The sequence below is a fragment of the Ruoffia tabacinasalis genome (assembly GCF_042652985.1).
In the GTDB taxonomy this organism is placed as follows: domain Bacteria; phylum Bacillota; class Bacilli; order Lactobacillales; family Aerococcaceae; genus Ruoffia; species Ruoffia tabacinasalis.
The window spans coordinates 1-47002 of record NZ_JBHSHQ010000056.1; the positions used below are offsets into that span (position 1 = coordinate 1).

Below are 47002 nucleotides of genomic sequence, written 5' to 3' on the forward strand. Positions count from 1 at the left end.
TCAAGCAACAACTTATGCTGCTTGATCTTGATTAAAATGAGTCATCAACCCTATTTGACAAAGAGCCAAATGTTTATGATGGTTTAAAAATTATTGAGCTGCTTCTTCCCACTCAGTAACTTCACCTAAGAAGATTGAACGAATTGTTTCTAATGATAAATCTTCTACTGTACTTTCTGGGTGAACTACAACAGCAATTCCATCAAGAGCGATGTTTGCTTGGTTTAATGCTGCAGCTTCATCTTCTGTTAATTCACGAGAAGACATACCTAAGTCAGCAGCTCCACCAGTTGCAGCTTCGATACCAGCAGAAGAACCGTTTGAAGTAATGTTAATAGTTACGTCTGGGTTTAATGCCATGTATTCTTCAGCTAAAACTTCCATAACTGGAGTTACTGATGTTGATCCAACAACTTCAACAGTTCCTTCTAAGCCAGCAGCTTCGTATGAAGGTAATGAAGCAACAACTGATCCTGATTCTTCTTCAGTTGACTCTTCTTCTGTTGCTGATTCTTCTTCTATTGTTTCTTCTGATGAAGCTTCTTCTTCTGTAGTTTCTTCTTCTGTAGTTTCTTCTTCTGATGCAGCTTCTTCAGCTCCAGCAGATTCTTCGCCTTCAGCTGGCTCTTCAGTTGTTTCTTCTGTTGCTGATTCTTCAGTTGTTTCTTCTGATGAAGCTTCTTCAGATGATTCTTCACCTTCAGCAGATGCAGAAGCGTCTACAGCGATGTATCCTTCTTCTTCAACAATTGTTTGTCCTTCTTGAGAGTGGATGAATGTTAAGAAGTCAGCTGATACGTCTGATTGATCTTCTCCCCATGCCACTACGAATGGACGAGCGATTGGGTAATCTCCAGCGTTAATTGCTTCTGGAGTAGCTTCTGCTCCATCAACAGTAACAGATTTAACTGTATCATCTAATGAACCTAATGAGATATATCCAATTGCATTTGGATCTCCAGCAACAGTTTGCATAACTCCGTTAGTACTGTTTTGGATTGCAGCTGATGTAGTAGTCATGTCATCTTCGTTTTCGTCAACAACACCAACGATTTCTACGAATGCTCCACGTGTTCCTGATCCATCTTCACGAGAAACAACGTTAATTGTTCCCTCTTGTGCGAATGCTGGTACAACTGATGATAATACTAATCCTGCAGTTGCTAATAATGGTAAAGCTTTTAATGTTTTTTTCATTAATGTACATCTCCTTTTGATTTTTAATGTTTCAACGACATCTAATCACTCGTCTGATAGTCAAACCATCAGTACACCTCTATTATAACAAGCGATTGTAAATTTAATGTAAATCTATTGTAAATTTTATGTTAAGACTCTCTGTTTTCCTTAACGATTTCTTTAATAAAATAAAATCCCCTCTTCATTAAGCCTTAACTTAATGAAGAGGGGATGGGTATGCCATTAGTTTAATTCTACGATGTCTCCTGAGTGTAAGTACACAATTCTTTCGCAAATATTAGTCACATAATCTCCGATACGTTCTAAGTTATTTGCAACACCAATATAGTTAATACCTCCGATAATTACTTCAGTATCAAATTCCATTGTTTGTGCAGCAATTCCATAAATTTGTTGTTGTAGTGCATCTAACTCATTATCACGGTCAGCAATTTTACGTGCTGCTCTAACGTCACCATTAACAAATGCTTGAATGACATCAGTAATCATCCCTTGAGCAATCTCACCCATTTGTTTAACGATATCATCTAGGCGCTCAATTTTTTCTTCATTAGGATTACGACGAATGACAGTCTTAGCTACAGATGTTGCATGGTCAGCGATACGTTCTACATCTGAGTTTGCAGAAAATACTGTAAAGATTTTTCTTAAATCTCCGGTCACTGGTTGTTGTAATGCTATTAGACGGTATGCGTCTCTTTCGATTTCAACACTTAAAGCATTAATTCTTAAGTCATCAGAAATTACTTCGTGCGCTAATTCATTATCATTCTCGTCAAACGCTTTAATCGCTTTATGTAATGACTCATTAGCGAAGTTACTTAACATAATTAATTTATCCAAAAATTTATCTAGTTCTTCTTGAAATGCTTCTCTCACTGTTTTTCCTCCTAGAAAATATACGTATTAGTTTAAATAAAATTAACCGAAGCGACCTGAAATATAATCGTCAGTACGTTGATCTGACGGGTTACTGAAGATTTTCTCAGTATCGTCGAATTCAATGACTTCCCCAGTTAAGAAGAATGCTGTTTTATCAGAAATACGTGCGGCTTGTTGCATATTATGAGTAACAATAACAACCGTATATTTCTCTTTTAATTCAGAAATAAGTTCTTCAATTTTCCCAGTAGAAATTGGGTCAAGTGCAGAAGTTGGCTCATCCATAAGTAATACTTCTGGATCGTTAGCAATCGCACGTGCAATACAAATTCTTTGTTGTTGTCCACCAGAAATTGCTGTTGCATTTTTATCTAATTTATCTTTTACTTCATCCCAAATTGCTGCTGCTCGTAAACTTTCTTCAACAATTTGGTCAAGTTGAGTTTTATCTTTAATCCCGTGAGTTCTAGGTCCATAAGCAATGTTGTCATAAATACTTTTTGGGAATGGGTTTGGATGTTGGAATACCATACCAACTTTTTTACGTAATAAGTTAGCGTCATAGCCTTTTTCATAGATATTTTGACCATCTAAAGAAATTAATCCGTCCACGCGAGCATATGATACTAAATCTTGCATACGATTTAATGTTTTGATAAATGTTGATTTACCACAACCTGAAGGTCCGATAAATGCTGTAACTACTTTCTCTTCAATATCCATATTGATATTTTTTAACGCTTGAAAATCACCGTAATAAAAGTCTAAGTCTTTAATTTTAAATTTTGTGTTAGCCATATTTTTTATTTCCCTCCAGAGCCTAGTCGATTACCAATTAAATTTGATAAGCCATTAATGAATAGAACAATTAATATTAGAATCGATGCAACAGCATATGACTCATCAACGTGAAGTCCTTCTTGAGATAACATATACATGTGGACCGCAAGAGTACGACCTGAATCTCCTAATGATGATATCATACTTGATGATGATCCTAAAGTATAGATAAATGCTGCTGACTCACCTACAATACGTCCAATTGCTAAGATAACTCCGGAAAGAATCCCTGGCATCGCAACTGGTAGAACTACAGTAAAGATTGTTCTTAATCTTCCTGCTCCTAAACCATAACTACCCATACGTAAAGAATCATTAACCGAACGCAATGCTTCTTCAGTAGAGGAGATAATGATTGGTAAAATCATAATTGTTACTGTTAAAATACCCGCAAAGTGAGAATATCCCCACTCAAACTGATATACGAATAAAAGCATACCGAACAGTCCGTAAACAATTGATGGAACTGCCGCTAATGTATCGGTTGCTAAACGAATAATTGGTAAAAATTTACTTTTTTGATCGGCATATTCAACTAAGTAGAACCCAGTAAAGATTCCTATTGGACCTGCAATGAGTAATGATGCACCAATAATAATTAATGTTGAAATAATTGACGGCATCATTGATACATTATCAGTCGTATAATCCCACTCAAACATTGATGCTGATAAATGAGGTAATCCATTATAGAAGATATAACCTACAATGAAAAGTAACATACCTAATGTAAATAAACCTGCTGCCCATACTAATATTTTAATAAAGCTGATTTTTTTAGTCATTAGTCGTTACCTCCTTTGTTTTTTACAATCATGAAAGTAGTATTAAGAATAATGATAAAGATAAATAATACAACGGCTGTAGCAATTAACGCTTCTCTATGTCGACCACTTGCATAACCCATCTCCAGAACAATATTCGTCGTTAATGTACGAACACCTTGGTTTAAATCGTTAGGGATTGCTGGTTGGTTACCAGTAACAAGAATAACAGCCATTGTCTCACCAATTGCACGACCAATACCTAAGATAATCGCAGATAAGATTCCTGATTTTGCAGCAGGTAAAATAACGCGCATAATTGAACGGTCATGATCAGCACCTAAACCAACACTCGCTGAATAGTATTCTTTAGGAACAGCACGTAAAGATGCTTCAGTCAAACCAATAATAGTTGGTAAAATCATAATACCTAACAATGTAGAAGCCGTTACAATATTCATCCCTGTTCCTCCCATTAAATCACGGAAGAATGGCACAAATAATCTTAATGCAAAATAACCATATACAATAGATGGAATTGATGCCATTAAGTTAATTGCAGGCTTTGCAAATTTATATAACCAGTCAGGACAGTAGAATGCCATAAAGATAGACGAAAGAACACCGATTGGAACCCCAATAATAATTGCTCCTGCTGTAACAACAAGTGACCCAACAATCATTGGTAAGATACCAAATGAAGGGTTGGAAGCAGTTGGACGCCATACCTCGTTAAAAATAAAGTTTCCTATTCCTTCTTCAAGTATAAAAGGTACTCCACCTTCAAAAATAAAGTAGAATATTAAAATAATCGAAAGAATCGATAATGACGCACACACTATGAAAACATATTTCATAAATGTTTCAGTAAAATTAGACTGCATACAGAATCTCCTTTTAAAAAATAAGTTGCATTACAATTAAGTACCGTAATAGAATACTTGCGTCTTCATTTTACAACTCAATTGTAAATTTTATGTAAATTTTATGTAAATATTTATAAAGCGGTTTATTATAGTCTTTGTAAAGATGTCAACTCGGGAAAAATTGCAACAATAAAAAAACACTTTAGATCATCAAGTATTGTTACAACCGAATTACACAAAAAAATCTATATATATTTTTTCGCATATAATTTCTATGATTAAAAATATATATAGGTTCCATAAGCGTGACTCATACTTTTTCGCTTTATTAAATGCTTTTCAGCTTGACTCAACGGGAAATAAAATTATTCCAAAGGAAGTTTAATATGGAATGTTGTACCGATTCCCACCTCACTTTCAACATGAATGGTTCCGTTCATGTTCATAATTAAGTTACGTACTATTGATAAACCAAGGCCGGTTCCACCGGAATTTCGACTTCGCCCTTTATCTACTCGATAGAAGCGTTCAAAAATTCGTTCTTGGTCTGCTTTTGGAATTCCAATTCCTTTATCTGAAACAGAAAAATGTACAGAATTATTAACTTGTTCAATATTAATTTTTACTTCACTATCGACATCTGAATAATTAATGGCATTATCAATCAGATTTGTAAAAATTTGTTCAATACGATGTTGATCTGCCTTCATCATCACAGGTCTCTCAGCATCAACTGAAATACTAATATGTTTCCTATCAGCCTGTTTGTAGAAGAATTGAATTAAATTATTCACGGTCTCTACAACTTCAAACGGCTTAACAACCATAGGTTCACTTTTCTTCTCAACACGAGACAATTCTAAAATATCACTAATAATCGTCTCTAACCGATTACTTTCATTTGCAATGATTGTAATAAATTTCTCCGCTAACTCTGGTTGCTTTAAAGCACCATCTAAAAGTGTCTCAGCAAAACCTTTGATTGCTGTCACTGGTGTTCTTAACTCATGTGAAGCATTCGCAACAAACTCTGTTCGAACTGTTTCTAAGCGTCTTACTTGTGTAATGTCATACAATAAGACAAGAATCGATTCAATCTCATCAGGTGATTTCCCGTAAGGAATAATATTCACATCTATAAATTTAGACGTCGGAATATATAGTTCGATGTGATTGCTTAATGGCTGATGCGTCTTAAGTGCTTCATTAATCATATCTACCAGTACATAACTCTTAATTACTGCCTGGAAAGATCTTTGCGTTGTGTGTATATCTATATTTAATAATTGCATCGCTTCAGAATTAATTAATTCGATTTTTCCAGAATTACTTATTAAAACTACACCTAAGTTTAAATGTCCCATTAATAAGGATAGTCGTTGCTCACTAGCATTTAAATCACCACGTTTGGTTTTTAACTCTTGTTTTAATGTCGAAATATTTGTACCTAAATTATCGATAACGGGTAAATTACCTCGTATATATTCAAATTGGTACTGATCATCTTCTACATGTTCAACCGCTAAATTGATGGCTTCGATTGGTTTTGTAACAAAGTTAAGCATATGTCTATACACCAAGTATATTAGCAGTAAGATGATGATGATAATGACTGCCATCCACAAATAAAAGTCATCTAATTGATCTTGAAACAATGACTTGTTATAGTACTTTACTAACTGATACGTCCCATCATTTGCTTCGATTGGCGTGTAAACAACATAACCATTTAGATATACCTTGCTCGACACTTTATCTTTTGGAGAGTCTTTTAGCTGTTGTCGAACCGTTTGTAGTCGGGTTCTTTCAGCAAAATCATTCCAAATAACTTCGCCATCTTTCAGTACAATTGATTCTGCGCTATCTGTACGCTTGAATGGTTCAATTTTTAACTCGACTTCTGAAAAGCTCTCAGCATTCACTCCTAAATCTTCTAGAAATTCTGCTTGAATCTCAGCTCGTGTCTCCAAGGGCTGTAATATTGAACGATGAATGAGCTGTCTCACAAAATACCCAGAGATACTGATTCCAATTACTACGCACACAATTAAAATAATTCGGGAATTGCGTTTATGTAATCTCTGGTTAAAAATCATTCTTTTGGCACCACGAATTTATACCCGAATCCTCGCACGGTTTTGATATATTCAGGATTTTTCGTATCTTTTTCGATTTTTTCTCGTAAATGACTAATATGAACATCGACAATTCGTGTCTCACCTGCATAATCAAAGCGCCAAATACTATTTAATAATTGTTCACGACTTAAAATACGACCTTTACGAACAGCCATATAAACTAATAACTCAAATTCTTTAGGTGTCACTTCAATTTTATCGCCGTGAACGACAACTTCATATCGATCAGCGTAAATTTCAATATCACCTAATTTAATCACTGAATCCGATTCATCTTGTAATAAGTAACGATCTTCTTCGTAGTCATTATAATTATCTTCTAATTCACGTAACTCAGCATCAACTGCTTCTTGATGAGCTTGTTCACTGTCTTTTTCTGACATATGTTTTGCTTCAGTTCTTCTCAAGATTGCTTTTATTCTTGCCGTTACTTCTCTAGGACTAAATGGCTTAGTCATATAATCATCTGCACCAAGCTCTAAGCCGATTACCTTATCGTACTCGTCATCTTTAGCAGTTAACATCAGAATCGGTGTATCTATATCCTCTTGTCTTACCCGACGGCAAATATCCATACCATCCATTCCTGGTAACATCACATCTAATATAATAAAGTCGTATTCATTCGTCTTTATCATCTTATATCCACTTTCACCATTATTGGCGGTGTCAACGGTATATCCGGCTTCTTTTAAGTTGTATTCTAATAATGTTAAGATTGCAATCTCATCATCAACAACTAGAATATGTTTCATAATTATCCTCCAGTTCATACCTATATACTATAATAATGCTCGTGTCTCCTATCTTATCAAAGTATGAAACCATTTTGTACAGGAAACTCTACATCATTTTTTATTATAACATTCTTTTAATATTCATTCTGTGTATATATTGTACCTTATCCATTAAAAAAAACTCAAAGGTTACGTAAGCTCTTGCTTTAATAATCTTTGAGTTTTCATATGACTATTTAAAATTTTAAAAATCGTTTAATCGACCGCCTTGCTCCGATAACACCTAATAAAATTCCTATAATTACTAAACCACCCGCAACATAATAAATAAATGGTGTGGTTGGTGTAAAGGCAATGACTTGTACACCGGTAATCTCAATGGTGGCACTTTGCATCCCTTCATAAGCTCCGTAAAGTAAGACACTGGCAAAGATCGAACTAATTAAACCTATAAAGGCTCCTTCATAAGCAAATGGTGCGCGGATATAGCTATTTTGTGCCCCAACTAAGCGCATAATTTCAATTTCAGTTTGCCGTGCGTAGATGGTTAACTTGATTGTATTCGATATTAACGCTACTGCAATTACAACGAGAACGGCTGCAATTAATGCAAACACAACTCTGACAATTTCAAGGGTGCTCAATAAGTTTTGCGTATCAATTTCACCATAAGTGACATCCACAGCGTAAGGTAATTCACTAATTTGCTCTGTGACAGTGTCTAAATATTCTGTATCTTCAACAGATACAACAAACACATTAAATAATGGGTTCGCATCATCACTAAATAGAGCAAACTCTTCCCCGACCCGGTCGATTAAGTCCTCTAGTTCTTCTTCTCTTGTTCGATACGTTATATCAGACACATACTCTATCTCTTCGATGGCTTGGCGTAAGTCCGCTTCATCTTGTTCATCAGCAGCTAAGTCGATGTGAGCTCTAATTTGAACGCCTTCTTCGATATCTTGAGTTATATTATCAACGTTACTCAAGAGCATAATTAATCCACCCACCATTAAGAGTGTGACTGTCATTGTTAAGATAGAGGCAGCGGTCATCCAACCATTACGAAATAAATTACGGAAACCATTACGGAGTTGTCTGAAGAAATTTCTAATGCTTTTCATTATATTCCCCCTCATACTCATCACGAACGAGATTGCCTTTTTCTAAACGAATTAAGCGGTGCTTAAATTCATTAACCAAATGGTCATTATGTGTTCCCATGAGAACAGTGGTTCCATTCTGGTTAATGCGTTCGAGTAATCTAAATATCTCAATTGCATTCTCAGGGTCCAAGTTTCCGGTTGGCTCATCGGCAACGAGAATACGTGGGTGATTAACAATCGCACGTGCAATCGATACTCGCTGTTGCTCCCCACCTGATAATTCATTTGGATATTGGTTTACTTTCGTTCTTAACCCAACGAGTTCCATAACTTCTTTTACTCGTTTTTTTATTTCTTTACGACTTTTCCCTGTTACTTCCATCGCATAGGCGACATTTTCGTACGCCGTTAGGGATGGAAGGAGTTTAAAGTCTTGGAAGATGACCCCGACTTGTCTTCTTAACATAGGGACATCTTTAGGTTTTAATCTATTTAAGTGATATTTTCCTACGACGACTTTTCCTTGCGTTTGTATTTCTTCTCGGTAAAGAATTTTCATTAACGTCGATTTACCGGACCCACTCGGTCCAACGAGGTAGGCAAATTCGCCTTGTTCGATTCGCAGATTAATGTCGTTCAATGCAACAACACCATTCTCATATCGTTTCGATACGTTTGTTAATTGAATCATGTCCTTATCCTCACTTTCAAAATATTCTGTCCAATTGTATATGAAATATGTATCACAGTGATAACAAACTGCTAACTATTAGATTATTCAATGGACCATTTTAGATAGGCATCAATAAAATCATCTAAATCCCCGTCCATGACTTTATCGGTATTTCCGACTTCATAATTTGTACGGTGGTCTTTAACCATTGAGTAGGGATGGAAGACATATGATCTAATTTGTGAGCCCCAGGCAATCTCTTTTTGATCCCCTTTAATTTCAGCTAGTTCTTTTGCTTTTTGTTCAACTTCAAGTTGATGCAGTTTTGACTTCAATAATTTCATCGCTTGTTCACGGTTTTGAAGTTGTGATCTTTGAGCCTGACTTTGAGTCACCACTCCAGTTGGAATATGTGTGATACGCACTGCCGAGTCAGTCTTATTAACGTGCTGCCCACCTGCACCACTTGCACGATATGTATCGATTCGAATATCGTCTGGATTGATGTCAATTTCAACTGATTGGTCAATCAATGGGGTTACCTCTATAGAAGCAAAAGAAGTATGACGACGTGCATTTGAATCGAACGGCGAGATACGAACTAAACGGTGGACTCCTTTTTCTGATTTAAGTAAGCCATAAGCATTATGTCCTTTAATCTCTAAGACGACACTTTTTATACCCGCTTCGTCTCCAGCTTGATAATCCAAGACTTCAACGCTGAAACCTTTATGATCCGCATATCTTTGGTACATACGAAGGAGCATACTTCCCCAATCTTGGGACTCAGTTCCTCCAGCTCCGGGATGGATTTCAAGAATCGCATCATTTTTATCATATTCACCAGAAAGTAGTAACATTGTTTCGTAGCTATCTATGGCTTTAGACAGAGCCTCAGTTAATTCCTCAGCTTCTTGATACATCTCTTCATCTTTCGTCTCGTTATATAATTCGATTGCCATTGTTAAATCTTCAACTTGATCTTCAAGTGAGCTAATGGTTTGGTATGTTTCTTTACTACTGTTTAACTCTTGGATGACTACTTGAGCTGCCTCATTATCATCCCAAAAATCTGGTTGACTCATTTGATATTCATAATCTGCAATATCCGCTTCTAGTGCGTCTAAGTCAAAGAGACCCCCTAAAACTATCCATCTTTTCTTGAGCGGTTTCGACAAATTGTGTCATTTCATAAAGTTCCATCGTTCTATTCACTCCATCTAATTAAATTCCTTTGTAGTATAGCACCATAATAATCGTTCGTAAAAGAAAAACCGGCAGTGATAATTCCCCTGCCGGCTAACTTATTCAAAAATTAGTTTGTTCCACCTGGTTTATTCACTTGCTCACGTTCAACATTTTGTCTTACTTGAGCTTTCATAATAAAGCGAGTGACATCATATTCAATCGCAGCAACCATTTCTTCAAAGCGGTCAAATCCTTCTGTTTGGTATTCAGTTAATGGATTTGTTTGAGCGTAAGCTCTTAGTCCAACACCTTGACGTAAATGATCCATCATATCAATATGATCTGTCCATTTAGAGTCAACAACGCGTAAGATAATTACTTTCTCAAACTCAGCAATTTGTTCTGGTCCATTAAGTTGAGAAGTTTTCTCACTATACACTTCTTCAGCTTTTTCATATAAGAAGTTTACTAATTCTTTCTTATTTTTTCCTTGTAAATCTGATAACTCTAAAGTATCTGGGTTTACAATCGCTGAATGTGCGAAGTCTAGTAATGGTTCTAATTGCCAATCTTTCTTCTCACCTTCGGTTGCATAAGCAACTTGGCGTTCGATGGTACGTTTGATCATTGCTTTGATGTAATCTGTTAATGGTTCGCCTGCATCAATTACTTCGTGACGTTGTCCGTAGATAACTTCACGTTGTTCACGCATAACTTCGTCATATTCAAGAACGTTTTTACGTGTATCGTAGTTATTACCTTCTACACGTTTTTGAGCTGATTCAACTTGACGAGTTAACATACGACTTTGAATTGCTACATCGTTCTCATCTTCGTCTTCGTTTAATTTCTCCCAAAGTCCTTTAATACGGTCTGAACCGAAACGACGCATTAAATCATCTTCTAATGATAAGTAGAATTGTGATGCACCTGGGTCACCTTGACGACCCGAACGTCCACGTAATTGATCATCGATACGACGTGACTCATGACGTTCTGTACCAATCACACATAAACCACCTAGCTCTTTCACTCCGCTACCTAGTTTAATATCGGTACCACGACCAGCCATGTTCGTTGCAATCGTAACAGCGCCACGTTGCCCTGCTTGCATAATAATTTCTGCTTCTTTAAAGTGGTTTTTCGCATTCAATACTTCATGCGGTACACCTTTTCTAGTTAAAAGTTGTGATAAGTATTCAGATGTTTCTACCGCAACCGTACCAACTAGAATTGGTTGGCCTTTTTCGTGACGGCGAATAATTTCATCTGCTACAGCGTTAAATTTTGAACGTAAATTCGGGAATAATAAATCCGCTGCGTCATCACGAATCACGGGACGGTTCGTTGGGATTTGGATAACATTCATCGCATAAATTTCACGGAACTCATCTTCTTCCGTCTTAGCTGTACCAGTCATACCCGCTAATTTGTTATACATACGGAAGTAGTTTTGGAACGTTACCGTCGCCATAGTTTTAGACTCGTCTTCAATGTCTACGCCTTCTTTAGCTTCAATCGCTTGGTGTAGTCCATCTGAGTAACGACGCCCTTCCATGATACGTCCAGTAAAGCCGTCAACGATTTTTACTTTTCCTTCGTCAACTACATAGTCAATATCAACTAACATAATGTAGTTTGCACGTAGGGCTTGGTCAATATGGTGAACCAGTGCAGTATTATCAACGTTATATAAGTTTTCTAAACGGAATACTTTCTCTGCTTTATCCACTCCGCCATCTGTTAAGTTGATTGATTTTGATGTTAGATCAATTGTATAATCTTCATCTTCTTTTAACCCTTTAACAAAGTAATCAGCACGCGTATATAAAGCTGTAGATTTACCAGCTTGTCCAGAGATAATTAACGGTGTTCTTGCCTCATCAATTAAGATTGAGTCAACCTCATCGACAATCGCGTAATAAAGTGGTCTTTGCACCATTTGGTGTTTGTAAACAACCATGTTATCACGTAAGTAGTCGAAGCCTAATTCGTTATTCGTACTATAAGTAACGTCTGAGTTATAAGCTTCACGTTTTTCACTTGGGTTCATTGAGTTTAAGTTTAAGCCTACTGTTAGACCTAAGAATCGATACACTTCTCCCATTTCTTTCGAGTCACGAGTCGCTAAGTAATCGTTCACTGTTACAACGTGAACACCTTTACCTGCTAACGCGTTTAAGTAAACTGGCATCGTTTCAGTTAAGGTCTTACCTTCACCCGTCTTCATCTCAGCAATATTACCTTCATGGAGAATAATTCCCCCTTGGATTTGAACTTTGTATGGGAATAATCCAAGTACACGGCGAGCTGCTTCTCTTACAACAGCGAATGCTTCAGGTAAAATATCCTCTAATGTCTCTTTATTAGCGAGACGGTTTTTAAATTCAGTTGTCATGTTACGGAGTTGTTCATCAGTCATTTCACGGTAAGTTGGCTCCATAGCCATAACTTCGTCAGCGATTTTACTTGTTCTGCGTAATTCGCCTTTATCATTTTCAATTAAATTTTTAAGAAAATTAGCCATCAATACTGCTCCTTTTATTCATTATCTATGTCATGTAAGACCTTGATTCAGTCTGAACCGGCCAATAGTTAAACACACTTCCCTATTCTAACATGAATATTGAAAAATGAAAATATCAAATAGCATTCATAAGCACTCTTATCAAGAATTTCAGGGGTTTTTCTCATTGTCTTTAAAGTAAATTTTAATTCTTTGTAATTTCTTAAAAAATATCATCAAAAAAGGCAAAGGACACATTGTCCCTTGCCTTTTAATGTCTTTATAATGCTGTCATTAGAGTGATGAGGTTTCTATTAAGCCATAACGACCATCTTTACGACGGTAAACAATTGAAATTTCCATTGTTTCAGCATCTGTATAGATAAAGAAGTCATGTCCTAACATGTTCATTTGTAGAACGGCTTCTTCGCTATCCATCGGTTTTAAATCTACCCGTTTAGAACGAACGATTTCTAATTCTGGATCTTCAGAAACTGGCTCCTCTGGCGCAGACGTATCTGGGTTTAGCCCTTCGAAACCACGCTCTCTTGACTTACGGTTAATTTTTGTTTTGTATTTTCTTACTTGTCGTTCTAATTTATCAACGACAAAGTCAATACTTTTATATAAATCTTCACTTGTTTCTTCTGCACGAAGAACTAAGAATGATAATGGAATTGTTACTTCAGCTTTCGCAGTTTTATCAGAGTATACTTTTAAATTTACATAAGCAGTTGCGTCAGGAACGTCTGTAAAGAAACGTTCTAATTTTTGAACTTTTTTCTCTGCATAATCACGAATTGCTTGTGTAACCTCGATATTTTCTCCACGTACATTATAGTCAAACATACTAATCCCTCTTTTCCAATATTTTCTAATACTATGAATTAATTAAACTCAAAGTTAATATGGAATAAATGCAAGTCTCTATTATTCACTCAACTTTACCTCTCACTTAACATTTGATTCTAAAGAATAAATAGTGATTAGGAAAAAAGTAGTTATCTACCACTTTTATTTATTATATCACAGATTAAGCATATTGAAAACGCAAACACTCTCTAGAATTCGTATTAATCACGAAACTGTTGTCTTAAAGTATCGCCGGTTGAAATTCCAAGAAATTCATCGTCTTCTTGAATAATGTAATCCCCTGTAAACTCCACGTGAAACTGTTCAGTATTCTCTTTTCGAATTGCGATAATATTCGTACCGTATTTTTCACGGAAACTCATTTGATTAATGGTCTTACCAACCCATTTGTCTTTTACTGGGAAGATACTGATATTGTTACGGTGATCGAGTCCGATTAATTCATGAACCGTTGGGTTACTTAATTCACGCGCAATTCGCACGCCCATCTCTACTTCTGGTAATATGACGCGGTCTGCGCCAACTTTCAGTAAAACATCACGGTAATCCGCATTTTTTGATTTAACGATAATTTTTTCAATGCCTAATTTTTGCAAGTGAAGAATGGCTAGGATTGTGTCTTCTAATCTTTGAGACGTGGCGACAACCGCGATATCACAGTCACCAACTCCTGCATCTTTCAATTGATCAATCTTCGTAAAATCACCTTGAAGACATTGAGCTACTTCATCAATAATTTCTTCGACATGATCCATATTTTTGTCCATCCCGATTACATCAACATTTTCTTTAGTTAAAGTTCGAGCTAGGGATGTTCCAAATAAACCTAAGCCTAAAACGGCAATTGTTTTTCTTCTCATAATTTCTCCTTTTATCCTACCATGATATTCATTTCTGGATAATGCACTTTAGATTCTTTCTTAGGTCCACCTAATGACCAAAAGAACGTCATTAATCCGACACGTCCCACAAACATTAATAACATCAAGACAAATTTTCCTATAACTGTTAAATCTGGTGTCAAACCAAGTGACAAACCAACCGTTCCAAAACACGATAAGACTTCCATTAAGATATACTCCATTCCAAAACCATGCGGAATTTCTTCGGTTATAAAGAGAATCATTGAACTCGATATTACCATAATGATCCCCACGAAGATAATGAAGAACGCGCGTTTAACATTGTCATATGAAATATGTCGTGAGAAGACATTAATTTCTTCCCCTTTAAACATTCGGTACATAAACATAACTACCAGCCCGATTGTTGACACTTTCACTCCCCCAGCAGTCGAGCCAGAAGATCCACCGATAAACATTAATATGAAGGTCATAAATAAACCTGCATGAGAAACGTCCATATAATCGACATTCGCATACCCTGCTGTTCTTGGAGTGACCGCCATGAAGATAATATTGGCTAATTGATCGCCAAGAGAAAGGTGATTGAATGTCCCATAGCGCCATTCTGATAAACCAATAAATAATATACTGATTGTCAGAATAATCCCCGTCAAAATTAGGGTGAATTTTGAATAACGAGTCAGTTTTTTAGTTTTCGGAAAAGAGATAATGTCCATCCAAACAATAAAACCTAAACCACCCGAAAATATTAAACTCGCGATTATTAAGAGTATATAAGAGTTATCTTGAAAGCCGATTAAACTATCTCCAAATAAATCAAAACCAGCGTTATTAAAGGCTGAAATACTATGAAAGATTGAATAAAAGAATCCCGTACTTAAACCGAGTCTTGGAATTAAAACAAAACTTAAGGCTAAAGCACCCAGTGCTTGAATAGATAAAGACACTTTCACGATGTTTTTTACGATATCTTGCATCCCATAACTTGAAGATAAATTCAGTGTTTCTAGAACTAGATTCCGTTGTTTAAGATTAACTTTTGCACCGCGTATGGTGAAAAACATCATCCAAATGGTTAAGAAACCAAGCCCACCAATTTGAATTAAAGTAATAATAATTGTTTGGCCAAAGGCACTCCAATGTTCTGCTGTATTCAAAGTGACTTGACCGGTCACACAAATGGCAGATGTCGCTGTAAATATCGCATCTACAAAATTCGTCCAAGTGCCTGCTTGTGAAGACACTGGTAACATGAGTAAAAATCCGCCAATTAGAATGAGTGACAAATATATACTGACAACAATTTGTGGAATGGTTAATTTATCTATGATTCGATTTTTCATTTTTTCTTACAACTTACTCCTTTTTGCTTTGACTCATACTTTTGATCATCCAAAGAATGTAGTCAATGATGTAGGCTACAAATACTGAAACTGGGTGAATCCATTCTTGCATTTGAATCGCAAGGTAAATTGTTCCAATGACAATCGCAAAAGACAGGACTGTATAAAGTATATGTAGCCCCATATTGAATGATTTTTTGTCCGATACATAATTTAAATACTTATACATGAATGTTCTTCGTATGAAAATAAAGAACCAACCATATAACCAACCTAGACCATACGACCATTCGAACATGCATAATATTGCCGTGATTATTATAACAAAAATAACAAGCGTCCGCCTATTCAATCTGTATTCACCATTTTCCTTTTTATAATGAACTTATGCTAGCACACCCCTATTTAAAACACAATCAAAAGCCTTGTTATTACTTGCTTAGTTGGTCTCTAGCAACACTCACGCTTACTAACCGGATTATTCTATCACGTTCTTTATAAAATTGATACAAGATTTTTTTAGCATGAATAAGCGTTGCTCCCGTCGTATAAATATCATCAAAAATTAACCAGTTTTCCTTTGACAAGTCTAGTGTCTCTTCTTTAATTTTAAAGGTGTTATTTAGCTTTAATCTTTCTTTTTTTGATTTTTTTGCTTGCTTTACGCCGTCACCGATATAGTCAAAAGGGACTTGATAGGGTATGTCTGCTGCATCAAGTAAATAAGCAGTAGGGTGGAATCGTCGGGTCTTTAAACTTGTCAGAGAACTTGGTAATACTAACCATTGGTAATCTTTGTATTTTACATAAACCTCTTTTAAATATGGGGCCAGAATGGCAGCCATTCGAACATCACCATGGTATTTGTAATTTACAATCCATTCTTGCAGCGCTTCATTATAGTCAAACAAGGCTTGATGACTGATCAATTCACTGGGTGTGTTTTTATGCCAATTCGCACAATCAAAACAATATGCCTGCTGAGTGATGACTATTGGCTTTAGAAAAACATCCTTAGATTTAGGATCTAATGGCCTTCCGCAACCTTTGCAATCATCAGCTTGTGTGACTAATAATTTAAATTTACTTTGGCATGTTTGGCAAAGTATTGGGAAAGTTAACGGTTTAAATGTAAATAATTGTTTAATAGATAAATAATGTTTGAGGTGTTCACTACAGATTACACAAACATCACTTTGAGCTATAGCCATCGATTAACCCCCTCTCGCTGGCCAATTGATTCATGTCTTTAATTTGCTTTCGTGCTTCAATCATCGCCAGGTTCTTACCCCCATGAGCATAAATTAATTCACCGGTGGGGAAATCCGGTTTACGACCGACCCGTCCGCTCATCTGAACTAAGGCTGACGTTGAATATAATTGACTCTCTGCCCCCACGATACATACGTGACAATTGGTAAAAGTCACCCCTCTTTCTAGAATCGTCGTAGATATAAGCGCATCATAAATACCGTCACGCAATGCTTGCACTTTTTCCTTTCTCTGGGAATCTTTCGCGTGAACTACCGCAATCTTCAATTCTGGCCAAGCTTTACTCAACCAAGCAAACAAATTTTCCGCTAAGCGAATATTTGGCATAAAGACTAATTTCACTCCCTCTAAATTTAGAAACCACTTGAGTAATGAATACAGTCGTCGTTTACGTCGTTTTTCAATTTGTTCGCGCCAATCACCTATCCAATAATATTGCGGCTCCGGGAGTGGATTCCGGTGATACCTTGCGGGGAGAATAGTTGACGTCATATTGTTATTGGCTACTGCTTGAGTTAAATGTTGATCAGGTGTTGCAGTCAAATAAACTAATTTCCCCGTTGGCTTCTTCACTGCTCTTTGTGTCGCAAAATGTAAACTCGCATCATTGACATACGGAAAGGCATCGACTTCATCCACGATTAATAAATCAAAGGCTTCTTGAAATCGTAATAACTGGTGAGTCGTAGAAACGACTATTGGGGAATAGCGATACCCTTCCTCACTTCCACCATATAGGAGAGTGACATCAACACTTTCAAAAGCTGCCTGAAGTCTCGGTTTCAATTCGATGCACACATCGATTCGGGGGGAGGCAACGCAGACGCGACCATTACGTCGAATAATGTGATCGATCACTGGGAAAATCATTTCTGTCTTACCTGCCCCTGTCACCGCATGCACCATATGAGTCCGGTCACTGTCCTCTAAACTCTCGATTAAATCTTTTGAAGCGCGGGATTGTTCAGGTGATAAAGTTCCTTGCCAAGTCAGTTTACTCGGTGTTGGATTGGTTAAGTAACTTTGTTGATCTTGTAAGTAATAAAGCGAATCGCCTTGAAGAACCCGCCCCATCTGTAGACAATTCAAACAGTACACGCGCTCATCTGTTAAATTGAAGGCGGCTTGAGTGGGTAAGGCGGTGAATAATTTAGATTGTTGATTATGACACCGCAGACAACAATAACCATCTTGTGTCATTTCAATTGCTGGTTGTTGCTCCATTTGGTCTAATACTTCATTGAGTTGTGGCGCTTCATCTAAGTCACTTAATTGTAGTTCTACTTCTGTACTGGTCAAAAGTCGTCCCCACAGATTTTTTATGTAAGCTTTTTGTTGGATTGGAATCATTTTTTGCTTCCAGCCTTTCGTATTTTTTGAACGATTACCGTCCTATATATAAATACGTATTTTAAAGGTGTTTCCATTATTAAGTTTTTATAAAAATTTGCTTTTGAAGATACTCAAGACGAACCGCGATTCCATTCGGCTTGAGTTGGGGTAACTGAGGACGAACCGCATGCCCATTCGGCTTGAGTTGGGGTAACTGAGGACGAACCGCATGCCCATTTGGCTTGAGTTGGAGCAACTAAGGACGAACCGCGATTCCATTCGGCTTGAGTTGGAGCAACTAAAGACGAACCGCCGATCCATTTGGCCTCAGACACCCTTCCGTAAATCTAGACAACAAAAAAACCGTTCCTCAGTTTTCACTGAAAAACGGTCATCGCTTATGATTGTCGAATATTATTAAGTTTTTCTTGAACCAGTTGTGTGCGAAGGGCTCCTTTGATGACTGATTCACCATTCACCACTAAGGCAGGAATATAATCGATGTCAAAAGACTCTGCGCGGTCAAAATCGCGGTTCATCTCCTCATCTAATGATGCATCTTGGAATGCTTCTCTCCATGCCTCAAGGTCGATATCGAAAGATTGAATGATAGACTCTAGTACATTGATATCTGAAATATCTAATAGATTTTCAAAGTAAGCTTTTTGAATTGCGTCTGATAATGCCCATAAGGTACGCTCATCACTGACTTTGCTAGCAGCTTTCAACGCTTTTTCAGCCATATAAGAAGTTGGCTTTACAAATTCTGCGCCACTTTCTAAAGCCTCTACGTTAAAGCGTTTCTCTTCGTCCACTCGGTTCGCTCGTTTCCACATAGCCACAACATCTTCGCGCTCTTGTGCGTTCACACTACTTTTTGGATCTTCGCTATGAAGGTTCAAAGGAAATGAACGGTGCTTCACTGTCGCTTCTGGAAAATCTTTTAAAATTTCTTGCAAGCGTCTGGATTGAATATAACAATGGGAGCAGACAGAATTGTGAAAGAATTCGATTTCCATAGTAGCCTCCTTTAAAAACCAAACATGTCGTCTTGTTTATTCCAAACGTCTTTGTAAGTTTCTGAGATTGAAATCGTATCATCCAGTAATGTTTGTAATCTCAATTCGATTTCATCATTGACTGTGCCATCCGTATTAAAGTCCGTGTCAATAGCATAGATATATTTTGGAATAATAACTCCATGCATATAATGGATAATTGGTTTAATTTGAGTTTCTGGAACTAAGTAATGGCGTAGTGATCCTCCAGTAATAATTAGTCCGATCACTTTTCGGTCAAAGGCACGAACGGGTAATAAATCAAACAGATTTTTTAAAGCAGCTGGAATCGATGCTTGGAAGATTGGTGCGCCAAACATAATGACATCACTTTCCATAATTGCTGACGCTACTTCTAATGTATCTCCCGAATAATCTAAATAATTGCGTCCATCACTGAATTGAATTTTCTTATCTTGAATATTTAAATAGCGAATATCATGTTCAGTTTCGTAGGACTCTTTCATCAAATTATAAAAAGTCGTCGTTATTTTCTTAGTTTTAGTTCCACCGGTTGAAGCGGATAATATTAAAATTTTCAATCGATTACTCCTAGCTATTTCTTAGTATGTTTTTTAACTTCTGGAATGACTTTTGTTGCTAATAAATCAATCGTGCGTTTAATGTCATCGGTTGAGACACCACCTAAATCGATTTGTCCAACATAGCGGTCCATTCCAAAGACTTCGTGTTGATATAGTAACTTCTCAATAACTAAACTTGGATCTCCAACATTAATGATGCTTCTTGGATCTAGTCCTTGAGCAAACTGTTGTTTAGGGAATGACTGTCCATTTGAGTGAACCATTCCTGAGTTTACATGTGGGTAATACTCTTGGAATGCTTTTTGAGCATCTTCACGAACATATAAATAACTCGCTGTTGCGACTGGTAAAGTGTTTACGTCATAACCTTCGTGAACCGCAGTTTCACGGTAAGCATCCGTTAAATGTCTAAAGGCTTCAGCAGGACCACCTAAGTAAGCTAAGTAAAGCGGAATACCTGCAATCGCAGCGTTTTTAGCAGAATTTAAAGAACCACCCACCGCACGCCAAATTGGCAATCTACCTGATTCATTATCAGGTCTTGGAAGAACTAGCGCATCATTTAGAGGTGCACGGAATTCCCCTTCCCAAGTGACACGTTTATTGCGATTAATTTTAAGTAGTAAATCTAGTTTTTCTTCAAATAAAGCTTCATAATCATCTAATTTGTAACCTAATAAATCAAAGATTCCGACACGAGAAGCACGGCCTGCAACGACTTCAAATCTTCCATCTGAAATTAAGTCAATAGTTGCCGCATCTTCATAAACGCGAACTGGATCTGATGTACTAATAATAGTTGCACCAGAAGTTAGTTTAATGTTTTTAGTTGCTTGAGCAATGGCTGCTAAAATAACCATATGTGCTTGTGAAACAAAATGTTCTTGATGTGATTCACCGACTTGGAACACATCCATTCCTGCTTGCTCAGCAAGTAAAGCCATCTCGATGATTTGATCAATACGTTCTTTCTCAGACATTCTAACACCTGTATGTGGATTAGTTACAATATCTCCTAATGTGTAAAGACCAAATTCAATTCCGTTTGATGTATCGATGTGTGGTAATGTATTTTTTTGAGATTGCATAGTAATTTCCTTTCTATGACTTCGTATATTTTTTTACAGTGGCCATAACTTTATCAGCTAATAAGTAGAGTGTCTTCTTCACTTCGTCAAATTCCATCCCAGCAAAGTCAATTTGAGCACTAAATCGCTGTTGTTTAAACGCTTCGTGTTGGTACAAAATCTTCTCAATGATGAGTGATGGTTCTCCAATAGTTACAACGCTTTTAATACTTTGTCCTTGAGCTAATGCACGTTTGGGAAAAGATTCCCCATTCGTTAATTTAAAACCTTCGTTGATATACGGATAAACTTGACGGTAAGCTTCTTTCGTACTTTCACGAATAAAAACCCAACCACCCGTACCAACAGGAATATTATCAATATCGTGCCTTGCATCTTTGGCAGCGCTTCTAAAATTATTAATGCGGTTTGCGTAGGTCATAACAGCTCCAGCTAATGTCGCTTGAAACACAGGCACGCCTAATTCACCTGCACGAATTGCTGAAGTCATTGTATTCCCTAAGCCTCGCCAAATAGGTAGATGATTCTTTAAAGGACGCGGTAATATTAGTGCATCGTTTAAAGGTGCTCTAAACTCACCTTCCCAAGTGACCCTTTCGCCTTCATTTAGTTTCAATAATAACTCAAATTTCTCTTCAAATAATTCTTTATAATCATTACTATTATAACCTAATAACTCAAAGGAACCAAACCTTGATGCACGTCCCGCAATTAATTCCATTCGGCCATTCGATATTAGATCTAAGGTCGCCGCATCTTCATAAACGCGAACTGGGTCAAGTACACCAATTGTTGTTACTGCCGATGACAATCGGATATTTTCCGTCGCCTTCGCAATCGCTGTCAGAATAAGTAAGTGTGATTGTGACACGAAATATTCCTGATGAGACTCGCCTAATTGAAAAATGTCGAAACCAGCATCTTCAGCGAGCTTTGCTATTTCAATAATTTCTTGAATACGTTCTTTCGCTGAAATTCTCTTTTTAGTATGTGGATTTGGTAAATGATCTCCTAATGAGTAAAGGCCAAATTCTATTCCATTCGATGTATCAATCTTAGGATTAGGACTGTGAATCAAACTCGATTTAGACATGTCTTCCTCACTTTCGTCATATTTGTATATTCATTTTACTACGTTTCTCTTATAGTATAAACCATCTTTGACCATTCTTGATAAAATTCGCTCAAAAAAAACAAGCCAAGAACGGCTTGTTAAAATTTAATATATTATAATTGCAATTAATTTATTAGAGGAAGAATTAACATCCCTTTTGCTCTTTGACCTGTGTGGGTTGAAATAACCGTTCCTAAGCCATTTATACGAATATTGATATCTGGGAATTTCTGTTGCATATCATGTGCTATTTGTTCAATTTCCTCTTGATCTAAAGCATGTGCAAATCTTACTTCAATCCCATCTGGGTACTCTTCAGTTGCCTTTTTCACAAGTTCATGCCATCTTTGATACACTCTACGGTTTGTACGTAATTTCTCAAATAGTACGATTTTACCTTCTTCGTTAAAGTATAATAGTGGACGTATTTTTAATAAATTTCCCAAGACGGCACTTGTCGTACTTAAACGACCGCCTTTAGCTAAATTGTCTAAGTTCTCGACCATTAAATATATATCCAAATGCGTTGCTTGCCAAGTGGCACGTCGATAAATCTCTTCAGCTTCAACACCTTCTTGACACCATCTAATGACATTTTCGATAATGGCTTCCATTGCAACAGATGCAGCTAATGAATCGATACAGTAACTGTTGATAAGATGTTTATATTCATCTAAGACCATCTTTCCGCTTTGGAATGTCCCACTAATCCCACTAGATAGATGAATAGCAAAGATAGTATCGTAACCATCTTCAATAATTTGATCCACTGTGTCATAGTAATGTCCAACAGACGGTTGTGACGTTGTTGGTAGTGAGGATTGAGTTTCTAACTGTTTGAAGAATGCTTCTTGTTCTTTTGGATCATTGGTGTCATGGGCAATCGAACCATCTTCAAAAATAACACTTAAGTTTACTTGGTAAACATTTGGAAGTTGTCTCAATTCTTCTGATAAATATGCTGTACTATCAATAATAATTGCTGGTTTCATTCAGGTCTCCTTTCTATTAGATTCTAAGATGTTTTTATTCATCTCGATTAGACTATATTATGGAATTCGTAGGTTTATGTCAACTAGGGATACTGACGTTGATTAATTAAAGCAGTTCGTGGCTCTATTTTCCTTATATTAAAGCTTCAATGTTCTTTTTACTTATTTGAGCTAGTGCTTTAAGCATGATAATATAGTCATAAGACAACTACACAGACAAGGAGCATCACTTTGGTTAATTATTATAGTATCAAAGAACCGATTATTCATGAGATTGACATTAAGAAATCTCGCTTTATTACGTATCTAATTCCCATTCAAACAGAAGAAGAATTCAATGAACAACTTGCTGCAATCCGCAAAGAACATTATAAAGCGACGCATCATTGCCAAGCCTTTATCTTGAACGAAGATTCATCGATTCAACGTATGAGTGATGATGGTGAACCGAGTGGAACCGCGGGTGTTCCGATGTTAGAAGTTTTAAAGCGAAACAATCTAACCTATATTATGGCCGTGACCGTAAGATACTTTGGCGGGACAAAACTGGGTGCGGGCGGTTTAATTCGCGCTTATAGTACGTCGGTTAGCGAAACGCTAAACCACGCCAAATTGATTGCGAATGCAACGCAAATGGTGATTGAATTAACACTAGAATATAATCAAGTGGATAACTTTAACTACTACTTGGAACAAACGAGTACGCCCATTACAGTTCTTGACACTCAGTATACAGATAAAGTGTCTCAAACCTTAGCTTTGTATCTAGGTGACATTGAGCCGGTCCATCAAGAATTAATCGACCAATTCAGTGGACAAATTGAATGGACTGAAATTGGTGAACAAACCGTTGATGTTCCAGTAACAACGACACAGCCTGAGTAAATTAGCAGAGACTACCATTCGTTTGTGAATGGTAGTCTTATTTTTATTTCGGTAAGTTTGGTAAAATTCCGATTCCTAAAGAGTTTTTACCCCCATGCGTTCCAAGAACTGGTGTTAAGTAACCTACTCTAAAAGACATCTCGGGATATTTTTTCAATATTAATTCTTTCACTTCTAAAGCACTGTCCTCACAGTCTCCATGTGCTAAGGCTAAATCAAAACCATCAGGGTACTGATCCACAGCCTCATCTACAAGAGACAAGTATCTTTGATAAACTTTCTTTGTTGTTCTAACTTTATCGAATACTTCGACTTTTCCTTCATCATCAAAATGAAGTATCGGACGGATTTTTAAAGTGCTTCCCAAAAAGGCACCGAACGAACTTAATCGACCACCTTTAACAATCGCATTCAAGTCTTCAATGACAACATAAATCTTCGCTTGTTCAGAGAACCAGTTTAATTTTTCTTCAATCGTATCCAAATCAAAACCATCGTCATTTAATTCAATCGCATATTCTAACAGCCGCTCTTCAACATATGACGTTCCCTTGGAATCAATCATTCGAATATCTAAAGACTTTTGATAATGCTCACTAATCATACGGAAAGTATTATATGTCCCACTAATTGCTGATGCGAGTGTAATGATAATTACTGAATCGTATCCTTTTTGAACAATATCTTCAAAGGATTCAATTAATTTCCCTTGTCTAGGTTGCGAAGTCTTCGGTAACTCTTCTGTTGATTCTAAGCGTTGATAAAATTCTTTCATCAAACTTAAGTCCGTTGTATCCGTATATGCAGTGTCTCCCCAAGTGACTTCAAGATTTTGCACATAAACATCAGAACGGTTTCCTAGAGTTTCATTAATACTCGATGAACTATCTATTATATACGCAGTTTTCATATCTATCTCCTTCAAATGACTTGGTTGTATTTTAATCATTACGAATTGTAACAAAGAAACATTAACTATGTATGTATTAAATGGCCGAAAAATGAAAAAAACATCGCAAAAGCGATGCTTTCAGTTACTATTTATTATCAAGGCGCGACATAAAGACCGTCAGTAGTACGATGAGCCCTCCAGATAGAAAAATAAAGACCCAACGGAATTGATGATAAAGTTGCGAAAATATCGCAAATACTGAAAAAACAAGCGTAATCCCAATCATCAATATCACAATTTGCGGCACGGTAAAGCCTTGACGAAGTAAACGGTGATGCAAATGATCCTCATCTCGCTCAACCATCGATTGTCCATTTAAAAACCGTCGAACAATCGCATAAGAAGTATCAAATAATGGCACCGCATAAAATAAAATCGGCACAATTAGTGAAAATATACTGATATTTTTTAAATTATATACTGTTAAAGTCGCGAACATGAACCCAATAAATAATGCTCCTGTGTCACCTAAATATATTTTGGCAGGAAACCAGTTAAATGGTAAAAAACCTAGAATCGATGCTGCTAATAAAACGAGCATCATAATGAGAGTGAGTCGAATTGATAGACTTGAAATGTAAATCATGACTGTCAGTGTCACTAAACTTGTTGTCGCAACGCTACTGACTAAACCATCTAACCCATCTAATAAATTCATCGCATTGGTTACAAAATAGATCCAAGCAATTGTTAATACGTAAGCTAATGAGTCAAATAACCAAGCCGGCACTTCCGCGATTAATACAGATGAAAAAGCCACATCCGTATAAAAATAAATGACATTCGCCGCGATTAAAATGCCCAAAGTCTTCTGCCAAGGTTTTAAATCACATGTATCATCGATAATTCCAGTGATTACTACAATGGCAGAGGCTAAGAAGATATTCCATTGCGGACTGTTAAAAAGCAAGACTGGAAACATCGTAAAAAAGCCCAGCCAAAAGCTAGCAAACACCGCAACGCCACCATAATTAGGCGGTTTCCCGTCTTTTTCAGGAAGTAGCTTTTGCAATATAAAAGTAAAACAAAAAGAAGCGATGAATGTCAGCAATATATTCCATCCGCCTACAGTTATGACTGCCAACATTCTCCCTCCTTTAACTCACAAATCTTTTAATTTATTTCCAAAAATCATCATAAACCGTAATAGGTAAATGGCGTTTATGACGTGTTCTGATAAACCAATCTTCAATAACTTTGGCATCTTTTTCAGCCACATCTTCCCCCCGTAAGTAAGCATCAATCGCTTTATAACTCACACCAAGTGCATCTTCATCAGCTAGTTGTGGACGATTTTCTTCTAAATCGGCTGTCGGAACTTTTTCATAAAGTTCTTTGACAGCACCAAGTTCTTTCAACATTTCTGCTCCTTGACTCTTGTTTAAGCGCCAGAGCGGCAGAATATCTGCTGCGCCGTCTCCGAATTTTGTGAAGAAGCCTGTCACACTTTCAGCCGCATGGTCTGTACCAATCACGGCTCCTGCTAGTTGACCTGCAATGGTGAATTGAGCAATCATACGCTGACGTGCTTTGACATTCCCCTTATGATAATCATTCACTTCAATATTATTGACTTCAACAGCTTCAATCATTGCATTTGTGGCTGCTTCAATGTTAACCGTCATTGTTTGGTCGGCTTGAATAAATTCAAGGGCTAGTTGAGCGTCGCTTTCATCTGCTTGAACTCCATAAGGTAAACGAACCGCGATAAATTGATAACGTTCCTCACCGGTTTCCTCACGCAATTCAGAAATAGCCATTTGAGCAAGTCTTCCTGCTAAAGTCGAGTCTTGTCCGCCACTAATTCCAAGAACATAAGTAGAGAGTCCTTGATTCTTTAATAAATAGTTTTTTAAAAAATCAACCGAGCGACGAATTTCTTTTTGGACATCAATCTCTGGTAAGACCTTTAATTCTTCGATGATTTCTTTTTGTAATGGGCGCATAGCTTACTCACCTTCCTTTAAAAGCTCTTCTTCTATCTCAAGGACATGATTGTCAACTTTATCACGAATATCTTTAATGCTACGCATTTTTTCATCGTATAAGTTTTGAGACAGATCGACTGGATATTGTTCTGGATTCAAGATACGTTTGTACTCATCCCATAAAGCAGAGATATTATGAGCCGCATAGTCACGTATTTCGTCGACTGATGGTAAATCATACACACATTTACCGTCTTTCCAAACTTCGGTGAGTAGTGGACGTGCGGTAAAATCAACGACAGTCTTATTAATATAAGTATGAACCGGGTGGAACATAAAGAGTGACTCTTCTAAGTCTGGACGCTCTTCAATAAGTGCCACGTAATCACCTTCTGATTTACCATCATGGTTACGTGTTATACGCCACACTTGTTTTATTCCTGGTGTAGAAATTTTGGCTGCATTACTTGAAATTTTCATTGTTGGCACTAATTCGCCTTTAGAGTTTTCGATACTTACTAATTTGTATACGGCACCTAAAGCTGGTTGGTCATAAGCTGTAATCAGTTTTGTACCAACACCCCAGTCATTAATTTTAGCCCCTTGCATACGCAAGTTAAGAATAGTCTTCTCGTCTAAATCGTTAGATGCTATGATGCGCGCATCAGGGAACCCTGCTTCATCTAATTGTTCACGAATACGTTTTGATTGATAGGCCATATCGCCTGAATCAATTCGAACACCGATAAAGTTAATCTTATCTCCTTGTTCCTTCGCTACTTTAATTGCGGTAGGTACACCTGAACGTAAAGTATCGTATGTATCTACTAAAAACACCACGTTCTTATGCGTTTTAGCATAAGCAGTAAAAGCTTCATATTCATCACGGTACGCTTGAACTAATGAATGAGCATGTGTTCCAGAAACGGGAATACCAAATAATTTCCCTGCACGCACATTACTTGTCGAATCAAACCCGCCGATATAAGCCGCTCTTGATCCCCAAATCGCCGCTGCTGTTTCTTGAGCACGACGTGATCCGAATTCTGCTAAAGAATCGTCTTCGTCAACGACTGACTTTAAGCGCGCTGCTTTCGTCGCAATTAAAGTTTGGTAATTCAGCATATTTAGAATGGCCGTCTCAACTAGTTGACATTGACCTAACGGACCTTCAACTTGAATCAATGGCTCATCTGCGAAACATAATTCACCTTCTCGCATTGAACGAATGGTTAATTTGAATTCCATATTCTCTAAATAAGTCAAAAATTCTTCTGGATATGTTTCTAAGCTTCTTAAGTAGTCCAAATCGCTCTGAGTAAATTTCAAATTATTGATATAATTTAAAATCCGCTCTAACCCTGCAAAAATAGCAAAACCATTCTCGAAAGGTATTGATCTAAAATAAGATTCAAAGACTGCTTTGCGTTGATCCATTCCATTCTGCCAGTATGTTTGTAACATATTAATCTGATACAAATCTGTATGTAACATTAAACTATCATCTTCAAATTTATACATAAGCATCCTCCAGTAAACTGTTTACTTCATTCCTTGTATATTATATCACATAACTAATAGTGTATTTTAAACGCGCTACTAATTATTCGAGCATCACTTAAATTATTTTAAATATAGCATAAATGGACCCGATTTCATATATATTACACTTTAATGGGCTTTTATGAAGCAATAAAAAAACAAGAAACTTCCGAAAAAGTCTCTTGCCACATATAATTATTACGTTAATTTATTTTCACGTGCTGATAATTTAGCAACAATCGAAGGTGTAATTACACTTGTAATAACAACTGCCATTAATGTTTCAGATGCAGCGGCTGTAACATACTCTCCAAGAACCTCTGGATAAATACTTCCTAAAATTCCTGCTGTTGAAACTGATAAACCAGCTACAGTCATAAATGTCGCACCAACTGATCCATCATTGCCTAAGACATTGCGGTCAATCACAACAAAGATGACACTTACAATATAGAAGACAATCGTTACAATAATTCCAGCTACTCCTGCTTGGAATGCTTCAATTAAGTTCATCCCGTAACCTAAGTTCCAACCCATTAACATCGTTAAACCTGGTAAAGCTGGCATGAATAAACTTCTAAAGTTCGGATCAATATTACCAAAGGCAATCCCTGCTGCCATTGGGATAAGCGTACTTAACACAGGCATCCAGTCCATGCCGCCCCCACTTGATATACCAAATACAATCATTGGAACTGCAGCGATACTGAATAGACCTGTGATACCGTAAACTGCTGTATCTTGTTCCGTTCCGTATTGTTGCATTAATGATAGATACACAGCTGGGTTAATTGAACAAATAACAATTGTAAATGCTAAGGCATTGATTCCAAAAACTCCTGGTAAGCCAAAGATTGAAATATACAATAAACTTAATCCAACTCCAACAGCAAATTTAACTAATAATAGAACACCTTGACGTTTTAAAGCATAACCGATTTTCTTTAAGTCAATCCCAGTTCCTGAACAAAAAACAATCGCACCAACGATTCCGTTCGTTCCTGAACCTCCAAAAATATGTTCAGTTAAACCACCTACTTGGAACAAGTTTGGCCAAAAAGTATATAAAATTGCACTAATCAACATTGGGACTAGAAATGTTCCTGCAGGAACTTTTTTAATCGCATTTAACACTAAATTTCAACGCCTCTTATTTATTGGAAATCCTATCATAGCATAGTTTTCCAGCTGTAACTATCTAATATTTTGTGTAAACGTATTAATCATATTTTTTGAAATCCATTAAATTTTGTTTTATAGTAATAAACAGAGGAGATGTTATATATGAAAAAATACATTAGTAAAAGTGCAATGGTGCTCTCAGCAGTGTTATTATTCGGAGCATCCTCCGCAACAAGTTTAAATGGCGTATTTGCACAAGATTCAGTGGACGAAATTTCTGAATCAGTTGGTGATACAGTTGATGACGCAGCAAGCGATATTAGCGATGCTGTGACAGGTGAAGAAAGTGAATCAACAACTGAAGAACCTGGTGAAATGACGCACGATGACGAAGGTCGCTTACCCGGCAACATTAAAATTGAACGTGAACCTACATATAAAGTAGGCGACGATGTTCAAATTAATGCGACACATATGCCTGGTATGGAAGGCGCTCAAGGGACAGTCGTTGCTGCCTTTGATACAACAGCATACGAAATCTCTTACACACCAACAGATGACAGTGAACCCGTAGAAAATCACCGTTGGATAGTGCAAGAAGAAATTGCTGAAGCAGCTGATCAAGAAGACGTAGACGCACCGTTTGAAGTCGGAGCTGAAGTGACAGTTGAAGCTTATCACATGCCTGGTATGGAAGGTGCAACTGCTACAATCGATGCAGTGAATGAAACAACTGTTTACTTAGTTGATTACATCGATACTGAAAGTGGCGAAGAAGTCATTAACCATAAATGGGTAACAGAAGATGAGTTAGCTACTTTAGATAGCTCAGAAGAAACTGCCCCAGCTACATCAGAGTCGGCTCCAGAATCATCAGAAGATGAAAGTGGAAGCGAAGAATCATCGTCAGATGAAGAATCTGGATCAGAGTCTGAGTCTACTCCTGAAGAAAGTTCAGATGAGGAATCATCATCCGAAGAAGAATCAAGTGAAGAAAGTACACCTGAAGAATCTGGTTCGGAAGAATCTAGCAGTGAAGGAACTGAATAATTACTAATAATCCTATCCTCCCATTTCGGGAGGATATTTTTTTACTTACTTTAACCCCAACAATTCACTGCAACAAAAAATACCGCAAAGGCGAACCTTTGCGGTATTAAATCAATCATAAATTATTCTGCAGCTTCTGAGCTTTCTTCAGTCGTTTCTTCTACTGACGATTCTTCAGCTGGCACTCCAGTTGTTTCTTCTGATGTTTCTTCAGTTGTACTTTCTTCTAATGATTCAGTACCTTCTGTTGCTGACTCTTCAGTTGAGCTAGCTTCATCAAAAGTTGGTGCACCTTCTGGAACTACGATATCAAAGACTTCACCATGGTTAGCAAAGTTGAATTCCATAGAGAATGCTACGTTAAAGTCTTCTGGGATTCCTTCAGTTGTTTCACCCATATCAGCAGCGATTTCTTCCATGTTTGCTCTATCTAAACTATAGTCCATTAACATATGCGTTAAGTAGTAAGTTTCTTTAGAGTAACGGAATTCCATCGTATCAACTAATTGGAACATTACACTCTTAGTTGCTTCCATTGAAAGATCCATTTGTTCTTCTAACGTTTGACGATCTTCTTCAGTAACTTCTTGTCCACTTGCTTCTGCTTGTTGAATAGTTTGGTCAATAGTTTCTTGTTTGATTTGTTCCATGTCTACGAGACTTTCAACATCTGCCCAGAATTCATCTGGATTAATATCTTGTTTTAAAGTCATAACGTATTCAGAATCCGTCTCACTTAAATCAAAGTATTTTTGAGTCAATTCAGGGTTACTCATTGTATCTGCTTGTTCTTGTATTTGGGCCATTATACTATCAAATTCGGCAGCAATTTGCTCTTCTTGAGCTGATACATCTTCAACAGTCCAGCTTGAACCATCGAATAAGTAAGCAATACCATCAATTATTGATGCTTGTCCTGCGAAATCCAAAGGCATTGAAGATGGGTTACCTTCTGCATCTGTTGTAACTAACTCACCCGTAACGTCTCCAGCTAATTCAAGTGCAAAAGACTCTTCTACGTTATAACGGAAATCAAAGTTTAATGCAGCATCGATAAATTGATCGGCAGAAACATTAATTGTTCCGTCACCTTCCATAGATACTACCTCTTGGTTTACCTCATTAAGTTGAGTTAGGACTTCGTCCCAGTTAGTGTCTTGAGCTGAAACAGTGGGTGTTACGACACCGAATGCCATTGTTACAGTTGTCAATAAACTAAAAAATATTTTAATAGATTTTTTCATTTTTTCACTATCCTTTCGTTACAGTTAATTATACTATATTTATCGATAGTAAGCCAAATGATATCCATTCCCAGTAAATAAAAACAAAAAAATCCACTGAGAATTTATCGACAACCTGATCTTTATTTAAACAATTTATTACTACTTTATCTTTAAAATTTCATCTATAATTCTTTATTCCATAGCATTTGCCTAAAGATAAAAACAAGCATGGACTCATTCGAGCACCATACTTGTTCATATAAGATTCATACTTTTTATTTCACGATAATAATTGTCTTCGCAAAATCTGACCATTCATCTTGTGTTGAAACTTCTTCCTCATCATCAACACCACGCGAACTCACTTTATCAAATAAGATTTTCACCGTTTGGAATAATAGTTTAAAATCAAACGCGATTGAATAGTTCTTAATATATAACAGATCAAAGTTCAGTTTGCTATTAAAGTCGGTACTATACTTCCCATAAACTTGCGCATAACCAGTAATCCCTGCTCTTACATGATGTCTTAAAGTATAATACGGGTTCTGCTCTTTAAACTGTTCAACGAAGAACGGACGCTCAGGTCGAGGCCCAACAAGTGACATATCCCCTTTAAGCACATTTAACAACTGCGGTAATTCATCAATTCGCGTACTTCGAATAAATTTCCCGACCTTTGTCACACGTGTATCATTTTTCGCTGCCAATACAGGGCCAGAATCTGATTCTGCTGTCACTGACATCGAGCGGAATTTTAAGATATTAAAGTGTTTTTCACCTCTAGTAATACGCTCCTGCTTATAAAAGATAGGTCCTGGCGAATCAATCTTAATCGCAATAGCTGTTCCTAACATAATCGGTAAGGTTAAAATAGTTAAAACTAAAGAAACTAAAATATCAATGCTACGTTTTAACATATTATCTTCAGATGGAATTTCAAAACTAGAAACTTCAATAATACTTTCATCTTCAAAGTTCATAATATTTGGATTAACCATCATTAAGTTCTCAAATTGAGTACTTATAAATAACTTTTTATTTTGGTGCATCAAATATTCATAAATATCTAAACGTTGCTCTTCAGGTATATACCCTGTTAAATAAACAATATCCACATGATCAGCTAATTCCTCAATATGTTTTAAGTAATCTGATAAGACGACATGTGTCACTTTATGACGTTTGTTTTTCATTAATGAAAAGTTCCGAACTGCTTCAAGTGCCCGGTCCGATTCTCCAACAACTAAGATTTTCTTTTGACCCCGAAGTTGTTGGTACAGTAAGTAAACCAATACATTAAAAATAAATAACACAAAGGTTCCAACAAATAAGTTCACTAGTAACACTGATCGTGGAAATGTTAGCCAGCTTCCCGCAAAAGTCAGAGCCATAATGTAAACATTCAGTACTAACTGACTTAACATCGTAAAGTAAAAAATATCTAACACACTCTTGTTATAGAAAACATAAGTACCAAATAGAAAGTTAATAATAATGTAACCGATAAATATCCATATATAACTATCTTCAAAAGCACTAAAGTTTCTAGCTGGTATATCGCCTAAAAATTTGATGTAAAATGATAAATAAATACACCCAATCGCCACTATGGAGCTCAGTATAACAGCACCAAAGCGTAACAAGTTATTCCATTCATAGCGATGCTTATTCACGCAATAACTTCCTTTCTTTCATTATTCTATTATAAAATAATTCTTATATATAATGTTCTTTTTCTACCCTGTTTAATTCTATACAATTTAAATAGGAATATCAAAGAATTATTGCATATATAGCCCAAACTATCAATAGTAAACTGATTAGAATATGGTTTAAGAATAAAAAAGCACCAACAAGATCTCTCCTGTCGGCACTTTCAATCACATCATGATTAGTCAATTAATTTGAATTGCTCTTCAAATAATGGACTCACTGAACGGTTTTCGTGGATACGTTTAATTGCTTCTCCAACAAGTTGTGAAACCGTCACTGTTTCAATTTTATCTAATTTTTTATCTTCTGGTAAAGAGATTGAGTCTGTAATAATCACTTTTTTGATTGGTGATGCTTCTAAGCGACTGATTGCTGGTCCAGATAATACTGGGTGTGTACAACAAACATAAATATCTTTCGCACCTTTTTCCATTAAAGCATCTGCTGCTAATGTAATAGTCCCAGCTGTATCAATCATATCATCAATGATGACACAAGTTTTTCCTTTTACTTCCCCAACAATATTCATAATTTCAGCAACGTTTGCTTTTGGACGACGTTTGTCGATAATCGCAATCGGTGATTTTAAGAATTCAGCTAATTTACGTGCACGAGTCACCCCGCCGTGGTCTGGTGATACAACAACAACATCATCACCTTCAAGATGGTTATCGATGAAGTAATTTGCTAATAATGGTGCACCTAATAAGTGGTCCATTGGAATATCGAAGAAGCCTTGAATTTGAGCCGCATGTAAGTCTAAGGTTACTAAACGGTCAACTCCTGCTTGTACTAACATGTTTGCAACTAATTTCGCTGTAATTGGTTCACGAGGTTGTGCTTTACGATCTTGACGTGCATATCCGTAATAAGGGATAACTACGTTAATTGTTTTAGCACTTGCACGACGCAATGCGTCAATAGCAATTAATAACTCCATTAAGTGGTCATTCACCGGATACGATGTTGATTGTACCAAATAAACATGGTCTCCACGAATACTTTCATCAATATTAACTTTAATCTCACCATCAGCAAACTGAGATATATTAATATCTCCTAATTCTACACCTACTTCATCCGCAATCTTTTCTGCTAACGGGCGGTTAGAACTTAGTGCGAAAATTTTAAGTTTTGAATCAGAATATGGTTTCTCTATCATTATTAATCCTCCAGATTTTGTTTGTCTTTGAAGCGTTTCCAGTATTTGTCTTTGTTCTCTTGACGTGACCTAGCAATTGCAAGTGCTTCTTCTGGAACATCACTATTAACCGTAGAACCTGCTGCAATGATTGCTCGGTCTCCTACTGTTACAGGTGCAACAATATTTGAGCCCGAACCGATGAATACGTCATTGCCAATTGTTGAACGGAATTTATTCTTTCCGTCATAATTTACAAATACAGTTCCACAACCTACGTTGACATCTGTACCAATATCCGCGTCCCCGATATAAGTCAAGTGTCCTGCTTTAGAGTTCTTTCCAACAACACTGTTTTTGACTTCTACAAAGTTTCCGATATGTGCCCCTTCTTTTAAGACACTCTTAGCTCTTAAGTGTGCAAATGGTCCCACAGTTACATTTTCTTCGACATTTGCAAATTCTAGCACAGATTGACGAATTTCAACATGGTCAGCAATATTTGATGATATAACTTCTGAATTTGAACCAATCGTTGAATGTGAACCAATCTTTGTATTTCCTTTAAGGGATACGCCAGATTCAATTAATGTATCTTGTCCAATTTCAACATCTGCTTCGATATAAGTTGCTGTTGGGTTAACAAACGTAACACCGTTACGCATATGTTTTTCATTGATGCGTTTAGTCATTAAGCGTGTTGCTTCTGCTAACGCGATACGGTCGTTAACTCCAATAGCTTCATCAAAGTTATCCATCGTAAAGGCTTTAACAGTATCGCCAGCTTCTTTCATAATACTAATCACATCTGGTAAGTAATACTCACCTTGTGCATTTTCGTTGCCGACTTTATCCAAAGCTTCAAATAACGCTTTGTTATTGAAGACATATGTCCCCGTATTAATTTCTGTAATGGCTTGCTCTTCTTCGTTTGCATCTTTTTGCTCAACAATTCGTGAAACCTCTTTATCACTTTGTCTAACTACACGACCGTACCCCGCTGGGTCTTCGGCGATTGCTGTTAAAATTGTTCCTTTAGCATTAGATTCTTCATGGAATTCGAACAATTGATTTAATGTTTCTGCTGAAAACAAAGGTGTGTCCCCACATATTACAAGAGTACTTCCTTCTTCATCTTTTAATAGATCTTTAGCTTGTAGTACAGCATGACCTGTTCCTAATTGCTCTTCTTGTAATGCAAACTCAGATTGATCAGCTAATACATCTCGCACTGTTTCTGCACCGTGTCCTACAATTGTTACAATTCGCTCAACATTACTTTGTTGAACTGCTCGTAATACATGTTCTACCATTGAGATGCCGTTTATCGTATGTAGCACTTTATATAACTCTGATTTCATACGTGTTCCTTTACCCGCTGCCAGTACAACGGCTAATCGCTTCTCCATATAAACACTCCTTATTTTAAACATTTTACTCTTAATAATTATAGCGATTATAGGCGAAGATATCTACCGTTTAATTTGACAATCCTAAATGAAACGACAAAAAAACGTTTACTCTGTTAATTGATTAAATAAACTTCCGGGTTGAACATCCAATTCATAACGTCTCTCTTCATCGTTATAAACTAATTGAACACTAATGAGTGAATTGATTGGTAAAGTTAATTGGTCCGTTTCGTGTGAACGATTCTCACCAAGGACACAAACTCCGACCGCTGTCGAGTCAAATTCTTCAAGTAATGAAATCATCCCTTGAGCCGTTCCACCATTACGAAGGAAGTCATCTACGATTAAGACACGTTGATTCATTTTTAAACTATTCTTTTCTAATTCCATTTTCTTAACTGTTTGGTGTGACCCAGATACATAATTAACAGAGATCGTTGGGCCGATTCCATCTGTTGAATCACGTCTAGCGATTACATAAGGAACATTTAAATAGCGTGCAACAATCGTTGCTAGACCGATTCCTTTTGACTCTACGGTCATGACTGCATCAATATTATTATGGATATAATGAGAAGCAATCAATCTGCCAACTTTACTTAACATATATGAATCTTGCAAAATATCACTCATATGGATGTAATTACCTTGTAAAATTCGCTTTCCATGCGTAAATTTATCAATCAAAGTATTCAATAACTCTTTTTGTTCAATTAAAGGCACTTTTGGATAGAAGATAATTCCACCTGCTGCACCCGCAAATGTCTTAACTTCTCCGAGTTCATTAATTTCAAAGACTTCTCGAACAAAATCAATATCTTCACTAATCGAAGATTTAGCGGCATTCAAAAACTCAACAAAATAAGACAAGTTAATTAACTGTCCTGGTCTATCGACTAAGTAATGGGAAATATACAACATACGTTGATTACGTTTTGGTTTATAATTTTTATCAGTCATAATGAAAGTCACCTCTTAAGTATATATTACCAAAACACAAACAATAAATATATATACTTTGATTTTGTTCGTGTTTTTAGTTTTTATTGTTCGTGTATTAGTATGGATGATAGTATCGCATCATTACCATCGGGATAACTCCCGAAAAAAATCTTGTTTTAAGCATAAAAAAAGAGCTAGCGTTACCTAACTCTCAATCTTTATGTTATTTAACTGTAACTAATGAAAATTCTTCCTCCAATAATTCCCCTAAATACGTTGCAAGGTGTTCATGGGCAAATACATTTACTGCTTCTTCTGCTGAAGAATTATAGTTTGTGTTTGTATTCACATCGTAGACAAAAATGTCTCCTTCAATATTTTGTACCCATTCAATGGCAGCAACATTAATATTACTTTTCCTTAAAAAGAATTCATATGCTTTTTGACGTTCCTCCGGTAATGGATCAATGATTTTAAATTTTGACGATGTTTCTAATACTTCGCTTTGTTCTCCAATAACACACTCGTCAGCTGGACATAGTTTGAAACCATCAGAAGAATCAATTGAAACGGTATATAAAAATTTCTGGTTAATAAATTCTGATCGATGGATACGTCCGTCTGTTGATTGAATATATTGTTGTAACAAAGTAATTCCATCTACCGAAGGCTCAAATAATGGTCCATCAACATATGCTTTTAATTCTTCTTTATTGTTAAACAATTGAACCCCTAAGCCTTTTCCTGCTCGATTATGTTTCGTGATTAAAGGATATATGTTTAACTGATCTGCTGCATCAACAAGGTTTTCTCTTCCAAGCACCGCGACTGTTTTTGGTGTTTTAATGCCTGCTTTTTCTAAAGAAAGGTATTGTTTCACTTTACTAATTTCTAACTCAATAGCATCAGACCCATTCACAACTGTACGTCCGTGAAATTCTAACCATTTAATCACTTGATCTGTATATTCTGGTGAGTAACGGTGTCCCCGTGTATGTGAAGAAGCTGACATCCGATTGTAGAAAATCCCTTTAGGGGGTTCTTCAGACAAGTTTAAGACGCCTGAAGTTAAGTTCCAGTCTTCATAAGGAATTTGTTTCTCATTTAACCATTTTACTAAATGTTCTGTCCATTCCCAATTCTCATGGATAATATAGACTTTTGATTCACTCATTGTAATCCTCCTATAAGTTCTTTCGTAACAGCCAACTCTTTCAATCCATTAATAAATAATTGCCCTTTTGTATGAATGGATGGTAAATATAAATACTCAGTTTCTTGATGGGCATCTCCTCCAGATGGTCCTAGACCGTCAATAGTTGGTACACCCATACTTCCCGTAAAGTTTCCATCTGACCCGCCTCCACTATAAAGTAGCGGTAAAGTAAGCCCCATTTTTTTACCCGATTGGATAAATGTTTGTTCTAAGCGCCCGTTATTCTGTGGTGCAACCCAAGCTGGACGGGTAATCTTACCTCGCAGATTTAAGGTGATGCCTTCAAGAACAGGATGAAGACAAATTTTCCTGATTTCTTGCTCTGCAAAAACTCCCAATTCATTAGCCTCAAACCTTAAGTCAATAGCGGCTACTGACGTAGGTGCGATTGTATTGATTGATGTGCCTCCGCTAATTAATCCAACATTAACGTTTATTCCAGGATTATCTGACAATTTATGCAAATGTAGTATCTTATGTGCCGCCTCTTCAATTGCACTGCAGCCTTTCTCTGGTTCTGCACCTGCATGTGCTGATTTTCCGTGAATATCGAGGAAAAACTTACCTCCGCCTTTACGACTATTAATGATTCCAGGAACAGAGGATGGCTCAATAACTAACACCGATGTTGCTTGTGATGCAAATGTTTCTATTAAACTTCGTGAATCAATGGAGCCGATTTCCTCGTCTGTATTCAATATAATTACAATCCGTTCGACAACAGGATGTCCTTCTTGAATCAAGGCTCGCATTGCGTATAACAACATTACTAAACTGCCCTTCATGTCAAATACACCAGGCCCATAGGCGTATTCACCTTTAATTTTAAATGGCCGCATTTTAACTGTACCCTCTGGGAAAACAGTGTCCATATGTCCAGATAATAAAATATCTGGTTTCTTTGCATTAGGGTGTTGGATTTGTAAAATATCACCACGATCTTCTAATGGATGCACAGTGACACTCATTCCAATATTTTCGAATTCTTGTTTTAAGACATTTCCTACCGCATCCACCCCTTGTTTATAATAAGAACCACTATCTATATTAACAAGTTCTTCCAGCAATTCTTCAATTTCGCCTTGTTTCTCTTTATAAATATTTGTCATTTAAACGCCCTTTCATCTAGCTTATCTTCTGTTTTTCCTGACACCAAATGATTCTCCGACAAGCGATACAAGTCATGAACTCTTCCGTTTTGATTATACATATTATTTTTGCTTTGTTGGTACTCAGCAAATACCGACGCTCGTTTATCTAATTCGTCATTAGATAAACTTCCTGGAACAGCCGCTAGTAACTGCTTAGTATATATGTGAGTTGAGTTGTTGTATACAGCTTCTCGACTACCCATCTCCACAAATCGTCCTTTGTGCATAATCGCTAGCTGATCACACATATGTTGCACAACACTCAAGTCATGAGATATAAAGAGATAGCTAACTTTATACTCAACCTGAATTAATTTCATATAATTTAAAACTTCCGCTTGAACTGATAAATCTAACGCCGATACAGGTTCGTCAGCGATAATCAACTTTGGGTTCGTCGCTACGGCGCGCGCGACCCCGATTCGTTGTAGTTGTCCTCCAGAGAATTCATCTGGAAATTTTTCAAGATCACTTTCAGATAGTTTCATAATTTCCAGTAATTCAATCGCTCGTTTACGTTGGTCCTGAAGTGTTAAGGAAGTTAGATTTTTCAGTGGTTCTGTAATAATATCAAGTATTTTCTTTTTTGGATTAAAACTGCTATACGAATTTTGAAAAATCATTTGAACATTCCGTTTAAAATGTTGACTTCTTTTTTGATTGTCATATCCGTATTTCTCACCGTCTAAAGTAATGGATCCCTTATTAAACTTTTCTAAGCCTAGAATACTACGGCCAATCGATGACTTTCCTGATCCAGATTCACCTACTAAACCAAACGTTTCCCCTTCAGACATCTCAAACGAAACTCGATCAACTGCATCTAAATAAATATTTGGGCGTAAAAACCGTTTGCGGATAGGATAACTAACGACTAAGTCGGAGACCTCTAACAAGCTCATATAGCCACCTCCGGTTGGAAGTTAAATGCCTTCCAACATGTACAACGAACAAGGTGTCCATCAGATACTTCATGTAACTTTGGATAGGTTTCATGTGAATTTGATTTTGCCCATGGTATACGTGGGGCAAATCGGCAACCACTTTCTGGCATCTCGGTAAGTGACGGTACTTTTCCTTTAATTGTATAAAGGAGTTCATCTCTTTTTTGATTTTTAGGAATACGTGATTTTAATAATGATTGTGTGTACGGATGAAGAGGGTTATTAATGATTTCACTAGTTTTACCACTTTCAACAATCTCCCCCGCGTACATTACGATGACTCGCGTTGCTATTTCAGCAACGACACCAAAATCATGTGTGACTAATAATATTCCGGTATTTAATTCACTTTGGATACTTTTTAATAATGACAAAATTTGATATTGAATTGTTACATCTAAAGCAGTTGTAGGTTCATCTCCGATAAGCAATTTAGGTCGACAACTGATCGTTAATGCAATCATAACCCGTTGTTGTAAGCCACCCGAAAGTTCATGCGGATAGCTATTCAAGACTCTATCAGAATCAGGAACTCCGGCTAATTTTAATGATTCGGCCGCTACTTTTTTGGCTGTTTTTTTATTCATTTTGAAATGTTTTTTCAACGTCTCAATAAATTGATTTTCAATTTTAAAGACTGGATCCAGTGAGTTCATTGAGTCTTGAAAGATGATTCCAATTTCTTTACCTCTTAATTTTAGCAAAGATGAGTGTGTGTCACTGAGTACAGATTCCCCTTCAAGTTGTATACCTCCCGAAACTTCGGTTGCTTTCGAATCATGCAATCCTAGTAACGCTTCTGCAGTGACACTTTTTCCACTTCCAGATTCGCCTACTATCGCAACAATTTCACCGTGGTTAATGTGAAAAGAGACGTCCTTTACTGCATTCAAAAGTCGGTCCTCTTTCCAAAAAGAAACATTCAAATTAGTTACTTCGAGTAATTTTTTTGCTTCCATTCAAGATACCTCCTTTTTTCCTTTTTGGGATTGATTTATTTCTTTTACCTAATACACTTGTTAGACCATCCCCTAAAAAGTTTAGTCCCATCACTAACATCACAATGAATAAACCTGGAAAAATTGTCATCCACCATGCTTGGTATATAACAACCTTCCCATCAAATAATATATTCCCTAGACTCGGCATGGGAGCAGGTATTCCAGCTCCCAAGAAACTCAATGCTGATTCTGTAATTATTGCTTGCGCAAAGATATAAGTTACTTGGATGAGTAAGGTCGGTAAAATATTCGGTAACATATGCACTAGTAAAATTCGAATAGAGTTTGCTCCTTGAGAATCCAATGCTTGAATATAGTCTTTTCCTTTTATACTTAGTGCTGCTGAACGTATCACACGACTCACTGCTGGTATATACACTATGCCTAGGGCAATAATCAAGTTCTCAACATTCGCTCCCCGAATCGACACAATCGCAATGGCTAGTAGAATAGCTGGAAATGCATAAATCCCGTCAACAATTCGCATTAAAACATTGTCCCAAATTGGGTAATATGCGCTTACCAAACCAATAATTAATGCTGGTATTGTAGAAACAATAGCGACTGTCATTCCTATTACGAAGGAATTTCTAACACCATATATTGACCGACTAAATACATCACGACCAAATTCATCTGTTCCAAACCAATAGTCAGCACTTGGTGCTTGCAGTCTATTGATTGGATTAATTTCATAAGGATCAATCCTTGCAATTTGAGGTGCGAAAAGAACAACCACTACCATCAGTGCAAACAGGATTATACCCGTGACGAGCATTTTACTATTTAAAAAACGTTTAGGGATCCTCAATATAGATAGTTGGGAACTTATTTTTTTATTTTTAGTTATGATACTTTCATGTATGTGTTCCATTTTCTACTAACCCTCGCCTTCTAAACGAATTCTTGGATCCAAAATACCATAAAGTATATCTATTCCTAGGTTTAATAATAAATATAAAAGCGTTATAAGTAAGATGACTCCTTGTATAACAACATAATCACGCCGTTCAATTGAATTGATGATTAATTGACCTATCCCTGGGATATTAAACACCGTCTCAACAACTGCCGCTCCGGTTATTAGTCCTCCAAAGGAATCACCAATAACTGTCATTATGGGTAAAAATGAATTTTTTAGAGCATGTTTAAACACAATTTTTCTTGTCGAAATTCCACGTGCCGCTGTTGCTTTAATATAGGGGGTTTCTAAAGTATCAATCATTGTTGTTCGTGTAATACGCGTTATAATACTTGCTTGCACGAGCCCCAATGCAAATGCAGGCAACGTCAAATAGCGTATAAATGATACAAAGCCTTCTTCTATACTCCGATAACCCGACGTAGGAAATAGTCTGAAATATATCGCAAATACCAATACTAAGATTAATGCCCAAAGAAAACTCGGGACAGAGATGCCTAAAATTGTAAAACCATTAACACCGTAGTCAAACCAAGTCCCACGATATTTCGCTGCCAAAGATCCAAGTATTAAAGCTAACCCAATCGCAATAACTTCAGCATATATTGCCAATGCGAGCGTTGGACCAAAATTTCTCCAAAACATTTCTGTGACTGGCTGTTTAAAGAACATCGATGTTCCTAAATCACCTTTCAAAAGATTTCCAAGCCAATTCAAAAATTGGATGTGTATAGGAGAATTCAAGCCTAGCTCTGTTCGCACTTGTTCAATTGTTGCCATATCTGCTTCGTCTCCTAACAGCACAGAAACAGGGTCACCGGGCGTCAGTTGCACTAAAGAAAAGACAACAACGGCTACAACTAACAATACAGGCAATAATGATGTTAGGCGCTTGATGATATATCTTGTCATTTTATCCCCACTTTCAGATTAAGCTTATTCTGACTTGCTGACATTCCATAGAACAGGACCAATTAATTCAGAATATCCTTGAACATTCTCACCAATTGCTGATAAGTCAGTATAATTTCCTAATTTAACAATCGGTAAGTAGTCCCACACTGCTTGTTGCAATTCATCAATAATAGGTTTAGCTGAATCAAAATCACTTTCTTGTGTAATATCAACTAATAATTGATCTATTTCTGGGCTATTTGTCCAACCAGCGTATGCTGCAGTTGAATCTAAAAATGGATTTTGATGAATGGTTGGTCGAATAGCAAAAGTCATTGGGAATATATCAAAGTTAGCTGGATCTTTTCTCACTTCTTGCGTTGTTGGCCAATCAAAAATATCTAGTCGAACATTTACGCCAATGCTTTCTAATGTTTGTTGGGCAACAATTGCTAAATTATAATGATCAGGGTAATCACGAGTAGTTAGTATAACAACCTCTTCCCCGTTATAATCAGATTCCTCCACCAATTGTTTTGCCAATTCAACATCAGCTAAATTATATTGCTCGCTCCCGGCTTGACTATACCAATCCGTTTGGTCAGGTAACGCCAGTGCTGAATCTAGTGTGTAATATTCAGGGTTACTATAAGCTGTCAGCAATGCCTCTTCTACATTCAACGCCGTATTGAATGCTTCCCGTAATTTTATATCTGAAAAGGGACCTTCTGCTTTATTAAAAACATATGCAGCTGTTCCAGCGGGATTAAAGCTAGCTGTTACACCTTCCATATATTCAATTTGCTCAGCATTATCTAACGGAATATCAAATGCTATATCATATTCTCCAGTGGTAATTCCAGAGACTCTTGTTGAAACATCTGTTACGATATGGAATACAACTTCTTTAACTAACGCTTCTTTTTTTCCACCTAGACCTGTTGTTTCTTCTTCTCTGGATGCATAATCATCAAATCGATTCAAAACAATACGTTGATCAGGTGCCCATTCTGCTAACTGGAAAGGACCTGTTCCAATGTAATCTGTTAAGCCCGTCTCGTCAGAACTTGTTACACTTTCTTCTGGCACTATCGCTGGAAAGGGGGCTTGATCTGCAAGAACATAAGGGACAATCAATGATGGTTGAGTAATATGCAGTTCAACTGTCAAAGGGTCTACTTCAACAAACTCAGCATCTTTTAGATTTGCCTTACCTTGTGTTGATGTTTTAAGCCATTTATCCATCGAAGCAACAACATCGGAAGCTTCTAGTGTATCTCCATTGTGGAATTGGACATCGTCTCTTAAATAAAACGTATATACTAGTCCATCTTCACTTACTTCATACGACTTCGCTAATTGTGGTATAACTTCATAATTTTCATTTAATGTTAATAACGTTTCAAATATCTGACGACCCACATCTCGTGTCGCTTGATTTGTAGTTAAATGTGGATCAAGTGTCGTTAAATTAGATGAAAATGCGATATTAAGTGTCTCATTGGAATTCACACCTTGAGATTCTTGAGCTCGACTCGCTAATGGTGAACCCATTCCTAGAACACCCATTACACTAAATAATATACTTACACGTTTTAATAAACTTCCTTTTTTCTTCATCCGATACCCTCTTTATCTTTATTAGAATCTTCAAATAGATTCATTTTTATTATTGTTAAAAAACTAATTTATAATGACTAACGTTCAAAATATATTAGTATAATTTCCAATTAATTATTTCCAAAGATATCATTAATGATTTAAACCGTCAAAAAAGTTTAATCTTGATTTAATTTAAATAGCACTTTAAGACTTTAGAGAAAAACTTGATTTTATATCAATATTAACTAACATTATAATCTCATTCTGTTTTCAATTAACTATATCGAAACCGTTTAACTATAATATTTCGTTAATTTATTTGTTTTTAATTAAAATTTCAACTATTAATTTATTGATTGAAATTATAAAAACTGAATACTAGCGTTCGAAAATTAGTATGGCTAAACATAATATTTAATTAAATATAAATGAGTTTTTTACCTAGTTAATTTGATGTCAAAAAAATACTTTATGGTCTATTTAGTAGATTCTTATTTAATTTTGCTTAAACATAACTTTTCATTATAAAAAGAGCATGCTGAATGGAATTATATTTCATTCGACATGCCCTTTATTGACGGTACTAAATACCTACATGAAAGTAATAGTAGTTTTAAGAATTTCCTCTTGTTTTATCGATTATGTTTAATGCTTTAATTAGACTTACATTGAAGATGAAATCGATATCTATTTCTGATAACATTACTGTACCCTATACAATATAGTGTGTGAGATTATAACACTGAAAGCGGTGTTGTAAACATTGAATCTCCTTTTAAGAATTATGCTTTAGTTATATTTTTATATACTAAACCTTTTATATGTAGACTAACGGGGTGAATTTGGACTAATACAATTGCTTTGATCGAGATAATTATCTGCTTATTGGCCGATTTTTTATCCAAAGTTTACGGTTAGAGAAAGGAGAAATAAATAGTAATGATTAAACTTAAACGACGTACAGGCTGGGTTGGTATGGCAGTATCATTGAAGATAAGAGTGAATGGTGAAGTAGTAGATAAAATTGAACATCAACAAGAGCTTTCCCTTAATTTAGAACAATCGCCTTCTTCACTTCAAGTTACTCAAGCAGGTTCAAAAAGTAACACGATTGATGTAACAAATGGTGATACCCTTGTCATCCGCTCTACTTTTATAGATATATTATTTTTCAGTATCTTATTGATTTCTTTTATTACTAGTACTGTTTTCCACCAATATGACTTATTATGGTTAGTTTTAACACCTTGGTTGATTTACATTATTGTCCTTTTATTTGTCCCAGGGTCTCTTCATCGAATAGAGATAGGAGGTAGCGCTTATGACAATTAAAATTATTCGAGATACTGGCTGGATTGGTATGGGGTCAGCTTTAAACATCAAAATGAATGGTGCTTCAGTTGGGAAAGTTGCTCATAAAAGTATTTTAAATATTGATGTACCTAGCGGTAACGTTCAATTACAAGCTTCTCAATTTGGAGCTCGGAGCAATAAAATTCATGCTTCTGATGGGGATACTGTGAAGTTAACCGCAACAACTTGGAGTAAGTATAGCTTAGTTGGAATCATACTGTTTATGCTATTCTCAAATTCCATACCATCAACTCATTGGATCCGATTTATAGCTATTTTCGCCATGATTGGCTACGCAATTAGTCATTTAATTATCCCCGGTTTTCATTACCGGTTAAGTAAATAAATGTTATAGCCACCACCACTAAAGTTTGGTGGTTTTGTTTTATCGTAAACTACACTGACTTTAGAAGAAAGCGTTTCACTACGATGACCGAACCTTTTCACTGGAATAAATGATTCATTTCTCAACACCACTTCAATAAAAAAAGCACCTAGACTTATTGTCTGGTGCTTTTTATTTAAAACAAATTCTCAAAAAAAGACAAAAAAAAGTCTACCTCATGTTATAATGAAGGTGGAAAATTTTTAATTTTTGGGGACTCCTATGCTATTGC

At 36.4% G+C, this 47002-nt stretch carries 43 protein-coding genes; 4 read left to right on the forward strand and 39 right to left on the reverse strand.

Going from position 1 to position 47002, the window contains the following annotated elements; translation table 11 throughout:
* Positions 1-90: 90 nt before the first annotated feature.
* The 22 genes from ACFO5Y_RS09285 to ACFO5Y_RS09390 all read right to left on the reverse strand — a co-directional run bounded on the left by ACFO5Y_RS09285 (position 91) and on the right by ACFO5Y_RS09390 (position 23386).
* Positions 91-1197, reverse strand: coding sequence for a substrate-binding domain-containing protein (locus ACFO5Y_RS09285; RefSeq protein WP_197104840.1), 1107 nt, complete (start codon positions 1195-1197; stop codon positions 91-93).
* A 225-nt stretch (positions 1198-1422) separates the two neighbouring features.
* Positions 1423-2079 carry a phosphate signaling complex protein PhoU gene (phoU, locus tag ACFO5Y_RS09290; RefSeq protein ID WP_197104839.1) on the reverse strand — a complete coding sequence of 219 codons (657 nt, stop codon included), beginning with the start codon at positions 2077-2079 and terminating at the stop codon, positions 1423-1425.
* 42 nt (positions 2080-2121) lie between these two features.
* Positions 2122-2880 (reverse strand): phosphate ABC transporter ATP-binding protein PstB, encoded by a 759-nt coding sequence (gene pstB, locus ACFO5Y_RS09295; protein WP_197104838.1) that lies wholly within the window; start codon positions 2878-2880, stop codon positions 2122-2124.
* Between the two features lie 5 nt (positions 2881-2885).
* Entirely contained in the window at positions 2886-3707 is an 822-nt protein-coding gene (gene pstA / locus ACFO5Y_RS09300; protein ID WP_197104837.1) for a phosphate ABC transporter permease PstA, read from the reverse strand.
* Complete coding sequence (gene pstC, locus ACFO5Y_RS09305) at positions 3707-4570, reverse strand: phosphate ABC transporter permease subunit PstC (protein WP_197104836.1); 864 nt, start codon at positions 4568-4570, stop codon at positions 3707-3709. Before pstC ends, pstA begins: the two co-directional genes overlap by 1 nt.
* A gap of 347 nt (positions 4571-4917) precedes the next feature.
* On the reverse strand, positions 4918-6648 hold the full coding sequence (gene pnpS, locus ACFO5Y_RS09310) for a two-component system histidine kinase PnpS (RefSeq protein WP_197104835.1): 1731 nt from the start codon (positions 6646-6648) through the stop codon (positions 4918-4920).
* Complete coding sequence (locus ACFO5Y_RS09315) at positions 6645-7445, reverse strand: response regulator transcription factor (protein WP_231606915.1); 801 nt, start codon at positions 7443-7445, stop codon at positions 6645-6647. Before ACFO5Y_RS09315 ends, pnpS begins: the two co-directional genes overlap by 4 nt.
* A gap of 218 nt (positions 7446-7663) precedes the next feature.
* Positions 7664-8554 carry a permease-like cell division protein FtsX gene (gene ftsX, locus ACFO5Y_RS09320; RefSeq protein ID WP_197104834.1) on the reverse strand — a complete coding sequence of 297 codons (891 nt, stop codon included), beginning with the start codon at positions 8552-8554 and terminating at the stop codon, positions 7664-7666.
* Positions 8541-9227, reverse strand: a complete 687-nt coding sequence (gene ftsE / locus ACFO5Y_RS09325) for a cell division ATP-binding protein FtsE (protein ID WP_197104833.1) — start codon at positions 9225-9227, stop codon at positions 8541-8543. The genes ftsX and ftsE overlap by 14 nt, the downstream gene beginning before the upstream one ends.
* Before the next feature lie 83 nt (positions 9228-9310).
* Positions 9311-10412 (reverse strand): peptide chain release factor 2 gene (gene prfB, locus ACFO5Y_RS09330; protein ID WP_231606914.1). Its coding sequence is split into 2 segments (ribosomal slippage): positions 9311-10339 and positions 10341-10412, totalling 1101 coding nucleotides; the frame shifts between segments, so codons are not numbered across the junction.
* Between the two features lie 112 nt (positions 10413-10524).
* Positions 10525-12924 carry a preprotein translocase subunit SecA gene (gene secA / locus ACFO5Y_RS09335; protein ID WP_197104831.1) on the reverse strand — a complete coding sequence of 800 codons (2400 nt, stop codon included), beginning with the start codon at positions 12922-12924 and terminating at the stop codon, positions 10525-10527.
* A 273-nt stretch (positions 12925-13197) separates the two neighbouring features.
* Positions 13198-13752, reverse strand: coding sequence for a ribosome hibernation-promoting factor, HPF/YfiA family (gene hpf / locus ACFO5Y_RS09340; RefSeq protein WP_197104830.1), 555 nt, complete (start codon positions 13750-13752; stop codon positions 13198-13200).
* Between the two features lie 224 nt (positions 13753-13976).
* Positions 13977-14636, reverse strand: coding sequence for a potassium channel family protein (locus ACFO5Y_RS09345; protein ID WP_197104829.1), 660 nt, complete (start codon positions 14634-14636; stop codon positions 13977-13979).
* An 11-nt stretch (positions 14637-14647) separates the two neighbouring features.
* Positions 14648-15985 (reverse strand): TrkH family potassium uptake protein, encoded by a 1338-nt coding sequence (locus tag ACFO5Y_RS09350; RefSeq protein ID WP_197104828.1) that lies wholly within the window; start codon positions 15983-15985, stop codon positions 14648-14650.
* 13 nt (positions 15986-15998) lie between these two features.
* Positions 15999-16214: a hypothetical protein gene (locus tag ACFO5Y_RS09355; protein WP_197104827.1), complete on the reverse strand. Its 216-nt coding sequence runs from the start codon at positions 16212-16214 to the stop codon at positions 15999-16001.
* A gap of 202 nt (positions 16215-16416) precedes the next feature.
* Complete coding sequence (locus tag ACFO5Y_RS09360; protein ID WP_197104826.1) at positions 16417-17196, reverse strand: ComF family protein; 780 nt, start codon at positions 17194-17196, stop codon at positions 16417-16419.
* Complete coding sequence (locus tag ACFO5Y_RS09365; RefSeq protein ID WP_231606913.1) at positions 17177-18556, reverse strand: ATP-dependent helicase ComFA; 1380 nt, start codon at positions 18554-18556, stop codon at positions 17177-17179. The genes ACFO5Y_RS09360 and ACFO5Y_RS09365 overlap by 20 nt, the downstream gene beginning before the upstream one ends.
* 431 nt (positions 18557-18987) lie before the next feature.
* Complete coding sequence (locus ACFO5Y_RS09370; RefSeq protein WP_197104824.1) at positions 18988-19608, reverse strand: DsbA family oxidoreductase; 621 nt, start codon at positions 19606-19608, stop codon at positions 18988-18990.
* Positions 19609-19619: 11 nt separating this feature from the next.
* A complete protein-coding gene (locus ACFO5Y_RS09375; protein ID WP_197104823.1) occupies positions 19620-20189 on the reverse strand; it encodes an NADPH-dependent FMN reductase in 570 nt (189 codons plus the stop codon).
* Between the two features lie 14 nt (positions 20190-20203).
* Entirely contained in the window at positions 20204-21280 is a 1077-nt protein-coding gene (locus tag ACFO5Y_RS09380; protein ID WP_197104822.1) for an LLM class flavin-dependent oxidoreductase, read from the reverse strand.
* A gap of 13 nt (positions 21281-21293) precedes the next feature.
* A complete protein-coding gene (locus ACFO5Y_RS09385; RefSeq protein ID WP_231606912.1) occupies positions 21294-22373 on the reverse strand; it encodes an LLM class flavin-dependent oxidoreductase in 1080 nt (359 codons plus the stop codon).
* A gap of 146 nt (positions 22374-22519) precedes the next feature.
* Complete coding sequence (locus ACFO5Y_RS09390; RefSeq protein ID WP_197104821.1) at positions 22520-23386, reverse strand: DegV family protein; 867 nt, start codon at positions 23384-23386, stop codon at positions 22520-22522.
* A 231-nt stretch (positions 23387-23617) separates the two neighbouring features.
* On the opposite strand from ACFO5Y_RS09390, the gene ACFO5Y_RS09395 reads away from it, so the two are divergent.
* The gene (locus ACFO5Y_RS09395; protein WP_197104820.1) at positions 23618-24271 is read left to right on the forward strand and encodes a YigZ family protein; all 654 of its coding nucleotides are present in this window, start codon (positions 23618-23620) and stop codon (positions 24269-24271) included.
* 43 nt (positions 24272-24314) lie between these two features.
* On the opposite strand, the gene ACFO5Y_RS09400 is transcribed toward ACFO5Y_RS09395, so the two are convergent.
* The 5 genes from ACFO5Y_RS09400 to ACFO5Y_RS09420 form a co-directional block, all read right to left on the reverse strand.
* Positions 24315-25181: a DegV family protein gene (locus tag ACFO5Y_RS09400; RefSeq protein ID WP_197104819.1), complete on the reverse strand. Its 867-nt coding sequence runs from the start codon at positions 25179-25181 to the stop codon at positions 24315-24317.
* A gap of 127 nt (positions 25182-25308) precedes the next feature.
* Positions 25309-26307, reverse strand: a complete 999-nt coding sequence (locus ACFO5Y_RS09405) for an MraY family glycosyltransferase (protein WP_197104818.1) — start codon at positions 26305-26307, stop codon at positions 25309-25311.
* Positions 26308-26341: 34 nt separating this feature from the next.
* Positions 26342-27169, reverse strand: coding sequence for an ammonia-dependent NAD(+) synthetase (nadE, locus tag ACFO5Y_RS09410; RefSeq protein ID WP_197104817.1), 828 nt, complete (start codon positions 27167-27169; stop codon positions 26342-26344).
* A gap of 3 nt (positions 27170-27172) precedes the next feature.
* Entirely contained in the window at positions 27173-28672 is a 1500-nt protein-coding gene (locus ACFO5Y_RS09415; RefSeq protein ID WP_197104816.1) for a nicotinate phosphoribosyltransferase, read from the reverse strand.
* A gap of 219 nt (positions 28673-28891) precedes the next feature.
* On the reverse strand, positions 28892-29827 hold the full coding sequence (locus ACFO5Y_RS09420) for a 2-keto-3-deoxygluconate permease (RefSeq protein ID WP_197104815.1): 936 nt from the start codon (positions 29825-29827) through the stop codon (positions 28892-28894).
* Between the two features lie 150 nt (positions 29828-29977).
* Between ACFO5Y_RS09420 and ACFO5Y_RS09425 the strand changes: the two genes are divergently transcribed.
* Positions 29978-30865, forward strand: coding sequence for a YdhK family protein (locus ACFO5Y_RS09425; protein WP_197104814.1), 888 nt, complete (start codon positions 29978-29980; stop codon positions 30863-30865).
* A gap of 122 nt (positions 30866-30987) precedes the next feature.
* Here the strand turns inward: ACFO5Y_RS09425 and ACFO5Y_RS09430 are convergent, their stop codons facing one another.
* The 12 genes from ACFO5Y_RS09430 to ACFO5Y_RS09485 form a co-directional block, all read right to left on the reverse strand.
* Positions 30988-32109 carry a hypothetical protein gene (locus ACFO5Y_RS09430; RefSeq protein ID WP_197104813.1) on the reverse strand — a complete coding sequence of 374 codons (1122 nt, stop codon included), beginning with the start codon at positions 32107-32109 and terminating at the stop codon, positions 30988-30990.
* Between the two features lie 257 nt (positions 32110-32366).
* On the reverse strand, positions 32367-33767 hold the full coding sequence (locus tag ACFO5Y_RS09435) for a sugar transferase (protein WP_197104812.1): 1401 nt from the start codon (positions 33765-33767) through the stop codon (positions 32367-32369).
* 218 nt (positions 33768-33985) lie between these two features.
* The gene (locus ACFO5Y_RS09440; protein ID WP_197104811.1) at positions 33986-34969 is read right to left on the reverse strand and encodes a ribose-phosphate diphosphokinase; all 984 of its coding nucleotides are present in this window, start codon (positions 34967-34969) and stop codon (positions 33986-33988) included.
* A 2-nt stretch (positions 34970-34971) separates the two neighbouring features.
* Positions 34972-36357 carry a bifunctional UDP-N-acetylglucosamine diphosphorylase/glucosamine-1-phosphate N-acetyltransferase GlmU gene (gene glmU / locus ACFO5Y_RS09445; protein ID WP_197104810.1) on the reverse strand — a complete coding sequence of 462 codons (1386 nt, stop codon included), beginning with the start codon at positions 36355-36357 and terminating at the stop codon, positions 34972-34974.
* Between the two features lie 108 nt (positions 36358-36465).
* The gene (purR, locus tag ACFO5Y_RS09450) at positions 36466-37320 is read right to left on the reverse strand and encodes a pur operon repressor (protein WP_197104809.1); all 855 of its coding nucleotides are present in this window, start codon (positions 37318-37320) and stop codon (positions 36466-36468) included.
* Between the two features lie 205 nt (positions 37321-37525).
* Positions 37526-38476, reverse strand: a complete 951-nt coding sequence (locus ACFO5Y_RS09455) for an ATP-grasp domain-containing protein (protein WP_197104808.1) — start codon at positions 38474-38476, stop codon at positions 37526-37528.
* Positions 38473-39627, reverse strand: a complete 1155-nt coding sequence (locus ACFO5Y_RS09460) for a M20 family metallopeptidase (protein ID WP_197104807.1) — start codon at positions 39625-39627, stop codon at positions 38473-38475. The genes ACFO5Y_RS09455 and ACFO5Y_RS09460 overlap by 4 nt, the downstream gene beginning before the upstream one ends.
* A complete protein-coding gene (locus ACFO5Y_RS09465) occupies positions 39624-40571 on the reverse strand; it encodes an ATP-binding cassette domain-containing protein (RefSeq protein WP_197104806.1) in 948 nt (315 codons plus the stop codon). Before ACFO5Y_RS09465 ends, ACFO5Y_RS09460 begins: the two co-directional genes overlap by 4 nt.
* The gene (locus ACFO5Y_RS09470) at positions 40568-41572 is read right to left on the reverse strand and encodes an ABC transporter ATP-binding protein (RefSeq protein WP_197104805.1); all 1005 of its coding nucleotides are present in this window, start codon (positions 41570-41572) and stop codon (positions 40568-40570) included. The genes ACFO5Y_RS09465 and ACFO5Y_RS09470 overlap by 4 nt, the downstream gene beginning before the upstream one ends.
* Positions 41541-42488: an ABC transporter permease gene (locus ACFO5Y_RS09475; RefSeq protein WP_197104804.1), complete on the reverse strand. Its 948-nt coding sequence runs from the start codon at positions 42486-42488 to the stop codon at positions 41541-41543. The genes ACFO5Y_RS09470 and ACFO5Y_RS09475 overlap by 32 nt, the downstream gene beginning before the upstream one ends.
* A gap of 6 nt (positions 42489-42494) precedes the next feature.
* The gene (locus ACFO5Y_RS09480) at positions 42495-43448 is read right to left on the reverse strand and encodes an ABC transporter permease (protein WP_197104803.1); all 954 of its coding nucleotides are present in this window, start codon (positions 43446-43448) and stop codon (positions 42495-42497) included.
* 24 nt (positions 43449-43472) lie between these two features.
* Positions 43473-45050 (reverse strand): ABC transporter substrate-binding protein, encoded by a 1578-nt coding sequence (locus tag ACFO5Y_RS09485; protein ID WP_197104802.1) that lies wholly within the window; start codon positions 45048-45050, stop codon positions 43473-43475.
* 921 nt (positions 45051-45971) lie between these two features.
* On the opposite strand from ACFO5Y_RS09485, the gene ACFO5Y_RS09490 reads away from it, so the two are divergent.
* Positions 45972-46364, forward strand: coding sequence for a hypothetical protein (locus ACFO5Y_RS09490; protein WP_197104801.1), 393 nt, complete (start codon positions 45972-45974; stop codon positions 46362-46364).
* Positions 46354-46731: a hypothetical protein gene (locus ACFO5Y_RS09495; RefSeq protein ID WP_197104800.1), complete on the forward strand. Its 378-nt coding sequence runs from the start codon at positions 46354-46356 to the stop codon at positions 46729-46731. The genes ACFO5Y_RS09490 and ACFO5Y_RS09495 overlap by 11 nt, the downstream gene beginning before the upstream one ends.
* Positions 46732-47002: the final 271 nt, after the last annotated feature.

Coding starts and splice junctions, on each gene's coding strand:
- nadE (WP_197104817.1), bottom strand. CDS start 27,169: ATGCGCCCATTACAAAAAGAAATCATCGAAGAATTAAAGGTCTTACCA.
- ACFO5Y_RS09430 (WP_197104813.1), bottom strand. CDS start 32,109: ATGAAAAAATCTATTAAAATATTTTTTAGTTTATTGACAACTGTAACA.
- ftsX (WP_197104834.1), bottom strand. CDS start 8,554: ATGAAAAGCATTAGAAATTTCTTCAGACAACTCCGTAATGGTTTCCGT.
- pstB (WP_197104838.1), bottom strand. CDS start 2,880: ATGGCTAACACAAAATTTAAAATTAAAGACTTAGACTTTTATTACGGT.
- ACFO5Y_RS09470 (WP_197104805.1), bottom strand. CDS start 41,572: ATGGAAGCAAAAAAATTACTCGAAGTAACTAATTTGAATGTTTCTTTT.
- glmU (WP_197104810.1), bottom strand. CDS start 36,357: ATGGAGAAGCGATTAGCCGTTGTACTGGCAGCGGGTAAAGGAACACGT.
- ACFO5Y_RS09485 (WP_197104802.1), bottom strand. CDS start 45,050: ATGAAGAAAAAAGGAAGTTTATTAAAACGTGTAAGTATATTATTTAGT.
- ACFO5Y_RS09355 (WP_197104827.1), bottom strand. CDS start 16,214: ATGTATAAGTATTTAAATTATGTATCGGACAAAAAATCATTCAATATG.
- ACFO5Y_RS09440 (WP_197104811.1), bottom strand. CDS start 34,969: ATGATAGAGAAACCATATTCTGATTCAAAACTTAAAATTTTCGCACTA.
- ACFO5Y_RS09285 (WP_197104840.1), bottom strand. CDS start 1,197: ATGAAAAAAACATTAAAAGCTTTACCATTATTAGCAACTGCAGGATTA.
- ACFO5Y_RS09415 (WP_197104816.1), bottom strand. CDS start 28,672: ATGTATAAATTTGAAGATGATAGTTTAATGTTACATACAGATTTGTAT.
- ACFO5Y_RS09475 (WP_197104804.1), bottom strand. CDS start 42,488: ATGGAACACATACATGAAAGTATCATAACTAAAAATAAAAAAATAAGT.
- secA (WP_197104831.1), bottom strand. CDS start 12,924: ATGGCTAATTTTCTTAAAAATTTAATTGAAAATGATAAAGGCGAATTA.
- hpf (WP_197104830.1), bottom strand. CDS start 13,752: ATGTTTGACTATAATGTACGTGGAGAAAATATCGAGGTTACACAAGCA.
- ACFO5Y_RS09370 (WP_197104824.1), bottom strand. CDS start 19,608: ATGGAAATCGAATTCTTTCACAATTCTGTCTGCTCCCATTGTTATATT.
- ACFO5Y_RS09345 (WP_197104829.1), bottom strand. CDS start 14,636: ATGAGAAGAAAAACAATTGCCGTTTTAGGCTTAGGTTTATTTGGAACA.
- pnpS (WP_197104835.1), bottom strand. CDS start 6,648: ATGATTTTTAACCAGAGATTACATAAACGCAATTCCCGAATTATTTTA.
- ACFO5Y_RS09350 (WP_197104828.1), bottom strand. CDS start 15,985: ATGAAAAATCGAATCATAGATAAATTAACCATTCCACAAATTGTTGTC.
- ACFO5Y_RS09380 (WP_197104822.1), bottom strand. CDS start 21,280: ATGCAATCTCAAAAAAATACATTACCACACATCGATACATCAAACGGA.
- pstA (WP_197104837.1), bottom strand. CDS start 3,707: ATGACTAAAAAAATCAGCTTTATTAAAATATTAGTATGGGCAGCAGGT.
- purR (WP_197104809.1), bottom strand. CDS start 37,320: ATGACTGATAAAAATTATAAACCAAAACGTAATCAACGTATGTTGTAT.
- ACFO5Y_RS09480 (WP_197104803.1), bottom strand. CDS start 43,448: ATGACAAGATATATCATCAAGCGCCTAACATCATTATTGCCTGTATTG.
- ACFO5Y_RS09495 (WP_197104800.1), top strand. CDS start 46,354: ATGACAATTAAAATTATTCGAGATACTGGCTGGATTGGTATGGGGTCA.
- ftsE (WP_197104833.1), bottom strand. CDS start 9,227: ATGATTCAATTAACAAACGTATCGAAACGATATGAGAATGGTGTTGTT.
- ACFO5Y_RS09390 (WP_197104821.1), bottom strand. CDS start 23,386: ATGAAACCAGCAATTATTATTGATAGTACAGCATATTTATCAGAAGAA.
- ACFO5Y_RS09455 (WP_197104808.1), bottom strand. CDS start 38,476: ATGAGTGAATCAAAAGTCTATATTATCCATGAGAATTGGGAATGGACA.
- ACFO5Y_RS09385 (WP_231606912.1), bottom strand. CDS start 22,373: ATGTCTAAATCGAGTTTGATTCACAGTCCTAATCCTAAGATTGATACA.
- ACFO5Y_RS09465 (WP_197104806.1), bottom strand. CDS start 40,571: ATGAGCTTGTTAGAGGTCTCCGACTTAGTCGTTAGTTATCCTATCCGC.
- pstC (WP_197104836.1), bottom strand. CDS start 4,570: ATGCAGTCTAATTTTACTGAAACATTTATGAAATATGTTTTCATAGTG.
- ACFO5Y_RS09360 (WP_197104826.1), bottom strand. CDS start 17,196: ATGGCTATAGCTCAAAGTGATGTTTGTGTAATCTGTAGTGAACACCTC.
- ACFO5Y_RS09400 (WP_197104819.1), bottom strand. CDS start 25,181: ATGAAAACTGCGTATATAATAGATAGTTCATCGAGTATTAATGAAACT.
- ACFO5Y_RS09460 (WP_197104807.1), bottom strand. CDS start 39,627: ATGACAAATATTTATAAAGAGAAACAAGGCGAAATTGAAGAATTGCTG.
- ACFO5Y_RS09425 (WP_197104814.1), top strand. CDS start 29,978: ATGAAAAAATACATTAGTAAAAGTGCAATGGTGCTCTCAGCAGTGTTA.
- ACFO5Y_RS09490 (WP_197104801.1), top strand. CDS start 45,972: ATGATTAAACTTAAACGACGTACAGGCTGGGTTGGTATGGCAGTATCA.
- ACFO5Y_RS09315 (WP_231606915.1), bottom strand. CDS start 7,445: ATGAAACATATTCTAGTTGTTGATGATGAGATTGCAATCTTAACATTA.